The organism is Rhodococcus sp. 15-725-2-2b (assembly GCF_002259075.1).
GTDB lineage: Bacteria > Actinomycetota > Actinomycetes > Mycobacteriales > Mycobacteriaceae > Rhodococcoides.
In genome coordinates this window covers 287,128-344,798 of sequence record NZ_NPFL01000004.1, presented here as the reverse complement: position 1 = coordinate 344,798, position 57,671 = coordinate 287,128, and the positions used below count along the sequence as shown (strand labels likewise).

Genomic DNA, 57,671 nt, shown 5'->3' with positions numbered 1-57,671 from the left:
ACAGGGGCAGCAGGCTCTGTCCGACGCCGGGTTCCGCTCCGCAGACATGGCCCCGCTCGATTCCGATCGCGGGATCGGGGACGTCACGCCCCTGACGATTGCCGATCAACAGGCCGCCGAATCGACGTTGCGTCAGTACCAGATCCTGGCGCTCCCGTCGCGGGCGTTGGTGATGGAGGATGTCTCCGGATCGATGAACTACAGCGCCGGGGCGAATTCACGTATCGCCATGACGGTGCAGGCCAGTGAGACCGGAAATCGGCTGTTCCCCGACAACGCGTCGATGGGGTTGTGGGCGTTCTCGATCGGACTCGGCGGTGGCGATCAGGACTACCGTGAGCTGGCACCGATCCGGCGAATGGACGAGCAGGTCGGCAACACCACTCAGCGTGAGGTGCTGTTGCAGCAGACCCGAACGCTGCCGTCCCTGGTCGGAGGTGGTACCGGGTTGTACGACACCACGTTGGCCGCGTTCCGCACCGTGCAGCAGGGCTACGACCCCGATGCGGTGAACAGCGTCATCATCCTCACCGACGGCACCAACGAGGACCCCGACAGCATCTCGCTCGACGAGCTGCTGTCGACTCTGCGAGCCGAGCAGGACCCGTCCAAGCCGGTCGTCATCGTCACCATCGGAATCACCGACGATGCGGATGCCGGTGTACTGCAACAAATTTCGGCGGCCACGGGCGGTACGAGCTTCGTCGCACGAAATCCTGCGGAGATCCCCAACGTGTTCGTCAATGCGCTCAGAAGTCGCTCCGGTCGCTGAGGAGGCTACTATGCTGTGCGTCGCGTCACTTCTGAGTGTGCGTGCGGTTGCATTCGTGAGTGCAGCTGGGGGCCGAGCAGGGGGTTGCATCGATGTCGGGACGTCACAGCGGTAGTCCGCGCCGGTTCGGTTCGGCCGCGACCTGGTCGGTGCTCGCGCTGGTGGCAGTCGTCGTCGTGGTCGGCAGTTGGTTCGGAGTGCAGGCCGTACGCGCATCCGGTGCGGACACCTGCGATTCCCTCGACACGGTCTCGCTGGCGGTGGACATGTCGATCGCCGAACCGGTGCAGCAGATCGTCTCGCAGGCAGGCGAGGTCGAGCGCGGCTGCGTGAACTTCGAGGTCCGCCCCGAACGCCCCACCGATACGGCCACCGAAATCGCCGGAACCGATGACGAGCGTCCGGATCTGTGGATCCCGGATTCGACGCTGTGGCTGCTCAAGACCCTGCGCTCGACCGGGGCACTTCCCGAGCTGGCCAAGGCCTCGGTCGCGAACACGCTGCCGGTCCTGGTCTCGAAATCCGATGCCGTGCCGGTGACCGATACCTGGCTCAGCGTGCTCCAACTTCCCGGTCAACGCATCGGTGACCCCCTGACCAGCAGCGCATCGAATGCCGCGATCCTCGGTGCACTGGCCGAATCCGAGGTGGCCATCTCCGACGCCAAGGCCGTGTCGGCGGCACTGGTGCCCATGGCGCAGGACTTCGGACGGATCGCGGACGCCCCACACGACACCCCGGATCTGGTGGCCCAGGTGGCCACGGACGGCGGCACCAGCGTGGCCACGGAGCAGGCGCTGCTGGCGTACGAGGCCGACAATCCGGGATCGGAGTTGACCGAGTCGGTTCCGCCGACCGGGAGCTACTTCCTCAACTACCCACTGGCCGTCACGGCACCGGCCGGACCCGAGTACGACCGCGTGAAGAAGGCAGGAGCGGCGTTGGCCTCGGTGCTCGCCACTACGTCGGCCACCGACATCTTGGTCGCAGCCGGGTTCCGAACGTCGAGTGGCACACCACTGTCCGACGGCCGAGGCGTCGGATCGGTGGCGTCGCTCGAGATCAAGAACCCGCTGTCCATCGAAACGACATTGCGAGACTGGGCCGTCCTGGCGCTGCCGCTGCGCACGCTCGTGGTCGAGGACGTCTCGGGTTCGATGGCGGCGAAGTCGGGCGACTCGACGCGTATCGCACTCACCGTCGACGCATCGGTCGGTGCCAACTCGCTGTTCAGCGACCAGACGGAAATGGGCCTCTGGGCTTTCTCGATCGGCCTCGGTGGCGGCAAGCAGGACTACCGCGAGTTGGTGCCGATGGGCAAGGCCGACGGTACCTTCAACGGAAAGTCGCAGCGCGACGCCATTCTCGATTCGATCCGAGGTCTTCCGGCTCTCGTCGGAGGCGGAACAGGGCTCTACGACACCACGTTGGCTGCGTTCCGGCGGGTCAAGGAGGGATACGACCCCGATTACGTCAACAGCGTCATCATCCTGACCGACGGAGCCAACGAAGACGAGGGCAGTATTTCCCTCGATCAGCTGCTGGCAACGCTGCAGAAGGAACAGGATCCGGTGCGGCCCATCGTGATCATCACCGTCGGCGTCACCGGTGACGCGGATCCTGTTGCACTGCAACAGATCTCGGCTGCGACCGGCGGAACGAGCTATGTTGCGGAGGATCCCCGAGACATCCCGGACGTGTTCGTCAAGGCCTTGAACTCGCGCACCGAGCGTCTCGCGGGCGGGTAGCTCAGCTCCACAGGACACTGATCGCGATGGCTGTGGCGCACGCGAGAGTCACCACGGTCAGCGTCACCGCGTCGGAGGCCTTGAACCGTGCCTCGGTGGCGGTGATCATTCCGGTGCCTCCGCGGGCGGTGATGGCCCCACCCATTTCGTCGGCCCGTCTGATGGCAACCGACATCACCGTCGTGACGATGTCGACCAGGGAATTGTCCGAGGCGCTGTTGACGACCGGCTTGGGGCGCAGGCGTCGAGCCGCGTTCAGGGTGCGCATCTCTTCGATCAGCAGCGGAAGCGACCGCAGGCTCAGAGCCACGGCGACGGCCCACTCGTCGACCGGCAACTTCAGCTTCTTCAGCGGCGTGCCCAGTTTGGAGACCGCAGGTGCGATGTCGCTCATCGAGGTGGTCCAGCCGATCATCATCGACGCGCCGAGCAGGACGAAGATGAAGAGCGTCGCGCGCAGATACACCAGTACTGCTGCGCCTCCGATCGGCAGGTTGATCAGTGCTCCGACACCGAACAGCGCCCAGATCCACCACGGTGGACGCGGCACTGCGGTGATCGGGACGTGCGCGACGATCGCGGCGACGACCAACAGTGCGAACACGATCCCGAGGGCGGGCCACGTCGGTGCCACGACGAGAGTGATGCTCAGCAGCAGTACCGCGACGAGTTTGGTGCCGGCCCACAGGCGGTGGATCGGTGAGAATCGTGGGACCTGACGCAGTACGACGGTGGTCACGAGTGCACGCTCCCCAGGATCGAATCGGAGACGATGTGGCCGTCGGCCATCGTGATGGTGCGGCTGCAGACGGTGTCCATTCCGTCCACGTCGTGCGAGATCACGACGATGGCGACTCCGCGATCGCGTAGTCCGGCGAGAACACCGATGATGTCGTCGCGTCCGGGAGGGTCGAGCCCGGCCAGTGGCTCGTCGAGAACCAGCATTCGAGGTCGACGCGCAATGAGCCCCGCCAACACGACGCGTCGCATCTGACCACCACTGAGCGAATCGATGTCGCGAGCGGCCAACGATCTGTCCAGGCCGACGGCGTCCATCGCGGCCGACACTGTGGCAGAGCCTGTTTCGGGGCCGGCGGCGGCCGCGATGTCCTCGGAGACGGTGCGCCGCTGCAACTGCAGGCGGGAGTGCTGAAACGCGAGCCCGACATCGCCGACGCGTGAGGTCATCGCCTTGCCGCCGAGCTGGGCGGTGCCGCCGGTCGGGCCGGTGAGGCCGGCCATGATCCAGGCCAGTGTGGATTTGCCCGAACCGTTGCCACCGAGAACAAGCACACCCTCACCACGTTTGACGGTGATGTCGACGCCGTTCAGTGCTACCTGCGCCCAGGGGGTGCGGCGGTTGTACGTGTGCTCGACCCCGCTCAGTTCGAGGAGTCGTTCACTCGAATTATCGTGCAGCGCAGCCGGATTGTCCGTTCGAGCGTGCATCCAGGCGGTGTCGTACTGCACCTGGTAGCCCTCGTGCAGATGTACGACTCGGTCCGCGGCGACGGTCTCCGAGACGTGGTGGGTGACGAGCACGACCGACATCTCGTGCCTGCGTGGTAGTTCGGCGAGGAGCGAGACCAGATATTCGCGCCCAGAGGCGTCGATCATCGCGGTTGCCTCGTCCGCGATGAGTAGTGCCGGACGGCGAGCGAGTGCGGCGGCGACGGCCAGTCGCTGCATTTCGCCGCCGGACAGGGAGGCAGTGTCGCGCGCCCCCATGCCGCCGAGGCCGACCTCGTCGAGCAGGGCCTCCACGTCGGGGCGTGAGTCGCCGGGAGGCAGTCCCCACACCACGTCGTCGGCGACGCGGGTGCCGAGGATCTGGCTTTCGGGGCGTTGCAGCACCACCGCGGTGCCGCCGTACCGTCCGAGACCGGTCGAGCCGGGCCTGTCCACGGTTCCCTCCGACGGTTCGAGGCCGGCGAGGATCCGGGTCAGCGTCGATTTGCCGGAACCGTTGTGGCCGACGATCGCCACGAATTCGCCGGTCTCGATGCGGAGGTCGACGCCGGTCAGTGCGGACGTCGTGCTTCCCGGGTAGCGGAATCCCACCGCGGTGAGCGTGACCGGCAGCGGCCCGATCTCGTCGTCGGTGCTGGGGGCCAGCGGCTCGGGGGTGGGAATGGTGGAGAGCCGGTCGAGGATCGCGGTGAGAATGAGCCATGCGAACAGCGTTCCGGTGACGATGCCGAAGGCGATCGATCCGCCTGCCCACCACCACCAGTTGTCGAGCACGGTCGTGGAGCCGGTGCGGATCACGTCGGCAACGCCTTGCAGTGCCGATGTGCGCTCGAGCAGTCGTGAAATGCCCTCGAACGTGTTGCGGAGAGTCTCGAGGAACAGCTCTCGCAGCGGAACGAGGATGAGGAGCATCAGCACGGTCAACGCTCCGAGTGCCGGCCCGACGACCATCGAGGTGACGAGAACGCCGAACAGTCCTTGCTTCTTGCGCTTGGCCCGCCCGACCAGGCCGCCCAGTAGAGCGGCGCTGGCGACGGTGATGGCCGTCTGGGTGCCGGCCGCGACGAATCCGACGAGGGTGCCGGCGACCGCGGAGGTGACCAGTGCGCGCGTTCGATACCGGAGCGCGACCACCGACATGGGAATCGCCGCGACGACCTGAAGGATCGCCGCCATCGGCACCAACACACCGATCACCGTCAGGGCGACGGTGAAGCTGCTCATGACGGCAGCGGTCGCCATCTCCTGCGGACCGAGGGGCCCTGACTTGGTCGTGTGGGAAGAGCTGACGGTCACCGCTCCAGTGTGCCAGCCGACAAGGCGCACAATGTCACCGTGACTTCCGAGATCAGGACGCGCAGGCGGATTCACCCGGCCTGGATCGTTGCCGCCGTGGCATTCCTCGCTCTCGTCGGCGCCGCGGGCTTCCGGGCGGCACCGAGCGTGCTGATGGTGCCGCTGCAGGACGAGTTCGGCTGGCCGCGGTCGATGTTGTCGCTGGCGGTGGGCGTCAACCTCGTGCTGTTCGGATTGACTGCGCCGTTCGCTGCGGCCCTGATGGAACGCTTCGGAATCCGGGCGGTGACATCGACGGCGTTGATCGTCGTGGCGGCAGGCAGCGCTCTGAGTGTGTTCGTGACCCAGGCATGGCAGTTGGTACTGACCTGGGGCGTCATGATCGGCCTGGGTACCGGATCGATGGCCCTCGTCTTCGCGGCGGTGGTGACCAATCGGTGGTTCGTGCAGCGGCGTGGGCTCGTGTCGGGAATCCTGACGGCAGGCAGTGCGACGGGGCAGCTGATCTTTCTGCCCCTGATCGCTCAGCTCGTCGACAGGTCCGGCTGGCGCGCCGCCTCGTTCCTCATCGCAGGCGGGTCGCTGATCGTGGTGCCCTTCGTCCTGCGGTGGCTGCGCAACATGCCGGCGGACATCGGCGTGACCCCCTACGGAGCGCCGGAGGATTACACAGCGGTCGTCGTGGAGTCGACGGTGAACCCCGCCAGGGCCGCGATACAGGCGTTGCGCGACGCGAGCCGGGTCCGAACCTTCTGGGCTCTGGTGGTGGGCTTCGCGATCTGTGGCGCAACGACCAACGGCCTCATCGGAACTCACTTCATCCCGTCGGCGCACGACCACGGAATGCACGAGACCACCGCTGCAGGTCTGCTGGCGGTGGTCGGAATCTTCGACATCGTCGGAACGATCGCATCGGGTTGGCTGACCGACCGCGTCGACCCTCGCTACCTGTTGGCGGCGTACTACGGATTTCGTGGAGTGTCACTGTTGTTTCTGCCGTGGTTGCTCTCCGCGACCATCCAGCCGTCGATCGTCATCTTCGTGGTGATCTACGGATTGGATTGGGTGGCAACGGTTCCGCCCACTATTGCGCTGTGTCGCGAGGTGTTCGGCGACCGTGGCTCGCTGGTGTTCGGCTGGGTGTTCGCCTCACATCAGATCGGTGCCGGCATCGCGTCGGTCGTCGCAGGCGTCGTGCGGGACGCGACCGGTGAGTACACGATGGCGTGGTTCGGCGCAGCTGGTCTCTGCGCGGTTGCGGCGGTGGTGAGTGTGAGAACAGCAAAGCGCGGAAAGCCCTCGTAGGGAGGGCTTTCCGCGCTCAGGCCGAGATCAGCGGCTGCGCTGGCTCGTGGCCGGTCCTGCTGCGCGACGGCTGTGGCCGCCACCACCGCTGCGCGGCTGACCACCACTGCGGGGCTGGCCACCACTGCGGGGCTGACCACCACTGCGGGCCGGGCCGCCGCGTCGCGCGTTGTTGCTGTTGCGAGGATTCGCGGTGCGAGCCGGTGCCTGCTCGGCCTTCGGCGCGGGCTGGACGTAACGAGCCTGCTCGCCGACGAGGTTCGCCACGGCGGGCGAGTCGGCGGTGACGCGAATGGGCGTGACCTTGATGTCGGCCTTGCGCAGCAGTACTGCGGTGTCCTTGCGCTGCTCGGGCAGAACGACGGTCACGACGTCTCCGGCGCTTCCCGCGCGTGCGGTGCGGCCGGAACGGTGCAGGTACGCCTTGTGCTCGGCCGGGGGATCGACGTGGACGACGAGCTGGACGTCGTCGACGTGAACGCCACGAGCTGCGACGTCGGTGGCAACGAGGACGCGAGCCTGGCCGGAGGAGAACGCGGCGAGGTTGCGGTCGCGTGCGGCCTGCGAGAGGTTGCCGTGCAGGTCGACGGACGGGATTCCGGCGTCGGTGAGCTGCTTGGCGAGCTTGCGGGCCTGGTGCTTGGTGCGCATGAACAGGATGCGGCGTCCGGTGCCGGAGGCGAGCTGGTGGACCAGCTTCTTCTTGGCTTCGACGCCGTCGACCTCGAACACGCTGTGCGTCATGGCCTCGACGTGCGAGGTGGCCTCGTCGACGGAGTGCGTGATCTGGTTGTGCAGGAAGCGCTTGACCAGCTTGTCGACGCCGTTGTCCAGGGTCGCGGAGAACAGCATGCGCTGGCCCTTGTCCGGGGTGGCAGCGAGGATGCGGGTGACGACGGGCAGGAACCCGAGGTCGGCCATGTGATCTGCCTCGTCGAGGACGGTGATCTGAACGCCGTCGAGGGTGAGGTGACGCTGCTTCATCAAATCTTCGAGCCGGCCGGGGCAGGCGACGACGATGTCGACTCCACCCTTGAGCGCGGAGACCTGACGGACCTGCGAGACACCACCGAAGATCGTGGTGACCTTCAGCGAGTACGCGGAGGCGAGGGGTTCGATCGCGACGGCGATCTGGGTGGCGAGCTCACGCGTCGGCGCGAGGATCAGGCCACGGGGGCGGCCGGGCTTCCGGTTACCGGGGAGCTGGCCGGCGAGTCGAGCGACCATCGGGATGGAGAACGCGAGTGTCTTGCCGCTGCCGGTCTTTCCGCGTCCGAGCACGTCGCGTCCCTGCAGTGTGTCGGGAAGGGTGTCGGCCTGGATGGGGAATGCCTCGGTCTTGCCCTGGCTCGCGAGTACATCCGCGATGGCCTGGGGTACGCCGAGTGCAGCGAAAGTCTGTGGGGTCGTCATAGTGATGAAAAGTGCCTTTCGGGCAGGGTGTTGCACCTGCGGGCCTTCGGGCCGAGATGCAAGGTGGCGAGACTGCCGGTGGGCAGTTTCGATCGCCGTAAGAGAAGCCTGTGCTGGGTGCACATGGAGGTTCGGGAGCATTCCACGACGTCTGGCGTGCAGCTGGGCGCGCCGTTGACGAGTGTAACCGAGTCGGTGCTCGGTATCTTCCCGCCGCGACCTGTCATGCGGCGTCGTCGTCGAACAGACCGGTGATGATCACGTTCTCGATTCTCGAGTTGTAGACCTCGACCACCGGCATCGGCGGCGCGCTCGAGTCATAGGTGTGCCCGGTGGGTGAGATGAGCCGGTAGCGATGTCGAGCGCCCCGTTTGTCTCGTAGGGCCTCGGCCGTCCAGCCCACGCCCTCTTTCGCGTAATTGCATGCGGCACAAAGGCCTGCACCGTTCTCGGCGCTCGTTCTGCCGCCTGTGGAGTGCGGTCTGATGTGGTCGTGGTGACGGATCGGCGCGTCGCACCACGGAGTGCGGCAGGTGCGATCTCGCAGATCGATGAGGCGTCCAAGCGCGGTTGGAAATGCGCGTGATGTGGACTCCACCGCCGTCAATGCGCCGGATGTCGGATGCGCGTATAGGCGACGCAATGCGACGTGCGTCTCACTGTCGAGTGTGTGTCGGATGAGTTGCCGGGCGACGTCGGACGGAATGTCGCCATAGCCGTGCACGTACGCGGACGTGGAGCCGCCGGCCAGGAGGGCGGCGTCGGCGATGACGATGTCGACGGTCACCGGCGGGCTCTGTGCGGCGGCTGCGCCGGTGACACGCTCGAACACGAGGTCGGCCATGATCTGGTCGCGGGTCCGTGTCTCACCGCCGGAGTTGACGATGGTGTCGGCGTCTCGTCGCAAGGTCGCCCACATGCAGACCATCTTCTCCATCGAGGTGAGGACCGTGAAGAAGCCCATCGATTCGGGGGCTGGCCGGGTGCTCGTGCGTCGGGCGGCGTAGGCCTTGGCGCGGCGCTTCACCTGGGAGGCGGCGTCGAGTTCGTTGGCCAGGGCGCGGGCGCGGCCCTCGATGGTGCGGTCGCCCGCGCCGGCCAGTGTGGCGGGGTCCGCGCACAGTCGTTCGTCGATGGTGCGGCGGTCGTCGACGGTGAGGCATGCGGTTTCGCGGGCGAGGATCATGGCGCGCCACTCGTTGAGTTCTCCGGCTTTCAGGCGAGCCAGGGTATGCGGCATTTCGTGCACCAGGGCGCGAGCGAGGCCCAGATGAGTGCCGCCGCGGTTCGGTGATTCGCGTCGAGCCAGGCCGATCTGTGACGCAATACCTATGCGCCACTGAGCTTTCGGCTTGCCGCGCTCGCGGCGTACATTACTGATGTTCGTCGCCACGGCGTCGGTCACGATGGCTTGAACGGCCACGCTGGCGCACTTGATCGTCTCGAGGGCGGAGATCAGATCGATGCCTGCTGCTGCGTCGACATCGAACTCCGATGACTGAAGACGCGCGACGAAGCTCAGCACTTCATCGGACGTCAACGGCAAATCTTGTACAGCTGTGATCACGAGTTCCCCCCAGTACTCGAATGTATGTTCGATAGTAACGGGGATTTTCAGGCAGCGCAACAGTGGCACGCAACTGATGGAGGGCATAGATCGGACTCGTCTGGTGGTGCCCTCGGCAGGATTCGAACCTGCGACCTACCCTTTAGGAGAGGGTTGCTCTATCCCCTGAGCTACGAAGGCTGGTGATCGTTCTGCTCACCAAAAGCACTTGTCCAGCAACGGCTTTCGATCCATCGAACAATCGGTTGCGGATGGGTTCGCTGCCTCCGGTGCTCAGCTGGCCCACATCGCGCTCGCTAGTCTAGCGGCCCACCGTGTCGATCGTGAAGCAGGTTGCCGCTGCTCGTCACCGTCCCGGTCAGCGACGCAATCAGGTTCATGGCAGTGCGGTGCTGGTGAGCGGTGTAATCGGCGATCGATTCGATGCCGACGAAGCACTGGATGTCACGGGCGAATGCGTCGAATGTCGTCGCGAGAACTCCCGCCGAGGCGAACACTCCCACGATGATGAGCTGGTCACGGCCACGTCGGCGCAGTTCGACCTCCAGATCGGTGGCGTAGAAGGCGCTGTAGCTGCGCTTCGCGATCGGAACGAAGTCCGGCTCGGTGATCGCGCCCTCCTCGGCGGACGGACCCAACCCCCACATCGGTCCCAGCAGTCCGCGCTGCTCGATGGCACTCGCTGTTCGCGGACCACTCGCCAAGATGGGTATTCCAAGGGCCCGGGCACGCGAGACCACCTTCGACACCTCCGCAGCAACCCGCGTACACACAGACTGGGCAAGCACGTTCAGGTAGTACGGCTGCATGTCGTGCACCAGAACCGCGACGCGTTCGGGCTGCACCTCCCACTCAGGACCGCCCACGCAGTCGCGCAGACTCTCGACGTCGTACTCTTCGACTTCGGCGCTGAATGTGGCCACGCCGGTCATCCTCGTACAAGCGCGCGCGCATTTGCCAGACGCGCGCACAATCGCCGGCCACGGGCTGTCGATTCCGCTCGCACCTGACGAACGCGCGCGCGTTTGCGGATCCCGAGGCCCCGCAGAGCACCTAATCCGCCGCGATGGCGTCCACGATGTTCAGTCGCGATGCGTGCACAGCAGGTGGAGCCGAACCCAGCAGCGAGAGGCCGAGGGCGACGAGGCCGTACAGCAGCACCGACCAGCTCGCGGTGTAGGCGACCGGAATCCCGATGCTGGCTCCGAGGATCAAGGTGCTCAGGTATTGCAGCCCCGCGCCGATGATCAGGCCGAGGACACCACCGACGATGCCGACCGACAGCGCCTCGGCGAGCACCATTCGCGCCAGGGTTCCTCGGCCACCGCCCATGGCGCGCAGCACTCCCAGTTCGCGGCGACGTTCGAGTACCGACAATGTCAAGGTGTTGAGCAAGGCAACGGCAGCGACGAGCGCGACGATCCACTGCAGCGCGATCGCCAATGCGCCGGACTGTCGGATGGCCGCACTGGTGCCCTCCAGAGCCGCAGTGCCGGTGTAGACGAAGGCTTCGGGTGGCAGTGTCGAACGCAACGAATCCTGTACGGCGGCAACGTCTCCGTCGACGCCGATCTCCAGGTAGGTGGCCCCGGGTCGGTCGTACCACCGTTGCATCGAATCCAGCGAGATCGCCATCGTCCCGCCGGCGGCGTTGATGTAGTCGACCAGATCCAACACCCGCACGGTCTGCACACCGGTCGGCGTCGGCAGATCGATGGAGTCGCCCACCGAGACACCCAACGTTCTGCCGAATCCCCGGGACAGCACCACCCCGTCACCGGCGAGCACCTGGGAACGCACGTCTTCGGTGAGCGAGGTGAGAGTCACCGCGTTGCTGCCGTCGGCGACGCCCTGGATGGAGACCGTCTCGCCGTCGATCGTGGCGTACGCCCACTGTCCCTCGACGATGCGAGACACACCGGGCGTCGACGCTACGGCGTCCTCCACCTCGGCGGGAACGATCGGGCCCGACGGTATGGCGTCGGGCGAGGTCATCGACACGTACAGGTCGGTATCGGCCAACGACGACAACGACTCGGCCGCCGAGTCGGTCATGTTGGTCAGCGAACCCGACACTCCCACACTGACTCCCACCGCGATCACGATCGTCATCACGGTTGCCCAGATGCGGCGAGGGGCGCGTTCGATGGTGGCGGTCGCGAGGCGACCGGCACCACCCCAGCGGCGCGGGACCGCTGCGGTGATCGACACGATCGGTCCGGTCGCGCCGACACACAGTGCGACGATGCCGAACATGAACAGTGCGCCGGCCCCGAGGGTCAACTGCCCGTCGACGTTGACTGCGAACAGGAAGGATCCGGCCACGGCGAGCACGCCGAACACCGTCGCAGCCAGGGTGAATCGCAGACCGGGGCCACCCGAGGTTTCCCCGCCGCCGACGGCGAGTGCTTCGATCGGCGAGATGCGATACACCTGCACGGCGGCGACTGCCGAGGCACCCGCGCAGGCCAGCACACAGGCCACGATCGCCACCGGAATCGCGAAGCCGGGCAGCACGTATTCGATCCGCGCATCGAAAGCCTGCGAGAGGAACGGCGGCAGACTCTCGATCGCGATGCGGCCCATCACGATTCCCAGTGGAACGCCGACGGCACCGCCGACGAGCCCGACCAGAACGGACTCGAACAACAGGTCGCGGACGATATCGCCGCGGCGGCCGCCGACTGCCCGGAGCAGAGAGATGGTGGGTCGACGCTTCGCGATGGCCATGTTCATGACGTTGAAGACGAGGAACGCCGCGACGACGAACGCGATGAGCGAGACCATCAGTGTGGCATTGCGAGTCAGGCTCATCGCCTGGTTCGCGCGGTCGGCCCGAAAGTCGGGATTCATCACCGACACCCGGCCCGCCAGTGCGGCGTCGAGGTCGGTACGCACAGTGTCGCCGCTGCCGAGGACGAAGATCGAATCGAGTTGATCGGGGCGGTCGGTGAGCGTCTGAGCCGTCGGGATGAGCGCGACGGCGAACATGCCCCCGCCGATCCGCTGCGTCCCCGGGCCGTCGACCACGCCGACCACCGTCGTCGGAACATCGTCGATGGTGATGGTGTCGCCCTGCGTCAAACCTGTTGCGGCTCCGACCAATACTCCGGCCGGGTCGGTGAGCAACCCGGCCGCGTTTCCGACTGCGCCTTCGAGATCGGATTGCAGTGCCGTGATGGACGAGTCGACACCGAGAATCGTCAGGTCTCCGACGTCGGACCGAACGGTGCTGCGCAGCAGTGGGACTGCGGTCTCGACACCGGGGACCGCGCGAACTGCGTCGAGCTCGCTCTGATCGAAGCCCGAGTCGGTGACACCGACGACCTCGTAGTCGGCGTTACCTGCGATCGACACCGCCAGACGCTCGACGGATCCGGTCAAGGACCCGTACGTGCCGAGGACGGCGATGAGCAACCCGGCCGCGACGGCGACGACGCCGGCCGAGACCAACGAACGCACCCAGTGCATGCGGAGGTCGCGCAGGCTGATGACTCGAAATCTGCTGAGCGCGGTGCTTATCACCGATCGAGGCCGGCCGTGGGAGTGTCGGTCTCGACGCGACCGTCGATCATGCTGACGATGCGATCGGTGGACCGTGCCGCCTCGAGGTCGTGGGTCGCCATCACCACCGCTCGACGCCCGTCACTGGCGTGCGCCACCTCGGCAAGAATCTCCAGGACGTTGTGGGAGGTCTTCGAATCGAGATTGCCGGTCGGTTCATCGGCGATCAGCAGCGCTGGATCCATCATCAACGCCCGTGCGATCGCGATGCGCTGGATCTGACCGCCCGACAACTGCGCCGGACGGTGCTCGGATCGGTTGGAGAGTCCGACCATGTCGAGCAGACGCATCGCGTCGGACTTGGCCTTCTTGATGGGGGTGCCGTCGAGCAGCTTGGGAACGGCGACGTTCTCCCATGCGGACATCGTCGGCAGCAGGTTGAAGAACTGGAAGACGAACCCCACCTGGTGGCGTCGAAAATCGGATTGAGCATTGTCGTCGAGGGTGGTGACCTCGACGTCGTCGAACCGGATGGAACCCGACGTGGGCGTGTCGAGTGCGCCGAGCATGTGCAGCAGCGTCGACTTGCCGGCACCGGACGGCGCGACGAGCGAGACGAACTGGCCACCCTCGATCGTGAGATCGATACCGTCCAACGCGCGTACCGGTTGCTCGCCGGTGGGGTACTCCTTGACCACACCGGACAGCTCGAGCTTCAACTTCGTCATCCAACAATCCCCTGCTCCTCGAATACTTCCGACGCTACCTGCCGTCGGGTCGAGAAACCGGTCGGAGTTCTCAGATCACGCTGCGCCGCGCGAGGATTCGAGGCGTCGGGCCACCAGGGCGGCCTGCAGGTGTCGGATACCCGAGGGACGGGTCGGGTCGAACCCGGTGAGCTGGGCGATCCGTTTGAGGCGGTAATCGACGGTGTTGGTGTGCAGGTGGAGCTGGCGTGCGGACCGCTGACGGTTCAGATCGTGGGAGATGTGGATCTCGAGGGTCTCGAGCAGCTCCGGCGACGAGTCGAGTGGCTCGAGGATCTGGGTCAGGTGGCGACGGCCGGGTCCCGGTCGCGTGAGCTGGTATTCGAGCACCAGGTCGTCCATGCGGTACAGCCCGGACGGACGGTGCAGCTGGTGCGCCAACGACAGCAGTTCGTGGACCTGATCGGCTGCGGTGGGGATGTCGGCGGTAGCGGCCTGCTCGGCGGTGACGGTGACGGGAACCTCGGCGGCGGTACCGATGCGGTGCACCAGGGCCTCGACCCACTCTTCGTCGTGAACACCCGGGATCAGCACGGTGCCGCCTTCGGTGCTCAGCAGAGACAGGGGAGTGCGACCGCAGATCGTGGCCAATTCGGCCTGAACGCGGCGCAGCTTTCGACGGGCGGCGACGGTCTTCTGGATATTGGGGTCGTTCTCGTCGGGGTGCGGCGGCACCGAGATGGCGAGCACGAGGTAACTGTCGGCGAGCTCGATGCCGGACTGACGGGCCATCGACACCGCATTGTGGCCGCTGAGCAGCGAGGTCACCAGGGTGTGCGCTGCCGTGTGATGCTCACTGGCCACCGATTGGAGTTCCTCGACGTAGCTCTTGCTGGCCGCGATGGACACCTTCTCCGACAGCAGCACGAACATCCGCGCGGCCTCGATCAGCTGGGCGGCGTCGCCTTCACCTGCCCGCTTGGACACGAGATTCCAGCCGATCTGGATGCCCTCGTGGTAGACGCTGAGGACGGACTCGAGGGGCACACCCTCGCGCGCCCACTGACTGGCCTTGGCGCGTAGTTCGGCCAGGTCGGACTCCGCCGGAGCGCGTCTTTCGTCGAGCATCTGCACGGCGATACTGATGCACTTGACAGTGAATTCGGTGACGTCGCCGTGGAGCTGTTCGCCCGGCAACGACCCGCAGGGGGTGTTGGCGGCGAAGTGCCCCACGAGGAGCCGAGCCACCGCGCGGAAGTCGCGAAGAGGAGCCGACGCAGGCTGACCCGCGACCATGATTCCGAGGCTAGTCGAGTTGTGAACGGTCACAGATCAACCCTTCGTGTTGGATTCTTCAGGTCTCGAGAAAGCAAACTCACTCACGCGTATCGACGCGCTTCCACGGCTCAATGTATGCAATCCCCGACGAAACCGCGGCGTTTTCGTACTTCAAGTTTGTTTCTGGGCCTCTAACAGGATCGATCATAGGTTGTTATCAACGCGTGATCCACCATTTCGGCAAAACTCGTTGTGACCTATCTCGAGCGCGTGCCGTGGGCGCTTGCGACTTGCCCTAAACAATCGCCAAGCCGTCCCGACGGACGGGCCGCGCATCTACGTTGATCTCCGTCGGAGTGGGTGTGCGGGCGGCGAAGGGGTGGGTATGCGCAGTGACATCGGGCAGTTCGCGGTTCTGCGAGAACTGCTGCCGAGCATCGAGGCGAATCTCGTTCGTCATCGCGCCGAAGCCGTGCAGTGGGAACCGGCCGACTTCGTTCGGGCCGAGATGTACTGGGGTTCGCGTCCCTCCAGCCTGACCGAGGCCGCCAAGGCGGCATTGGTGACCACTCTGCTTGTCGAGCAGAACATTCCGCTGTACCGGCGCGACACCGCCGCCTCCGAGATCGGGGCCTGGCCGTCGTGGCTCACCGTATGGAGCGAAGAACGAACCAGGCATGCAGTGGCGGTCACCGACTACCTGGTCGCCACCCGCAGCGTCGATCCGATCGCCCTCGGTCGCGCCCGAGCGCAGTGCATGACGGTGGGTTTCGACGCCCCGATGAACGGAGCACACCTGCTTCGGTCGCTCGCTCAGGTCGCCCTGGACGAGTCGGTCGCGAGCATGTGCCACCGCAACACCGTCGCGCAGTGCCACGATCCGGTGGCCGATCGCCTGCTCGGACGCATCGTCGCCGACCAGGACCTGCACGTCCGCTTCTTTTCCGACCTGGTCTCCGCAGCGCTCGAGGTTGCGCCGTCGCTCACCGTCACCGCGATCACCGAGGTCGTCATGAACTTCCAACTGCCGGGCAGCAACCTGCCGGGGTTCGCGCGCAGTGCGATGCTCATCTCGCGTGACGGAATCTACGATCTACGCCGCCACCTCGACGAGGTCCTGCGTCCCTTGCTGGCACAGTGGCGCATCTTCGAGCGCACCGACCTCGGTGCCGGAGCCCGCAGTCGCGACCAACTGGCCGACTATCTCGATCATCTCGACGCGCAGGACACCGCTGTCGAGCTCAGCCGCACGCGAAGCCGAGAGTACGCAAACGCATTGCGCGCCAGCTGACACCACATACCCCGGGGGGTCCGTGGGACCGGCGCCTCTTCGATTCGATTCGAATCGAAGAGGCGCTTCGGCGGGGTCCATCGACTAGCCTGAACTCCTATTCGTCATACGCCCGAGGCCCCGGTTCTCGCGCAACGACCGGAGGCCCGAAACGTGACAGGCTCTCGACCGATCATCGTCGGCATCGACGGATCCGCTGCAGCGGACAAGGCCGTGATCTGGGCGGCGCTCTGTGCTCACCGACGCGATCGGCGATTGCACATCGTGACGGCCGTGGACATGCCGGGTGTGGTCGACCTGAGCGAATTCGCCGGAGAAGCAACCGAATTCGTGGCCACGGCCAAATCCAGATTGGTGGCGGCTGAAACTCTGGCGGCACTGGTGGTCGACGATCCGGCGTTCGAGGTGACCTCGAGTGCCGTCGAGGGCGGTGTGATGGACGTTCTCATCGGGGTCTCGGCTCAGGCCGAGCTCCTGGTGATCGGGGCGAGCGAAACCGGTGCTGTCACACTCTCGTTGGCTGCTCACAGCGTCTCTCCTGTCGCGGTGGTGCGAGGCCGTGACATCGACGGTCGGCCGGTCGCCGAGGGGCCGGTCGTCGTCGGTATCGACGGCTCGGAGGTCAACCAGGCTGCGGTCGAGTGGGCGTTCGTCGAAGCATCGGCCCGCGGAGCCGTGCTGATCGCGGTGCACGTGTGGTCGGATGTCGATCTGACCCAGTCGTTCGGCCGTGCACCCAAGGATTGGCAGGCCATCGCCGACGGTGAGGAGGCTCTGCTGGCGGAGAGCCTCGCCGGCTGGCAGGAGAGGTTCCCGGACGTCGAGGTGCAGCGCATCGTCGCTCAGGACCGTCCGGTGAGGATTCTGAGCGGACTGTCCGAAACCGGAGCGTTGATCGTGGTGGGCAATCGGGGGCGCGGCGGATTCGGCGGAATGCTGTTGGGCTCCACGAGTTTCGCGCTCGTCAACACCGCGGACTGCCCGGTGCTGGTCGTGCGGAAGTCCCCTACATAGCGACGGTCAGCAGAAAGCTCACGTCTTCGAGGGCCTCGACGCTGTGGCGGGCGTCGGGGATGACGAGAAGGTCGCCGGTCGAACCCTTCCAGGAGCGTTCACCGGAGATCAGTTCCAGCTTGCCGCTGAGCACCAGGACGGTCGACTCGCCGGAGAGGTCGTGTTCGGCCAGTTTGTTACCGGCGGCCAGCGCCACGACCGTCTGCCGTAGGTGGCGTCGGTGACCGCCGTAGACCGTCTGCGAACTGCGGCCACTCGACGCGCCGACTGCAAGCTTGAGCTGTTGGCGGGCAAGGGCGGTGAGTGACTTCTTGTCCATGATCGTCAGTATGACGCACCACTCGCAGTCGCGACGGGGGAATCCTGAACGCGCTCAGGAAGGTTGGGTAGGCTTTCCGTACTCGACCCAGCGGAATCGGGTGCCGTCGACCCGGCTGCTCTGCCAGTCGCCTGCCCTGGCGACCCAGCCGTCGGGAATCTCCGGAGCACTCGTATCGCCCACGACGTCGAGATCGACCTCGGTCACCTCCAGGTGGGTCGCGATATCCATTGCACTGCGATAGATTTCGCCGCCCCCGATGACCCACACCGGGTCGGAGTCGGCGAGCGCGATCGCGTCGGCGACGCTGTGTGCCACCTCCGCGCCCTCGGCCGACCACGATGCGTTGCGCGTGACGACGATGTTCCGACGCCCGGGCAGCGGCCGGAACTTCGCGGGAAGTGAATCCCAGGTCTTGCGGCCCATGACGACGGCATGACCGCCCGTCACGGCGCGAAAGTGTGCCAGGTCCTCGGGAATGTGCCAGGGGATACCGCCCCCGTCCCCGATGGTTCCCGTGGTGCTCTGCGCCCAGATCGAGCCGACGAACGGAGCACTCACACCGCTACCGGGGCCTTGATCGCCGGGTGGTGCCGGTAGCCCACGATCTCGATGTCCTCGTAGGTGTAGTCGAAGATCGAATCCCGTTGCGCCAGTTTCAGAGTGGGGTAGGGGTATGCCTCGCGCGAGAGCTGCTCGGTGACCTGATCGCGGTGGTTGTCGTAGATGTGGCAATCGCCTCCGGTCCAGACGAACGCGCCGACCTCGAGACCGGTCTGCGCCGCCACCATGTGCGTGAGCAGCGCATAGCTCGCGATGTTGAACGGCACTCCGAGGAACATGTCCGCACTGCGCTGATACAGCTGGCACGAGAGCTTGCCGTCGGCCACGTAGAACTGGAAGAACGCGTGGCACGGCGGCAGCGCCATTCGCGGGATCTCGCCGACGTTCCAGGCCGAGACGATCATCCGCCGCGAATCCGGGTCGGTCTTCAAGGTCTCGATGACCTGGCTGATCTGGTCGATGTGCTCGCCCGACGGGGTGGGCCACGATCGCCACTGCACTCCGTAGACGGGGCCGAGCTCGCCGTCGGGAGCAGCCCACTCGTCCCAGATGCTCACGCCGTGTTCCTGCAGCCACGTGGCGTTCGAGTCCCCACGCAGGAACCACAGCAATTCGTAGACGATGGATTTGAGATGGACCTTCTTGGTGGTGATCAGCGGGAAGCCCGCGGCCAGGTCGAAGCGCATCTGATGCCCGAACACGCTGGTGGTGCCGGTTCCGGTTCGGTCGGATTTCGCCGTTCCGGTATCGAGGATGTGGCGCAGCAGATCTTCGTACGGAGTCGGAACCATCACGACGGTCATCGTAGCTGCATACTGAGTACATGCCGGAATTACCCGAGGTGGAAGCCCTTGCCGGCTTTCTGCGCGAGCATGCCGTCGGTGCGGTGATCGGTCGCATCGACATCGCTGCACTGAGCGTTCTCAAGACGTTCGATCCGCCGATCACCGAGCTGCAGGGCAAGGACGTCACCGATGCCGCCCGTTTCGGGAAGCATTTGGCGCTCCGCGCCGGTGACCTCTGGCTGATCACCCATCTCTCTCGCGGGGGATGGTTGCGGTGGGTGGACAATCCCAGCGTCGCACCGCCGAAGCCGGGCAAAGGACCCTTGGCGCTGCGGATCCATTTCTTCACCCCCGAGGGAGCGACGCCCGCCATCGATCTCACCGAGGCGGGTACCAAGAAGCGGCTGGCGGTGTGGGTGGTGCGCGACCCGCAACAGGTTGCGAGCATTGCCCGGCTCGGTCCGGACGCGCTGACGGTCACCGAGCTCGAATTCGCCGAGATCCTCGCAGGCACCACCGCACGACTGAAGACCTCGTTGGTGGATCAGTCGCTGTTGGCAGGCATCGGCAATGCCTACTCGGACGAGATACTGCACGTGGCGAAGCTCTCGCCCTTCGCGTCGTCGAGCAAGCTCGATCCCGAATCCGTCGCGACGCTCTACGCGGCGATGCGATCGGTTCTGTCCGACGCGGTGACCCGCTCGGCCGGGCAGGATGCGGCGCGTTTGAAGGGGGAGAAGCGATCGGGGATGCGTGTACACGCCAGAACCGGACTTCCGTGCCCGGTGTGCGGCGACCCGGTACGTGAAGTCGCCTACGTCGATCGCTCTTTTCAGTACTGCGCGACGTGCCAGACGGCCGGCAAGATTCTCGCCGACCGTCGCATGTCGCGACTGCTCAAGTGACGGGTTCGAGCTTCTGGCTGTCGTAGCCCCGGTAGCCTTCCCATGCCTTGCGCCGGTCGCTCCGTGGGTCCTTCTGTACCCGGGTGCGGGTGTCGAAGATCAATGTCCGACGCGAGTCCTCGTCGTACGCCGGCCACGTGTCCAACGGTTTTCCGTTGGTGGCGAACGCAATCCAGTTCGACTGCACCTGCTCGGTGACCTCGGCGAAGGCCTTTCGTCCACCCGTGAGTGTGAGCGCCTTGCCGAAGAGGGTCTCGTTGATGCCGAACACGGCGAACAACTCGAATCCATGGGTGGCGTCGAGGCCGAGCACCTTCATCGATCGCGGAGCGAAATCGAAGCGGTAGAAGTACGTGGGTGCGTGACGCGAATGTCCCTCGGCCACTTCGAGAGACGGCTTCCAGAAGGTGAAGTCGCCGCCGAAGTCGATGGCCGACCGCTCACTGGGGTAGCCGCGATAGCCTGCGGTGACCACGGCCTCGGCGTCGGGATCGGTGAGCGAGAACAGCTTGCCGATGCGTTCGGGGTTGGTGGGCAGCGCGTCGAGGAACTTCGGAAACAGTGTTCCCTCACGGGCATTGGTGCCGATGATCAGCGGGACGCGGTGCGCGGTGCCCTTCGCGTAGGCCTCCACCGGGCTGACCGGCAGGAAGTCGCCGTCGATCACGGGTCCGAACGGAAGCAGTCCGGGAGTGCGGTGCAGGGTGGTCAGGCCAAGCTTGGTGCCGGCCCGCCCGAGCCGTAGTACCTCGGCGTTCTCCAGGGTCTCGGCCGCGTTCTCCGCGGTGCCGCCCAGGTAGCCCACGTACTCGCGTGCCCATTGATCGGCACGCTCCTTGGTGGCCGTCATGCCGGGAGCAGAGCTCTCGGAAATGGCCTGTGCGAAAAGGCCTTTCGCAGCGGGAACCGTCATGAGTGTGGTGACCGCATTGCCGCCCGCGGATTCGCCGAAGATGGTGACGTTGCTCGGATCGCCGCCGAAGTTCGCGATGTTGCGCTGCACCCATTCCAGCGCCGCGACCTGATCCCGCAGGCCCAGGTTGGAGTCGAACGGCCGCTCGGGAGTGGAGAACTGGGACATGTCCAGGTAGCCCAGTGCGCCGAGTCGGTAGTTGACCGAGACGTAGATGATGCCGTCGCCGTCCTTCAGTGAGCGGCGCACCAGCGAGCCGCCGCCGTACAGCGGGGTCGCCGAGGTGCCGAGCGTGTAGGCACCACCGTGGATGAACACCATGACCGGGCGCGGGTTCTTGCTCGGTGCGCTCGGGGCCAACACGTTGAGCGTCAGGCAGTCCTCGCTCGACGGCTGGTACTTGCCGACGGCGAGCATCGTGCCGCGCTTGTGCTGAATGGAGGCGTTGCCCCATTCGGTGGCGTCGCGCACGCCCGACCACGGTTGGGTCGGTTGCGGCGCTCGGAAACGAAGCGGTCCGACGGGCGGGGCGGCGTACGGGATGCCACGCCAGGTGGTCAGGTCGCCCACCGGCTTGCCCTCGATGATGCCGTCGGAGGTGGTCACGCGTGTCGTCACAGCCATGTCGCGAGTGTACTGATCAGTTCTTACCCGCGGGTAAGAACGGATGGAGATCGGTTCCGGGCAGACTCGAGGGCATGCTTTTCGAGTATCGCGCCGAGATCGTGCAGTTACTGCGCTCGCCCACGCACGCCTACTTCGGTAGATCCAAGGACGGCCCGGCCGAGTCGGCGACGGACCTGCCGACCAGCGTCGAGATCGTGGCGCACAAAGGCATTCGTGGAGATCGGTTCTTCGGCGTGAAGGCACACACCGAGGCGGCGGTGAGCTTTCTGGCCGTCGAGGCATGGGAGGCCGTCGGCGACGTACTCGGGGTCGATGTGCCCGATCCGTCCGTGGCCAGGCGAAACGTCGTCGTACGCGGGCTGGAGCTCGACCCGTTGCGAGGGCTGGAATTCGAGCTCGATTCCGGTGACGGCTGGATTCGGTTCCGTGGTGGCCGGCCGGCCCATCCGTGCGCGTGGATGGACCGGATGGTGGTGGACGGTGCACGTAAGGCGCTGATCGGTCGCGGCGGACTGCGGGTCGAGCCGCTGTCCGACGGCATCCTGCGGATCGGGGAACTACTGGTCCGCTCGCCCGTCGAACTCGATGCCTCTCGGGCCGCGCTCTCGATCAGGCGCGCTCAGCCGATCTGACCTGGCTCTCGGCGGACCCTCGTGGTTCCGTGCTGCCCACGCTCTTGCTCACGAAGTAAATCTGTGCCCATAATGTGGGTATCAGTGTGATGAATCACACCGAGCCGCATGCCATGGCAGCGGTCACTCTCATTCAGCGGGAAGAATTGCCGATGTCCGATATGTGGATCGTGATCAACACCGTCGTCGCCGTCCTGGCGGTGGTGGTCTTCATCGTTCGTTTTCACTTCAACCCGGTGATCTCGCTGGTGCTCGGGGCCGCGTACCTGGGACTGGCGACGAAGCTCGGAGTCGGCACCACCGTCGACACCATCACCGGCGGCTTCGGCGAGATCATGGCCGAGGTGGGCCTGCTCATCGCCTTCGGCGTTCTGATGGGTTCGGTACTGCAGGAGATGAACGCCATCCAGCGACTCGTCGGCACGTTGCTGCGAACCTTCGGACCCAAGCGGCTGCCGTACGCACTCTCGCTGACCATCGCGACCCTGCTGCAGTCCATCTTCCTCGACGTGCTGCTCGTGATCTCCGCTCCGCTCGCCCGCAACCTCGCCCCGAAGATCGGCAAGTACGGCACAGCGCGAATGGCCACGGCGCTGGCGATCGCGCTCGAATGCGGCATCGTGTTCATGGTCCCCGGTGTCGCGACGCTCGCACTGGCCGGACTGCTCGGCGTGCCGCTGGGCAAGATGATGATCTACGGACTGATCCTGATCGTTCCGGTCGTCGTGCTGTCGGTGGCCGTCATGTCGTTCGTCTTTCGGCACGGCTGGTGGAACGAGGAGAAGGACGAGCAGCAGATCGTCGTGGTTCCAGAGCCTGTGGTCCCGGAGCCTGCCGATTCCGACGACGAGCCTCTCGAAACCGGAGGTGGCGTAGCCCAGAAGGTGCGCACCGAGAAGCAGACGTCACTGCTGGTGTTGCTCTCGCCGCTGCTGCTCGCGCTCGTCCTCATTGCCATCGGAGCCGTACTCGAAGTCGCCGAGATCTCGATTCCCGTCGTCGAGTTCATTGCCAGCCCGGTCATCGCGCTGCTCATCGGCTTGGTGGGAACGTGCCTCATCGGTCGCTACCACGTCGGACAGGCTCGGGTGGAGAAGGCTCTCGCCCGTGGCTTCGCCGAGAGCGGCCAGATACTGATCCTCACCGGCGTCGGCGGATCGCTCGCGGCCGTCATCAACGAGGCGGGTCTCGGCGACATCCTCGGCCAATACTTCACGGCGAGCACCGCAGCGCCGCTCCTGATGGTGTGGGTCATCGCGGCCGCATTGCACATCGCCGTGGGATCGGTGACGATCTCCGCCATCACCTCGGCCGGCATTCTCGCCCCGGTCGCTCCGCTGATCGGTCTCGACCCGGTGTTCATCGCACTCGCCGCCGGTGCCGGATCGTTGTTCGCCGTCCACGTCACCAGCAACACCTTCTGGCTCCTGCAGTCCTTGATGGGCCAGTCGACCCGAGGCACACTCAAGACGTGCTCGGTGGGCGTCTCGGTGGCATCGGTCATCGCCATCGCGTTGATCGTGCCGATGAGCTGGATCCTGTGAGCCCAGATTCCATGAACCCTGATTCCGGGAGTATCGAAAGGAACACGATGGCACTGCCGCTCAGCGGAGTTCGAGTTCTCGAACTCGGCAACTACATAGCCGCCCCTACTGCGGCGCGCATGCTCGCCGATTTCGGTGCCGAGGTCATCAAGGTCGAACGGCCGGGAACCGGCGACGAACTACGCAACTGGCGGCTCTACTCCGGCACAACGTCGATGCTCTATCGCACGATCAACCGCAACAAGAAATCGATCGTGCTGGACCTGCGTACCGAACAGGGCCGCAAGGACGTCGTCGACCTCGCAGCAAAATGCGACATCGTGCTCGAGAACTTCCGGCCCGGCACGCTGGAGAAATGGGGTATCTCGCCGGAAGTGCTCAGCGCAGCCAACCCCGAATTGATCATCACGCGCATCTCGGCCTTCGGCCAGACGGGCCCCATGTCGCAGCGACCCGGATTCGCCGCTGTCGCAGAGGCGTACGGCGGCTTTCGCAATCTCGTGGGTGACCCGGATCGGCCACCCGTCCGGGTCGGGGTCTCGATCGGGGACTCCATCGCCGGGCTGTACGCGGCGTTCGGATGCGTCATGGCCCTGTTCCAACGGCAGACCCAGCGCGCGGCGCAGGCCTCGGACGGGCAGTCTCCGCTGTCGCTGGCACAGCGTTCCATCGATGTGGCGCTGAACGAATCGATTCTGTCGATGATGGAATCGCTGATTCCGGACTACCTCGCCTACGGTGTCGAACGCGAGCGCACGGGCGGCCGAATGGAAGGCATCGCACCCTCGAACGCGTACCCGTGCAACGACGGTCACTCGATCATCATCGCCGGCAACGGCGATGCGATCTTCCAGCGCTACATGGAGACCATCGATCGTCCCGATCTGGGAGCCGACCCGGACCTGGCGTCCAACGCCGGTCGGTGGCGTCGACGCGACGAGTTGGACGCCGCGATCTCGGCGTGGACCGGGTTGCACTCGCGCGAGCAGGCGTTGAAGATTCTCGACGCCGCCGGGGTGCCGTCGGGTCCGATCTACACCGCGGCGGACATCGTCGCCGACGAACAGTACGCCGCCCGCAACATGATTCAGCACTTCTCGGTCGACACCGGAGGTGACGAGCCCACCGACGTCGGATTTGTCGGCGTCGTCCCGGTGATCGGTGACGCGTCCCTGCCGATTCGTTCGGTCGGACCGGATCTGGGCGAACACACCAGGGAAGTACTGTCGACTCTGCTCGGCCGCACCGACGAAGAGATGAGCCTCTAGATGTACCGATTCGCTCCCGCCGCACAGCTTCGCGACGTCACGATGCGCGACGGTCTGCAGCTCACCGGCAAGATGCTCGCCACCGAACGAAAGCTCGAGATCATCAGAGCGCTCATCGAACTCGGCGTGCCCTCGCTCGAGATCGGCTCGATGGCTCGGGGTGACAAGGTGCCGCCGATGGCCAACACGCTCGAGGTGATCGGTGAGCTCACCGCCGCCGAACTCGCTCGATGCTGGGTGTGGGTCGCCACTCCACGTCACATCGAGAAGGCCGCTGCCGCCGGAGCCCGCAACTTCCAGTACTGCTTCTCCGCCTCGGACTCGCACAATCAGGCCAACATCGGCCGTACCGCCGAGGTGTCCCTGGCTGCGATGCCCGACGCCGTCGACATCACTCGATCGGTCGGCGGTGAGATAGAGCTCTGCATCGCGACCTCCTTCACCTGCCCCTTCGAGGGGCAGGTGCCGGCGGACCGGGTCATCGAGATCGCCAACGACGAACGAGCAACCGGTGCAACGGATATCGTCATCTGTGACACCCTCGGGCAGGCGGTACCGGTACAGGTGCAGTCGCTGATCTCGCGGGTCCGCGAGGAAACCCCCGACCGCAGAGTGGTGTTCCACGGACACGACACCTGGGGCCTGGGCGTCGCGAACACCCTCGCGGCGATCTCGGCCGGTGCCACGATGGTCGACGGTTCACTGGGCGGACTGGGCGGATGCCCCTTCGCTCCTGGGGCCAGCGGCAACACCTCGTCGGAGGACATTCTCTTCGCGACACGGCCGGACTGGTTCGAGCCGGCGACGCTGGCGTCCATGGCGTCCCTCTCGGAGGGGCTGCTGGCCGAGCTGGACGAGCCCATGCGATCGAAGGCCGTTCAGGGTGTCCGGTCCGAGGCGCGCGCCTTCGAGTGGGTCGCATGAGCCGCATCCTCGTCACCACCGAGATCCCGGCACCGGGGATGGACATTCTGCGGGCGGCGGGGGACGTGGACCTGAGGGCGGTCGATCACGAGCAGCTCGTCGCCGCCTGCTCCTCCGGTGAGTACTCGGTCGTCGTGTCCCAGTTACGTGACCGGTTCGATGCGGAGTTGCTGGAGACGGCGTCGATCGTCGGGATCTCCAACTACGCCGTCGGATTCGACAACATCGACATCGCCGCCGCGACGCAGCGCGGGATCACCGTCGCCAACACTCCAGGGGTTCTGACGAACTCGACCGCCGACATCGCGATGCTGTTGATACTGTCCACTGCTCGCCGCGCCGTGGAGGCCGATGCATTCGTCCGTTCCGGCTCGTTCACCGGGTGGGAGCCGGAACTGCTTCTCGGCAGCGATGTCTCGGATCGAGTACTGGGACTGGCCGGCTTCGGCCGCATTGCCCGCGCCACCGCTCGCCGGGCATTGGGGTTCGGCATGACGGTGAAGTTCTGTCCGCGTCCCCCCGGTGATCGAGAGGTCTCCGACGACGAGCTCGGTGAGTTCGCGGGTCGCGTCGAGCATGCGTCGTGGGACGAGATCGTCACGACCAGCGATTTTCTGTCCCTGCACGTTCCGCTGTCGGACTCCACCCACCATCTGGTGGACGCCGCAGTACTCGGGGCGATGAAGCCGTCGGCGATCGTGATCAACACCGCGCGAGGACCGGTGATCGACGAGGCCGCTCTGGTGACCGCGCTCCGCGAGGGGACCGTTGCCGCAGCAGGATTGGACGTCTACGAGCGCGAGCCGGCCCTCGAACCCGGCCTGGACGATCTGCCCAACACGGTATTGCTCCCACATGTGGGGAGCGCGACGGTGTCGGTGCGTTCGGAGATGGCCCGGCTGTGCGCCACCAACGCAGCTGCGATGGTCGGCGGTTCGATGCCTGCGCATCCGGTGAATCCCGACGCCTGGTCTCACGCAGGGTAGCGGCCGCCGAGGGTCCTCGTGATCTGCTCGGCGTGGGAGATCAGCAGATCCACCCAGTCCTCGCACTGCGACTGCGGCATGCGCAGTGTCGGTCCGCTGATGGTGACGGCACCGACGATGTCCGCGGCCGAATCGAACACCGGTGCGGACAGTCCCGACGCTCCGGTCTCGCGCTCGCCGGTGGTGATCGCATAACCGTCGGCTCTGGTCTGCGCCAACAGGGTTCGCATCGTCTCGGCTTCGGTCACCGTCTGCTCGGTCATCGATTCGAGTTCACGGGACAGGACACGCTCTGCCAGGTCGTCGTCCCAGGCCAGCAGGACGCGGCTGGCCGATCCTGCGCTGAGCGGGATCACCTTGCCGACGTACATGTCCCGGCGCAAGGCGTGGCGGGTCTCGGCGATGGCGACGCACACGCGGTAGTTCTGTTCCGGCCGAAAGAAACACGCGGTCTCGGTCGTCAGATCGCGCATGTTCTTGAGCACGGGGTTGACGACCGACAGCACGTCGAGGTCCTTGGTCGCCGTCGCTGCCCAGTAGGCCATCCGCACTCCGATACGGATCCGATCGCCGCCCCGGTCCAGAAATCCTTGCTGCACAAGGTTGGTGACGAGACGCTGCACCGTCGAGGTGGGCAGGCCGGTGGTCTGTTGGATCTCACCGAGCGTCATCGAAGGGCGGTCGAACGAGAAGGCGTCGAGAATCTCGGTGATCTTGCCCAGCACGAGAAGCGGTTGCTGCTTCGACGCGCTCTCGGTACTCACCCGACCAATCTACTCGTCAGACACGGCCGAGGAGGCGGTTGATCGGCGCTGTCAGGAACAGGAGGAGCAGCGACCACAGGCCCAGCGGTGTGAACGCCAGTCCCAGAGCGGCCAGGATGAGAACCGAGGTGATCGCGCCGTTGCGCACGCCGCCGTGACGCGGTGCGTCGTCGGCGACGATGTTCGGATGCCGGGAGACGATCACGTCGGCCGCGAACATCGAGACGACCGACACCGCGATGGTCGCGACGTACAACGGCACCGCACTGGCGTCGTACCCGCTCTTCTCGGCGATCAACTTGGTGGGGAACGGCAGGAACACGATCGAGAGCAACCAGACGAAGTTCACCCACATCAAACCCTTGGTGTAGCCGACCAGGGCACGGAACACGCGATGATGGCTCAGCCACTGCGAGAAGATGACCAGAAAGCTGAGTACGAATGCGAACAGCTCGACACCGTGGTCACGTAGAATATCGACGAATTGTGCGCTTTCGTCCGGTTCGGCCAGTTCCACCAACGGCAGAATGAGCAGTGTCGCGGCAATCGCGACCACGGCGTCGCTGAAGTTGACGAGTCTGTCGAATCCACGTTCGTATTCCATGTCAGCATTGTGCACTTCGGACGAGTAGCGTCCGAACGATGTCCGATCGACGTACTCTCACCACCGGCCGAGTGGTATTTCTCGTGGTTGCTGCGGCGGCCCCGATGGCGGCCATGATCGGCAACGTGCCGCTGGCCCTGATACGCGGCAACGGTGCCGGTCTGCCTGCGGCCTACGCGATCAGTGCCGTTGTGCTGCTGTGCTTCTCGGTGGGTTTCGCGGCGATCAGTCAGCAGGTGTACAGCACCGGAGCCTTCTATACCTACATTGGTCTCGCACTGGGGAAGCCGCCGGGAGTTGCTGCCGCGTATGTCGCAGTTGTCGCGTATACCTCGCTCGCATGTGGACTTTCGGGTGCGTTCGGCTATTTCACTCACCTGGTGTTCGCCGATTCCGGTATCGACATTCCGTGGTACGTCTTCACGGCTGTCGCTGTCGTGATTGTCGCTTTCCTGGGTTTCAGGAATGCCGATCTTTCCGCGAAGGTGTTGGGAACGCTGATGGTTCTCGAATTCGCTTTTCTGACGGTGTTCAACGTCCTGGTGGTGGGTGAGAAGGGAACCGCGGCGATACCACTGGAATCGTTCACTCCCACGCAGGTGTTCTCCGGATCGCTGGGGATAGCGATGATGTTCGCCTTCTCGAGTTTCATCGGTTTCGAGTCGGCCGCCCTCTACGGAGAGGAAACCAAGGACCCCAGACGCAGCATCCCACGCGCGACGTTCATCGCGGTGTCGCTCATCGCGGTCTTCTACGTACTGACGAGTTGGATCATCGTCGGGGCCGCGGGCGGGGTCGATGCGCCGGTGCTGGCGCAGAGCGAACTGGGCAATCTTCTGTTCACGCTGGCGCAGCAGTACGGAGGAACGGTGCTGTACGACGGTACGGCAGTATTGTTGTGCACCAGCGTGCTCGCGTCGTATCTCGCCGTACACAACGCAGCGAGCCGATATCTGTTCGCCCTCGGGCGTGAGCACGTACTTCCGGCGCGGTTGGGCCGAATTCACCCGCATCACTCGAGCCCGCACATCGGCAGCATCACCGCCTCACTGGTGGCTGCCGTGGCGCTGGCGGTGTTCGCGGTGACCGGTGCCGACCCGTACCTGATCTACGCCGCCGGGGCCATCGGACTCGGAACTCTGGGGGTGATCGCCCTGCAGGCCGCCGCAGCGCTGTCGGTGGTGGTGTTCTTCATCGGCCACCCCGACCGTTCCGTGTGGCGCACCGCTGTCGCCCCCGGCATCGGCTTCGTCGGTTTCATGACCGGATTGATCCTCGCCGGAACGCATTACAGCGTTCTCACCGGTTCCGATTCTGCGGTCGTCAACGCGATACCCGTGGTGTTGATTTTCGCCGCGATCCTCGGTGTCCTGGTGGCTCTGGGCATCAGGAAAGCGGACCCGAAGACCTACGAGGGAATCGCCGCGGCCTACATGCGTCAGTGATCGGCTGTTCTGCGAGCCTCGAGCAGTCTGAGCCAGATTTCGCTGACCGTCGGATACGACGGCACCGCATGCCACAGGTCGTCGATCGAAACCTTGCCGACCACAGCCACAGTGGCTGCGTGGACCAGCTCGGCGACTCCCGGACCGACGAAGGTCGCGCCCACTATCGTGTCGGCGGCGCGGTCGATCACCAGCTGCGCCCGTCCCGAGTAATCGTCCTGCTGCAGAGACGAACCCGCGACGGCGATGTCCTGCGCGACGATCTCGACGTCGATGCCCGCCTCCCTGGCCTTGGCCTCGGTCAGCCCGACGGAGGCCACCTCGAGTGGAGTGAACACCACCTGGGGAATTCGACCGTGATCTGCGGTCGCACGGAATCTCTTGCTGTCCAGGGGCTTTCCCTCGGCCCTGGCGGCGATGACGTCGCCGGCCACCCGGCCCTGGTACTTCCCCATGTGCGTCAGCGGGGCTCGTCCGTTGACGTCGCCCACCGCGTAGAGCCACTCGTGGCCGGGAACGTTCAGGTGATCGTCGACATCGATGTAGCGCCCCTCCTCGAGTCCGAGGCTCGACAACCCGAGGTCCGCACTCGCCGGGTTACGTCCCGCGGCGACGAGAATCTCGTCGACCGTGATCTCGCTGCCGTCGACGACGAGACCGACCGGGCCACCGTGAATTCGACCGATGCCGGTGTCGGCGGGGTTCTCTCGTGACACGGACTCGAGGGTGGCGTCGAGCATGATGGTGGCACCTCGCGCCGTCAGCGCGTTCGCGACGAGTTCGCCTGCGAACGGTTCGGAAGCGGCGAGCAGCGACGAGCCGCGCACGATCATCGTGACCTTCGCTCCGAGCGAGAGCAACCAGGTGGCCGCTTCCGTCGCGACGACGCCACCGCCGATGACGGCGACGTGGCCGGGGGTCTCGTGAATGTTGGTGGCATCGCGGGAGATCCACGGCCGGGCGTCGCGCAGCCCCGCTGTGTTCGGTACCGAGGCAGTGGTTCCGGTGGCGAGGACGACGGCATGCCGGGCGGTGAGCGTGCGCCCGTCGACCTCGACCGTTCTGTCCCCGGTCAGGCGTCCGTGACCGCGCACGACGGAGATCCCTGCTTTCTCCGCCCACGTCATCTGCGACGAATCGTCGAGGCCGTGGGTGAAGGATTCGCGTCGGGCCAGGACGGCGTCGGCATCGAGGGGCTGATCGCCGACCAGTTCCTTGACCCCCGGCATGTTTCGTGCGGTGTCGAGAACCTCGCTGGGGCGCAGCAGCGCCTTGCTCGGCATGCACGCCCAGTACGAGCATTCGCCGCCGAGCAGTTCGTGCTCGACGATCACGACCGTGCGGTCGCTGCCCTGTGTCGCATACTGAGCGGCGTTCTCGCCGACCGGGCCACCGCCGATGACGATGACATCGAATTCCGAGCTTTCTGAGGCCATTGCTCCACAGTGACATAGGCTCGCCGCTTATGGCGACCACTCGGAACAAGATTCTGATCACCGGAGCGAGCTCGGGGCTCGGCGAGGAAATGGCGCGACGGTTCGCAGGCATGGGCCGGGATCTGGCGCTCTGCGCCCGGCGGGTCGAGCGGCTGGACGACCTTCGTGCGGAGCTGATGCACCACAACCCGAACATCACCGTGGTGGTCCGAGCACTCGACGTCACCGATCACGACGCGGTGGGTGAGGTGTTCGGAAAACTGCGAGACGAATTGGGCGGCCTCGATCGAGTGATCGTCAACGCAGGTCTCGGCAAGGGCGCGAAGATCGGAACCGGCCGCGCCGACGCCAACCTGCAGACCGCGCACACGAACTTCATCGGAGCGCTCTCGCAGGCCGAGGCCGCACTGTCGATCTTCCGTGAGCAGAAACGCGGGCACCTGGTGTTCGTCTCGTCCATCAGCGCCGACCGGGGACTACCGGGGGCCAAGGCGACCTACTCGGCCAGCAAAGCGGCAGTGGCGTCGTTGGGTGAATCGTTGGCCACGGAACTGTCGCGAACCGACATCACCGTCACCACGCTGCTACCCGGGTTCATCGCCACCGACATGTCCGCCAATGCGGGCGACAGTGCCGCTCTCACAGCCACTCTGGACGAGGGGGTGTCGGCGATGGTCGACGCCATCGAGAGCGAGACCCGCCGCGCCGCGCTACCCGGACTCAAGTGGCGGGGCATCGACGCGGCGCTGAGGTTCCTGCCGAATGTGCTGACGGATCGATTGGTGTAGCTCCAGGGCCGGGGGTTACTGCAGGTACCCCTCGACCTGGTCGATGCTGTTGGCGGTTGCGGTGTCGGGGTTCTGGCCTGCGTCGATTCGCGCCCGGCGCTGGCGGAGCAGGTCCCAGCACTGGTCGAGGGCGTGCTCGAGGGATGCCAGTTGAGCCTTCTCGGTGTCCGGGTCGATATCGCCCGACTGGGTCTCGGTGCGAAGTTTGTGCTCGGTGGCGATGAGCTGCTGGATCTTGGTGTGGATATCGTGCTCGTTCATGGCGACAACGCTAGACCTACCAGAGTTCGGCGGCCAGGTTCCGTGTCGCCAGGGCTCGATGTACGGCCGCGGTGAGCTCGGCGGTCGATCCCGCCAGGGCGTTGTCGGTGCACACGAGCGAGAGTGTGTAGTTGTCGTCCAGTCGGGAGAGGTAGGTCGACATCCTGATCGTCGACAGCGCGCCCGACGGGTTCGGATGGATCGCGCGGGTCGCGAGTCCGCACGATCGGTGCGAGCCGAGTGCGTTGATGCCGTCGGGAATGTCGCCGATGTTGGAGCACAACACTTCTCCGCGGCCCGGGGTCGACGTCAGCTTCGCGGCGAGACGGTGGGGGAGCAGCTGGACGATCTCGGGTGGATAGCCTGCCGGGGCCCCGACAGGTTTGCCGAACGCCGCCTTGCACGCTGCTCGGATGGCCGCGGGCGAGTCGTCTCCACGGACGGCGACGGTGGCCATGCCGATGGCGTTGGCATCACCGGACCCGGTACGAAAAGGAATGTCGACGGTCACCGCGGGTGACCCGAGTTCGCTCATCGTGGCGGCGACGATGGAGACGAACAGCGAATTGGCCGATCCACCGACGCGTCGCGCAGTCGAATCCCATTCCGCAGCATCGATATCCACGATCACCGACTGCATCCCGTGCGCGTGGTGTGGCGCGATACCGCCGGGGTCGCCGGTGGTGAACGCCCGCAGTTCGGCTCGGGCCTTCCTGCTGACCCACAATCTGGCCGTCGCCGCGATGGATCGCAGGGCAACGGTGAGGATCATCGAGATCGCGTCCTTCACATCCGAGCCCGGATGCAGCGCAGGCGCGGGTGCCGATCCGGAGAAGGCGCGAGCGGCAGAGTCGATCAGTTCCCTGGCATCGGCCAGCGCGTGCGAACACACCAGGGACAGCACGGTGCCGCCGTGTGCAACGGGCGCGGCCGTCAACCGCCAGCCGGGCCCGTACTGCGGGTCGAGTCGAACGTCTGCCTGCGTATCGGCCCATCCGATGATGTCGTCGACCGGGTCGGTGGCGTAGACGAGCGGAAGCGTCGCGGACGAGATGTCCCATCGAAGCCGTGCTCCGGGTATGCGGGGCTTGCCGACTCGACGGCCGAGCTGCCCGACGGCCAGCTCGTCGTGGATCCTGTCGAGTTCTGCTCGGCTCACCGTCTCGGTGGTGCGCCAGATGCCTTGGAGTGCAATGGGAATTCCGTAGCCGCGGTGGGTCCGGAGAAAGATCTCGTCGATCACCGACAGGCGGGTCGATTTCACGGGCTCGCGGTGCCGTGTCGTCCCGCCCCCGAAGCGAACCTGCTCGCGCCGCTGAGCGCGTCGGCGTTGATCGAGATGGCACCGTGTCGGAATTCGTTCCTCAAGGCGGTCTCCTCGTCGAGACCGTCCTGTTCGAGCAGGGACAGTCGATCCTCTCGCATGCACGTCTGCGGCAGCAGGGCGAGTTGAGCAGCCAACGCCTCCGCTTCCGACCGGGCTCGACCCACCGGAACCCTTCTGGTGATCAGACCGATGTTCAACGCTTCCTCGGAGTCGACAGCGCGACCGGTGAGGATCATGTCCATCGCTCGGCCCGTGCCCACGATGCGCGGCAATCGCACTGTGCCGCCGTCGATCAACGGAACTCCCCAGCGTCGGCAGAAGACGCCGAACGTGGCGTCGTCCTCGGCGATGCGGAGGTCGCACCACAGCGCGAGTTCCAGTCCGCCCGCGACGGCGTATCCCGACACGGCGGCGATGACGGGCTTGGACAACCGCATTCGCGTCGGGCCCATCGGGCCGTCCCCGTGTTCGGTCGCGTGATTCGAGCGTGGAGTGCCCAGTGCTTTCAGGTCGGCTCCCGAGCAGAACGTGCCGCCCTCGCCCCACAGCACTGCCACCGAGGCTGATTCGTCGGCGTCGAACTCCTCGAACGCCTGGATCAACTCCTGGGCGGTGGGGCCGTCGACGGCATTGCGCGCCTCGGGGCGCGACAGGACGATGGTGGTGACGGGGCCTGAGCGCTCGATCCGTACCGACATGTCAGTGAACGTTACTCGAGTTCTCTTGCGTGAAGCAATGAATCAATGCTTCAATCCTTGCGTGCCGTATCGACGAACCCCAGCAGTGCAGGCCAGGCTCGACGCCGGTCGCGACAAGCTGTTCGCCGCCGCCATCGAGATCCTCTCGACGCAGGGATATGCAGGCCTGTCGGTGGCCTCGGTCGCCGCGGCAGCAGGAGTGTCCTCGGGCAGCGTCTACACCCATTTCGAGGGAAAAGCAGATCTGGTGGTCGCGATCTTTCGCGAGGTCTGCAGTCGGGAGGTCGCCGCGGTGGTCACCGCGTGCGAGCACGGCAGCGCCGTCGAGCGAGTGACCGCAGTGGTGGAGACCTTCGCCGGACGCGCCCTGAAGAACCGGACGATGGCGTACGCCCTGCTGGCCGAACCGGTCGACCCGGCCGTGGACGCCGAGCGTCTGGTGTTCCGGCAGAAGTTCACCGACGCCTTCGCCGACGCGATCGTGTCGGGCATCGACGCCGGAGAGATCCCCGAGCAGGACGCGGCCATCTCGGCAGCAGCGCTGGTCGGTGCCGTCGGCGAAGTGATGGTCGGCCCGTTGTCCTCGCACGAATCGGTGGATCCAGTACCCAGTCTCGTCGCATTGTCGTTGCGCGCGTTAGGAGTTCGAGATGGACACGCATGAGGTATTCAACCAGGCCACCGACCTGACGCCCTACGACACCTCCGCGGACCCGTCGTTGCTCGACGGCGTGACGAGGGCAGGCGCAGGCTGGGCACTCGACGAGGTCGGCCGGCTCGGGGCGCTCGCCGGTGGCGTGCAAGCCCAGGAGTGGGGCAGGCTCGCCAACGAGAACCCGCCGGTGCTGAGAACCCACGATCGCTACGGGCACCGAATCGACGAGGTCGAATTCCACCCGCACTGGCACGATCTGATGACCGTTGCCGTCGAGCACGGACTGCACGCCACCCCATGGACCGACGACCGCGTCGGTGCACACGTCGCCCGCGCCGCCAAGTTCTACGTCTGGGGCCAGGCCGAGGCCGGGCACATGTGCCCCATTTCGATGACCTACGCCGTCGTTCCGGCGTTGCGGCACAACCCCTCTCTGGCTGCACAGTACGAGCCGCTGCTGGCGTCGCGGGAATACGACTTCGGCCTGCGGACCCCGTCGAGCAAGCGCGGACTGATCGCGGGCATGTCCATGACGGAGAAGCAGGGCGGCTCCGACGTCCGCGCGAACACCACCACGGCCACACCGTCGTCGGACGGCACCTATTCGATCGTCGGTCACAAGTGGTTCACCTCCGCGCCGATGTCGGACATGTTCCTCACCCTCGCTCAGGCACCCGGCGGACTCTCGTGCTTCATGCTGCCGCGCGTGCTGCCCGACGGCACCCGCAACCGAGTGATGTTGCAGCGCTTGAAGGACAAGCTGGGCAACAAGTCGAATGCATCCGGGGAGCTCGAATACCACGGGGCCACCGGCTGGCTCGTCGGCGAAGAGGGGCGCGGCGTCCGCACCATCATCGAGATGGTCAACATGACCCGGTTGGACTGCGTCATCGGGTCGGCGGCCGGAATCCGCAACGCCACCGTGCGCGCAGTTCATCACGCGCGTCATCGGTCTGCGTTCGGGGCTGCACTCGTCGATCAGCCGCTGATGCGAAACGTGCTGGCGGACTTGACCATCGAATCCGAGGCCGCCACCGCCGCCATGATCCGCCTGGCTCAGGCCACCGACGGCTCGGCCCGCGGCGACGAGCAGGAAAGCGCACTGCGCCGAATCGCGTTGGCCGTCACCAAGTACTGGGTGTGCAAACGAGCTCCCGCCCACGCCGCCGAGGCCCTCGAATGTCTCGGTGGCAACGGCTACGTCGAGGAATCGGGAATGCCTCGGCTGTTCCGCGAATCGCCGCTGATGTCGATCTGGGAAGGATCGGGCAACGTCGCCGCACTCGATTCCCTGCGGGCACTGGCCCGTCAACCCGACAGTGTCGAGGCGTTCTTCGGTGAGATCGGCCAGGCGGCGGGCGCGGATTCTCGCCTGGACGACGCCATCGCGCGGGTCGGCAAGGAACTCTCCGACACCTCCGACATGGAATACCGGGCCCGCCGAGTCGTCGAACTGATGGCACTGACCTTTCAGGGGGCGCAACTGGTGATGCACGGGGATTCCGCTGTCGCCGATGCCTTCTGCGCCAGTCGCCTCGACCGAGACTGGGGCATCGCCTTCGGCACCCTCCCGACGGGAGTCGATACGACGGCGGTGTTGGCGCGAGTGTGATGCTGGGGATTCACGCCCCTCGTGGGAATTCGCACCGCCTGTAGGGTGCGCATATTCCTACGAGCGCCGTAGCCGCGGGAAGGGGGAGTTCGGCGTACCGTCCACTCGGCGGGCCGAGGAGCAACGCACGCCGATAGGCAGCATGGAGCCTGTCGATGATGACATGCGGAGTCGACAAGTCCCGCCAGTCGAATCTGAAGACGGTCCTGCCTTGCTCGGCGAGCCGGTTGTGGCGATTCTTCTCTGCGATGATTGCTTGCCGTGGCTGCGGACCGTACTTGTTTTCCCCGTCGAACTCGGCGATCACCTCGGCCAGGTCGGGAAACAGGAAGTCGGTACGGGCGATGCGTCGACCGCCGTCGTCGAAGATCGTCTGATTGGACAGCGGAGTCGACACTGTCTGCAGGATCAGTCGCGATCTACTCTCGCCGACACTGTCGCTGCGTGCACTCATCGCGCCGATAGCTCGTCGAGCGCGTCCAGCACCGCTTCGGTGTTGCGCCGCATCGCACGATTTCTCGAGTTCGTCGATCGTGGTGAGGCCGTGCCGCAATGCCCGATCACCGAGACACACCGCAACGTCGAGTGGATGAGTCCTGGCGACGTCGACGACTGTGCGCGCTGGGCGGGTGACCCGCATACCGTCGAGATGAAGCCACTCGTCGTCGAGTAGATCGGTGCCGTGAAGGAACCGGCGTCGACTTCGCTTGCCCGAGTGGCCGCGACGCGTGGTCATCGTCACCGTGTCCAGCGGTAAGTTCCACACGTCGAGTCCGAGAACCACCGCCGCGGATGCATGACTGAGTACGACGTCGTCGCCGCAATCGACATAGGTCGCCTGAGCCAGGAGCGCATGCTGCTGCGCAGAGTCCAGTGTCGCGAGAACATCCTCTCGAACGAACCAGCCTCTGCGGATTGCAACGATGGACTTGTGTGCGCGTGCCCGTCGAAGGTCGTCATCGGTGAAGCCCGACGCGAGTGCATCGGCACGGGTGAAGAGCCCACGTTGGTCGAAGTCCATGCTCGATTGGACGCACGGCTGACCTGTTTGGATCCGCTGAGCGCAATCTACGGCCCGTCCAGGAATCCGCACCGCCTGCAGGGTGCGTAGCTTCCTACTGGGGCCGTAGATCCACCTACCGACCTCAGGCCGAACGACCCCGTTGTGATCGGTACCAGCGCACCAGTGCATCGGTGGATGAATCCGATTGTGCGGCAGGGGCTTCGGCGTCGGTGAGGACCGGCGTCAGTTCGAGGGCCTGGGTCTTGCCCAGTTCGACGCCCCACTGGTCGTAGGCGTCGACTCCCCAGATGACGCCTTCGACGAAGACCTGGTGTTCGTACAGGGCGATCAACTGACCGACCACCGACGGCGTGAGCTTGGGGGCGAGGATCGAGGTGGACGGGCGGTTGCCGGGCATCACCTTGTGCGGGACCACATCTGCCGGGGTGTCCTCGGCGGCGATCTCCTCGGCGGTCTTGCCGAAGGCGAGCACCTTGGTCTGGGCGAAGAAGTTGCTCATCAGCAGATCGTGCATCGATCCGGTGCCGTCGCGGGTGGGCAGATCGTCGGTGGGTTCGGCGAATCCGATGAAGTCCGCGGGCACCAAACGTGTTCCCTGATGCAGCAATTGGTAGAAGGCATGCTGGCCGTTGGTACCGGGCTCGCCCCAGAAGATCTCGCCGGTCGGCGTGGTGACGGGGGAGCCGTCGGCCTTGACGGACTTGCCGTTGGACTCCATGGTCAGCTGCTGCAGGTATGCCGCGAAACGGGAGAGATCATTCGAATACGGCAGCACCGCACGGGTTTCCGCGCCGAAGAAGGAGCTGTACCACAGGCCGACGAGGCCGAGCAGAACCGGCGCGTTCTCGGCCAGCGGCGTCGACCGGAAGTGCTCGTCGATGCGGTGGAAGCCGTCGAGGAACTCGCCGAACGCCTCCTTGCCCACAACGGCCATGACCGACAACCCGATTGCCGAATCGACGGAGTAGCGTCCGCCGACCCAATCCCAGAAACCGAACATGTTGGCGGTGTCGATACCGAAGTCCGCAACCCGCTCGGCGTTGGTGGACACGGCGACGAAATGCTTGGCGACGGCATCTTCACCGAGAGCGTCGACGAGCCAGCGCCGGGCCGCGGTGGCGTTGGTCAGCGTTTCGAGGGTGGAGAACGTCTTGGACGCGATGATGAACAGCGTCGACGCGGGGTCGAGTCCGTCGAGCGCACCGACGAGATCCGCTGGGTCGACGTTCGAGACGAACTTCGCGGAGATCCCGGCGTCGGCGTAGTGGCGGAGCGCGTTGTAGACCATGACCGGTCCGAGGTCGGATCCGCCGATGCCGATGTTGACGACGGTGGAGATCTTCTCGCCGGTGGCACCGACCCATTCGCCCGAACGTACTCGATCGGTGAATTCGCCCATGGCCGTGAGGACTTCGTGTACATCGGCGACGACATCCTGACCGTCGACGGTCAACGACGCGTCGGCCGGCAGACGCAGCGCAGTGTGCAGCACGGCGCGGTCCTCGGAAGTATTGATGTGCTCGCCCGCGAACATGGCGTCGCGTTTGCCTTCGACATCGGCGGTGCGGGCCAGTTCGACGAGCAACTCGACGGTCTCGCGAGTGATGCGGTGCTTGCTGTAGTCGATGTGCAGATCCGCGGCCTCGAGGATGAACGTACGGCCTCGGTCGGCGTCATCGGCGAACAGTTGCCGAAGATGAGTTTCGGCGATCGCGGAATGGTGATCGGTCAGCTTCTGCCAGGCATCCGTGCCGGTGATATCGACGCTCATACGAACCAACAGTAATCCCGTGCCCAGTCGCGCGCGCGTCGTTCTCGTTTGCGTCGGGCGCTGCGGAGGCATCATGGACGGTATGGACCAACGTGCATTGATCGAATCGATTCCGGCAAAACTGTGGATCGGCGGCAAGGCCGTCGACGCCGAAGGAGGTAAGACGTTCCCGGTGAACGGTCCGGCCACCGGGCGGCCCCTGACGGAGGTGGCCGACGCCTCGCCCGCCGACGCGATGAAAGCGCTCGACGCAGCTGCGGCGGCGCAGAAGAGCTGGGCGGCAACACCTGCCCGCGAGCGCAGTGAAATTCTGCGAGCGGCGTTCGAGAAGGTCACCGAACGTGCCGACGACATCGCGCTGCTGATGACCCTGGAGATGGGTAAGGCCCTCGCCGAATCCAAGGCCGAGGTGAAGTACGGTGCCGAGTTCTTCCGCTGGTTCGCCGAGGAAGCAGTCCGCATCGGCGGTCGCTACACCCCGGCCCCGGCGGGCAACGGACGCATCCTCGTCACCAAGGCTCCGGTGGGGCCGGTACTGGCGATCACTCCGTGGAACTTCCCGTTGGCGATGGGCACCAGAAAGATCGGGCCCGCTCTGGCCGCCGGCTGCACAATCGTCGTCAAGCCGGCTCGTGAGACCCCGCTGACGATGCTGCTGCTCGCTCAGATCTTCGACGAGGTCGGCCTGCCCGAAGGTGTGCTCTCGGTGCTGACGACGTCGAAGTCCGGCGACGTCACCGGACCCCTCATCGAGGATCCGCGGATGCGCAAACTCACCTTCACCGGTTCGACGGGTGTCGGCAAGTCTCTCGTCCAGAAGTCCGCGACTCGGCTGCTGCGCACCTCGATGGAGCTCGGTGGCAACGCGCCGTTCGTGGTGTTCGACGACGCGAACATCGAGGACGCGGTGGACGGCGCAATGCTCGCCAAGATGCGCAACGGCGGCGAGGCCTGCACCGCGGCGAACCGTCTGCACGTGCACAACAGCGTGCGCGAGGAGTTCACCACCAAGCTCGTGGCGAAGATGGCCGAGATGAAGCTCGGCCCCGGCGTCGACCCCGATACGAAACTCGGACCGCTCATCAACGCCGACCAACTCGAAACCGTGCAGGAACTCGTCGACGACGCGGTGGCCAAGGGCGCGACGGTGAAGCTCGGGGGCACTGCGCCGGGCGGCGACGGCTACTTCTACCCGGCGACCGTTCTCACCGACGTGCCTACCGACGCGAGAATCCTGAAGGAAGAGGTGTTCGGGCCGGTGGCTCCGATCGTCGGCTTCGACACCGAGCAGGAAGGCATCGACGCTGCGAACAACACCGAGTACGGCCTGGCGTCGTACATCTACACCGAGAATCTCGATCGTGCGCTACGGGTGGCCGACGCCATCGACAGTGGCATGGTGGGCGTCAACCGCGGAGTGATCTCGGACGCGGCTGCGCCGTTCGGTGGGGTGAAGGAATCGGGATTCGGCCGTGAAGGCGGATCGGAGGGAATCGAGGAGTACCTCGAGACCAAGTACATCGCTCTGAAGTGAACGAACACAGGTCGGGTGCGCACGCGGCGCGCCCGACCTGGGTAAATCAGTGGCCGAGACGACCGCGGCCGAGGCGGAGCAGGAGCATGGCCAGCGTGTGGCCCTCCTGGCCCAGGCTGCTGAAACGCTCGAGAACCTTCATCTCACGGCTGTGCACCAGGCGAGGTCCACCGGAGGCCATGCGGGTCCGTCCGATGATCTGCGAGACCTCGGATCGACGTCGAACCGCGGCGAGAATCTCGGCATCGAGGCGGTCGATTTCCTGGCGCAGGTCGTTGATCTCGGCTTCGCTGGTGGGCAATGCGGTCTCTGAGTCGATCTTCGTCGTCATGGCCATCGTCTCTCCTCGGGTCACATCTTGGATCGTTGCGTCGTCCGTCACCGTTACGCCTTTCGTATTCGGAACTGCATCGCCAATCGTTCGGTTTCCGTCCGAAACCGGGGGCGTTGCGTCTATCGACAGGCTCCTGCACGCGTGGCCGAACAGCGGCCGACCCGATGCAAGCGATGACGTACGGTTTTTTCGATCACCGATCCAGTGTGCCACGGGTCAACCCTCCTGAAAAGTCGTCGGTTCGGCCGACGACCACGGGATGTGGGTTTGTCGGTACGCGCCGGTAACCTGACCAGACGATGAACACATTCCTCCAGGGCCTCCAATCCCGACAGAACACCTCGTCCGACACACTGCTGGAAGGGCTCAATCCTCAGCAGCGTGAGGCCGTTGTGCATACCGGATCTCCGCTGCTCATCGTGGCCGGAGCCGGGTCGGGCAAGACGGCGGTACTGACGCGTCGAATCGCGTATCTGCTCGCCGAGCGTGGAGTGTCACCCGGCCAGGTTCTGGCCATCACGTTCACCAACAAGGCCGCTGCCGAGATGCGTGAGCGAGTTGCCGGACTCGTGGGGCCGCGAGCGAACGCCATGTGGGTGTCGACGTTCCACTCGAGTTGTGTGCGGATTCTGCGCGCGCAGGCTGCGTTGCTGCCCGGTCTGAACTCGAACTTCTCCATCTACGACGCGGACGACTCTCGGCGGCTGCTGACGATGATCTCCAAGGATCTGCAGATCGACACCAAGAAGTTCTCGGCGCGGCTGCTCTCGACGGCGATCTCGAATCTGAAGAACGAGTTGATCGGCCCCGACAAGGCGGCGGAGGACGCCGACGGCGATCCCGCCGAGCTGCCGCGGCTGGTGGCCAAGGTCTACGGCATCTACCAGCAGCGGCTGCGGGCGGCCAACGCCATGGACTTCGACGACCTCATCGGCGAAACGGTGGGCATTCTGCAGGCCTTCCCCCAGGTGGCGCAGTACTACCGACGCAGGTTCCGACACGTTCTGGTCGACGAGTACCAGGACACCAATCACGCCCAGTACATGTTGGTTCGTGAACTGGTCGGCACCCCCGACGCCGACGGCGCACTCGAGGGCACCGTTGCACCGGGCGAGCTGTGTGTTGTGGGTGACGCGGATCAGTCCATCTATGCATTCCGTGGTGCCACGATCCGCAACATCGAGGAATTCGAGCGCGACTATCCCGACGCTCGCACCATCCTGCTCGAGCAGAACTACCGGTCGACGCAGAACATCCTCTCGGCCGCCAACGCGGTGATCTCGCGCAACATCGGCCGACGCGAGAAGAAGCTGTGGACCGACACCGGCGAGGGCGAGTTGATCGTCGGTTACGTTGCCGACAACGAGCACGACGAGGCGTCGTTCGTTGCCTCGGAGATCGACCGACTCGTCGACGGCGGAGACGTGCGCTTCGACGAGGTGGCGGTCTTCTACCGAACCAACAACTCCTCGCGTGCGCTCGAAGAGATCTTCATCCGACTCGGTCTGCCGTACAAGGTCGTAGGTGGTGTTCGGTTCTACGAGCGCAAGGAAGTCCGTGACCTCGTCGCGTACCTGCGCGTGCTCTCCAACGAGGACGACACCGTCAGCATGCGGCGCATCCTCAACACTCCGCGCCGGGGGATCGGCGATCGCGCCGAGGCCTGTGTCGCCGTGCACGCCGAGCAGCGCGACATCAGCTTCTCGCGCGCTCTGCACGACGCGGCCGCAGGCAAGGTGGCGCTGCTCAACTCGCGTCAGCAGAAGTTGATCGCGCAGTTCATGGAGTTGCTCGACGAACTCCGTGCAGTGCTCACCGCGACCGACGGGGACGGCAACGACATCGCAGACATCGGCGATGTCGTCGAAGCCGTTCTCGACCGCACCGGCTACCGTGCCGAGCTCGAAGCCAGCAGTGACCCGCAGGACGGTGCGCGCCTCGACAACCTCAACGAACTTGTCAGCGTTGCAAGAGAATTCACTTCCGAGGCGCGCAATCAGGCCGCGGTGGCGGCGGAGGCGCTCGAAACCGGGGACGACGAGAGCGGCGACGAGGACGGTGGCGTCGACGGGTTGGCCGAGCCGGGGTCGCTCGCGGCGTTCCTCGAACGGGTCTCACTGGTGGCCGATACCGATCAGATCCCCGATTCGGGCACCGGCGTCGTGACGCTAATGACGCTGCACACCGCGAAGGGTCTGGAGTTTCCGGTCGTCTTCGTGACCGGTTGGGAGGACGGCCAGTTCCCGCACATGCGGGCGCTCGGCGATCCCAACGAACTGTCCGAGGAACGACGCCTGGCGTACGTGGGCATCACCCGTGCGCGACAGCGGCTCTACCTCACGCGCGCGATCATGCGCTCGGCATGGGGCCAGCCCATCGCCAACCCGGAATCGCGCTTCCTGCAAGAAGTTCCGCAGCACCTGATCGACTGGCGACGAGAGGATCCGGGCACCGGGGGAGGCCGAGCCATCGGCGGCGGCAGATCCGGAGGTTACGGCTCGGGTGGCGGATACGGATCGAACAGTTACGGCTCGGGCGGGTACGGCGGATCGTCGAATCGCGGGCAGAGTTCGACTCCCAGTTTCGGTGCTGCCAAGGGCCGCAACTCCAATCTCGTTCTCGCTGTGGGCGATCGAGTCAGCCACGACAAGTACGGCCTGGGCACGGTGCTGGAATCGACCGGTGCCGGAGTCAAGGCGATGGTGTTGATCGACTTCGGTTCCGCGGGCCGCGTGAAGATGATGCTCATCGGCGGCGTCCCGATGACCAAGCTCTGAGTCTTTTCAGCACACGAAAAAGCCGGGCCCTGCGAAAGCGGGGTCCGGCTTGTTGTGCGACGAAAGAGAATTCAGTCCATCTCGGGGCCGAGGGAGATGCCTCGGGAAGCGAGCCACGGAAGCGGGTCGATCTTGACCTCGCCCGGAAGGTGGACCTCGAAGTGCAGGTGCGGTCCGGTGGAGAAGCCGCGGTTGCCCATGGTCGCGATCTGATCGCCTGCCATGACGTCCTGGCCGACAGTGACGGTCGAGGTGTCGATGTGGCCGTAGACGGTGATCGTGCCGTCGGCGTGCTGAATGCGAACCCACATGCCGAAGCCTGCGGCCGGACCGGAGTCGATCACCTTGCCGTCGGCGACGGCGTAGATCGGAGTTCCGATGGCATTGGCGACGTCGACGCCGGCGTGGAGTACGCCCCAGCGGGTGCCGAAGTTGGAGGTGTAGGTGCCCTGCGCGGGAAGTGCGAACAGGGGCCTGCGGGCAGCGGCTTCGCGTGCGGCACGCTCCTCGCTGAAGCGCTGGCCCTTGGCGAGCAGGTCGTTGAACTGGCTCAGATCCACCGGTGCAGCGATACTGAGGATCTGCGGTGCCTCCGACGGCGTCGCGCTGGACGAGTCGGCTTCGATCTCGGTGGTCTGCGGCGTGGTGGTGGCCGCGACTGCTGCGGCGGCGGGTGCTTCACCTGCGGCGAGGGCGTACTCGGAGGTGGCGACTGCGGCGGGTGAGTCGTCGTTGACGACGGCTTGGCCTGCTGCGACTACCGCACCTGCGGCGACTGCGAGAACGGCAGCTCGGCCCTTGAGTGCGGTGGGAGGAAGGGGGATACGGTGTGCGCCTCCGCGACGGGCCACGGGGGTGGCGTCTGCGGGGGTGGCGAACGAGGTGACGACGGTCGGAGACTCGTCGGCTGCGATGTACGGGGTCTCGGCGAACTCGGCCTCGGCGTACCGGTACGCGGGGTAGGAGTACGCGTCGTACGCGCTGTTGTCCTCGGCGGGTTCGGAGATGGGCTCGTAGCTGTAGACCGTGGTCGCGTCGTCGGCCGTGGGTCGAGAGAACCGGCTGGAAGTGAAGGACGCACGGTGTTGCTGCAAGACCTACAACCTCCGTTATCCGTGACCTGGCCGTTACTGAAAGACTCGGCAGACGGTAACGAAATGATTGCGGGGCGCGCAAGTTAACAGCCGAAACCGGCGGCATATGTGAGATGGCTCACAAGTCGACCAGCGGTTATGTCGTGACGGGCCACATTCGTAATCGGACACGAGAACCCGTGGACGGCACACGGCGACAGTAACGGTTCTCGCACCGATCGAGCCGATACCGTGATCCGAGTGCCGACTCCCACCTTCGACGACTCGTCCGCCCGCGGCTCCGAGCGAGCGGAACCGCAACGGATCCGACCTCAGGACGGAGAGTTCGGCCGAGCGGACGATCCGTCGCCCACCCCGCGCGGCGCGCTTGCCGTCGTACTCGCTCTGATCGCTGCGATTGCCACGGTCGCGGCCCAACTGATCGGCGTCGTCCGCAGCGCCGACGGTTCGCCGGTGGGTGACGGGGCAGTAGTGGCCGCGATCCTGGCCGGTGCCGTCCCCGTTCTCGTGGTGATCGGAGCCGCGGTGGGCCTTGCGGGCAAACGCGTCGAGCTTGCGGCGGCCCTGCTGGCCGGATACGGCGCGGTGGCACTCGGATTCACACTGCTCGACGTTGCTCTGTTGTCCGATCCCATCGACGCGAATCGGCTCGAGCTCTTCCGCCCGCTGAGCGCCGCGATGCTCGACGCCACCCCGGGCGCCTATGTTCTGCTCGTCGGTCACGCTGTGTCGGTTCTGGCCGGTGTTGCGGGGTGGTCCGCAGTGCATCGCGCCGGGCTCGGTGACGGGTACGGCCACTCGGTGTATTCCGAACATGTGGGGCGGGCGGCGGCGGGGCGCGTCGGGCCGATGCTCGCCGGGCTGCTCGGCGCGTTCGGTGTGCTTGCGGCCGTTGCAGCGTTCGCCTCGCTGTACCGCTCGTCCGATCCGGTCGTGATCGTGACGGCAGTGGTGGAGTCGCCGGTGTTCGTCGCGGTGGGCTCCGCAGTTGTCGGTATCGCGGCGCTCGTGGTGGCCGCATCGGCGTTGGCGGCACTGTCGCCGCAGGTGGCGTCGGGCGCATCCGTCGGAGCCGGGCTCGGGGTGCTCGGATTCGCCGGGGTCGGCCTGCTTGCGGGCCTCGGTACCGGTGACCGGGTGGATGCCGGACTCGGTGCATATCTGGGGACGGTCGCAGGGCTCGGACTGCTGATCTGTGGCGCACTGGTCGCGCCCGTCGCCGCGGCGCGTGACCGTCGAGCACTGGAGAGAGCGCAGCAGCGCGAGACGGGTTCGCGCGGTGTCCGCGGTGTCTCCGGTCCCGGAACGACGCGGTGGCATGCGGCAGCCGGAACTGTAGGCGCGCTGTCCGGTGTGCTGTTCGTTCTCGGATCGTTGCTGCCGATTCTGGAGACCGACTCGGGGATCGCCGCGCCGCAGATATTGGCCACTCGCGTGGTGTTGGTCGCCGGGTTCGTGATGATTCTGGGTTCGGTGCCGCTGCTGTTCTCCGAGTTCGCCTCGACCGCGCGACCGTTCGTGTCGATGTTCTGGCTCGGCGCGGTTGCCGCTGCGGCGGCGGTACTCCAGTCGGTGGTGCTCGCCGAGGACGTGGAGGGTGTGAGCACCGGCGTCGGCGCGCTGGGGATCATCGCAGGCGTCGTTGCCGCGGCTGCCGCCGGAGTGCTGGCTCTGTTCGCCGGATCTGCCGAGCGCGACGATGTCGACACGTCCCAGGACTCCGCGACCGATGGTGTGGTGCTCGGTACCGGATCGATCGGAGCCGTACTTCTGGCGGTGGGACTGGCGCTGCCCCTGTATCGCGGCAGCGACCTGACGGCCGCGACCGTCACCGAATTTCCGTGGGGCTGGGATACCTGGGGGCAGATGCTGCTCGCCGTCGGAGTGATCGTCGCTGCCGTCGTTGCTGCGCGTGCCAGGTCCGCTCGCGGTGCCGTCCTGCTCGCTGCCGCAGCCGTCGCGGGCATCGTGCATCTGTCGTCGTGGCCGCTGACATCCGCGCGCGCCACCGATCCCGAGATGGGACCCGGCGTGCTGCCGTCGGTGGCGGGAATCCTCGTTCTCGCTGTCGCGGCGGCACTTTCGGCCCGTCGCGCAGATCGGTGACGCCCGTTTCAACGAGCCGGTAGCGGTGAGATAGGCCACATAGCATGCATGCGCCCGATACGCCGTCGAGGCACCTGGATAAAGTCCATGCTCAGACCCGCTCACACCCGACGGAGCGGGCGTCAACGTAGACGAGACGGTGAGCTGATGGATCTCTTCGAATACCAGGCGAAGGAATTGTTCGCCAAGCATGGCGTACCCACCTCCGCAGGCCGTGTTACCGACACGGTCGCCGGAGCAACAGAGATTGCCGAAGAAATCGGCAAGCCAGTAATGGTCAAGGCACAGGTCAAGGTCGGCGGCCGCGGCAAGGCCGGCGGCGTCAAGTACTCCAAGGACGTCGCAGCAGCCACCGAGAACGCAGAAGCGATTCTCGGACTCGACATCAAGGGCCATGTCGTCAAGAAGCTTCTCGTTGCAGAAGCGTCCGACATCGCCGAGGAGTACTACATCTCCTTCCTGCTCGATCGCACCAACCGCACCTACCTCGCAATGTGTTCGGTCGAGGGTGGCGTCGAAATCGAGGTGACGGCGGAGGAGAACCCCGACGCACTCGCACGTATCCCGGTCGATGCCGTCAAGGGTGTCGACCTTGCTTTCGCTCGTGAAATCGCCGAAAAGGGCAAGCTTCCCGCCGAGGTGCTCGACGCCGCTGCGGTGACCATCCAGAAGCTGTGGGAGGTCTTCATCAACGAAGACGCTCTCCTGGTCGAGGTCAACCCGCTGGTTCGCACCCCGGACGATCAGATCCTCGCCCTCGACGGCAAGGTGACGCTCGACGCCAACGCAGACTTCCGTCAGGCCGGCCACGCCGAGTTCGAGGACAAGGACGCAGCCGATCCCCTCGAGGCCAAGGCCAAGGAGAACGACCTCAACTACGTCAAGCTCGACGGACAGGTCGGCATCATCGGAAACGGTGCCGGACTGGTCATGTCGACCCTCGACGTCGTCGCATACGCGGGCGAGGCACACGGCGGCGTCAAGCCCGCCAACTTCCTCGACATCGGCGGCGGCGCATCGGCCGAGGTCATGGCCGCAGGCCTCGACGTCATCCTCGGTGACGAGCAGGTCAAGAGCGTGTTCGTCAACGTCTTCGGCGGCATCACCGCGTGCGACGCAGTGGCCAACGGCATCGTCGGCGCGCTGAAGAAGCTGGGCGACGACGCCAACAAGCCGCTGGTCGTCCGTCTCGACGGCAACAAGGTCGAAGAGGGCCGCAAGATTCTCGCCGACGCCGCGCACCCTCTGGTGACGCTCGCCGGAACCATGGACGAGGGCGCCGACAAGGCCGCCGAGCTGGCAGCGAAGTAGAGGAAACAATGTCTATCTTTCTGAACAAGGACAACAAGGTCATCGTCCAGGGCATCACCGGCGGCGAAGGCACCAAGCACACCGCCCTGATGCTCAAGGCAGGCACCCAGGTCGTCGGCGGCGTCAACGCACGCAAGGCCGGAACCACGGTCAAGCATGTCGACGCACAGGGCAACGACATCGAATTGCCCGTCTTCGCTTCGGTTTCCGAGGCCATGGAGAAGACCGGAGCCGACGTGTCCATCGCGTTCGTGCCGCCGGCATTCTCCAAGGACGCCATCGTCGAGGCGATCGACGCGGAGATCCCGCTGCTCGTCGTCATCACCGAGGGCATCCCCGTGCAGGACTCCGCGTACGCGTGGGCCTACAACGTGGAGAAGGGCAAGAAGACCCGCATCATCGGGCCGAACTGCCCCGGAATCATCACTCCCGGTGAGGCTCTCGTCGGCATCACGCCCGCGAACATCTCGGGAACCGGCCCCATCGGCCTGGTCTCCAAGAGCGGCACGCTGACCTACCAGATGATGTTCGAGCTCCGCGACTTCGGTTTCTCGACGGCCATCGGCATCGGCGGCGACCCGGTCATCGGAACCACCCACATCGACGCCATCGAGGCGTTCGAGGCGGATCCCGACACCAAGGTCATCGTCATGATCGGTGAGATCGGCGGCGACGCCGAGGAGCGTGCAGCCGACTACATCAAGGCCAACGTGACCAAGCCGGTCGTCGGCTACGTCGCAGGCTTCACCGCTCCCGAGGGCAAGACCATGGGCCACGCAGGTGCCATCGTCTCCGGCTCGCTGGGAACGGCGCAGGCGAAGAAGGACGCACTCGAGGCCGCAGGCGTCAAGGTCGGCAAGACGCCGTCCGAGACCGCTGCACTCGCACGCGAAATCCTGGAATCGCTGTCCGTCAAGTAGGACGCGCATCTGAAAAAGCCCGCCACCGATTTCGGTGGCGGGCTTTTTCGTGCGCCCCCGGCCCCGCGTCAATGGACCACTGCATACGTCTGGGCGGTGCAATGTCACATTGACGCGGATGGGTCTAGATTGATCCGCGTGCACAGGATCTTCACCACCGCGTTCAGCTCGGTCTATCCGCACTACGTGAACAAAGCCGAACGCAAAGGTCGGACGAAAGCCGAGGTCGACGAGATCATTCGATGGCTCACCGGTTTCGACCAGTCGGCCCTCGACCGCCATATCCAGGCCGACACGACGTTCGACGACTTCTTCGCGGCAGCCGACCTCAATTCGGACGCGGAACTGATCACCGGAGTCGTCTGCGGCATCCGCGTCGAGAATGTCGAGGACCCTCTGATGCAGAAGATCCGCTACCTGGACAAGCTGATCGACGAGCTGGCCAAGGGTAAGAAAATGGAGAAGATCCTGCGCGAATGACCTCGGATACGGGGGTCTTAAAATCACGCTGAATCGAAGTGTGTTCATTGCTTCGGCGCAGGACTTCACTGTGCGTCATGACAACCACAGAAAATCGTGCTCTCACCAAGAACTGGCCCGACGCGCCCACCACTGCGGCCGGATGGATTTCCCGCGCGGGTGAGGTGGCTCAACTCCTCGCGGTCGATGCCGTCGCTCGCGACAAGGGCCGCGAGATTCCCACCGCCGAGGTGCAGCTGCTCAAGGACGCGGGTCTGGTCACGCTGCTCGGCCCCGTCGAGCATGGTGGCGGCGGCCAGGATTGGCCGACGGCATATCAGGTGATTCGCACAGTAGCGAAGGCCGACGGTTCCATCGGCCAGCTGCTGGGCTATCACCTGCTGTGGTTCTGGGCCGCCCGGCTGGTCGGCACCCCCGAGCAGATCGAGGCGGTGGAGGCCGACGCCACGAAGAACAGGTGGTTCTTCGGCGGGGCCGTCAATCCTCGGGACAACAACGTCGCTGTCACCGACGAGGGCGAGACCATCGTGTTCGACGGTTCCAAGACGTTCTCCACCGGCAGCCGCGTCTCCGACGTCACCGTGCTCGAAGGAGCACTCGAGGGCAGTACCGATCACGTGTTCGCGATCGTGCCGTCGAACATCGAGGGCTTGTCCTTCCACGACGACTGGGACAACATCGGCCAGCGTCAGACCGAGAGCGGCAGCGTCACCATCGACAAGGTTCGTGTCGATTGGGCCAGCGCAGCAGGGTTCGTGGACAAGGCCTTTCAGCCGCGGGTCTACAACACCCTCAACGTCCCGACAATTCAACTGGTGTTCGCCAACTTCTACCTCGGGATCGCGAGAGGTGCCCTCGAAGAGGCGGCGTCGTACACCAAGGACAAGACCCGCGCGTGGCTGCACAGCACCGTGGACAAGGCCGTGGACGAGCCGTACATCATCGACATCTACGGCGATCTGACCTCCAAGCTCTGGGCCGTCGAAGCCCTCGCCGACGCAGTTGCGTTGGAAGGACAGAAGATTCACGACAACGCCTGGAACGTCACCGCCGAGGAGCGCGGTGAGCACGAGGTTCGGGTGGCCGCAGTCAAGGCTCGCGCCACCGAGGTCTCGCTCGAGATCACCTCGACGGTGTTCGAGGCGCTCGGCGCGCGTGCGACTGCCAGCAAGTACGGATTCGACCGCTTCTGGCGCAACGTGCGAACGCACACCCTGCACGACCCGGTGGCCTACAAGCGTCGCGAGGTGGGCCGCTGGGTTCTCACCGGTGAGCTGCCCGAACCGACCTGGTACTCGTAATCCTCACCTTTCTGGCCCCGATCCGACCCCCGATTTCCGGATGAATGTGCCATTCACGCCGTCTGAGCGCGTGGATGGCACATTGATCCGCCGAAGGATGACGCACACATGAGCACCGAAAAAATATCCGACGCAATCAAGTTCGCGTACTGGGTACCCAATGTCTCGGGTGGTCTGGTCACCAGCACCATCGAGCAGCGCACCAGTTGGGATTACGAATACAACAAGAAGCTGGCGCAGACGGCCGAGAACAACGGCTTCGAGTACGCCCTGAGTCAGGTTCGCTACGAAGCCAGCTACGGGGCCGAGTTCCAGCACGAATCCACCAGCTTCTCGCTTGCGCTGCTGCTGGCGACGGAGCGGCTGAAAGTCATTGCCGCAGTGCACCCCGGACTCTGGCAGCCGGCGGTCCTCGCCAAGCTCGGTGCCACTGCCGATCACCTTTCGAACGGCCGATTCGCCGTCAACGTCGTCAGTGGCTGGTTCAAGGACGAGTTCACCCACCTCGGTGAGCCATGGCTCGAGCACGACGAAAGATACCGTCGCAGCGCAGAATTCCTGCAGGTGCTGCGCAAGATCTGGACCGAGGACGACGTCGACTTCCGCGGTGACTTCTACCGGATCCACGACTTCACCCTCAAGCCCAAACCGCTGAACACTCCCGATCGGCCGAACCCCGAACTGTTTCAGGGCGGCAATTCGTCTGCAGCGCAGGAGAATGCCGGACGGTACTCGGACTGGTACTTCAGCAACGGCAAGGATTTCGACGGCGTCACCGAGCAACTCGACAACCTCCGACGCGTGGCACGTGATCACCGGCGTGAGGTGAAGTTCGGGCTCAACGGCTTCATCATCGCGCGAGACAGCGAGAAGGAAGCCCGAGACACGTTGCGCGAGATCATCGAGAAGGCGAACAAGCCCGCTGTCGAAGGTTTCAGGAGCGCGGTGCAGCAGGCGGGCAATGCGACGGGCGACAAGAAGGGAATGTGGGCGGACTCGACGTTCGAGGACCTCGTTCAGTACAACGACGGCTTCAAGACGCAGTTGATCGGCACGCCGGAGCAGGTGGCCGAGCGAATCGTCGCCTACCGTCGGCGCGGCGTCGACCTGATTCTCGGCGGCTTCCTGCACTTCCAGGAGGAGATCGAGTATTTCGGGGCGAAGGTGCTGCCGCTGGTTCGGGAGCTCGAGGCCGCCGAATCGAACGACACCGAGCTGGTTGCTTCGCGCTGACCTGGAGTTCCGTGATCGGTCGGGTCCGTGCAGTAGCGTGAGTTCTCGGACCCGACCGACCTGGGGTACGGACAATCTCAGATGAGGAGACGCGATGACCTACTCGCCCGGCAGCCCTGAAGCAGGGGGCTCCAACTCTGGTGGCTACGGCGGAGGTGGACCGTCCTACGGCCCGTCGTCCTCGCCGAATCAGCCGTCGTCCAACCCACAAGGTCATCCAGGCCAGAATCAGCCCTTCCATCAGCCGTCGGTGTCCAATCCCTTCGGCCCTCCGGTCCCCGGCACCTCGGCGCCGGGCCAGGCTTCCGCCGCACCGCAATCGAAGTCATCCGGATCAACGCTGTCGAACCTGCCGAAGGTTCTCACGTTCGTGATTCTCGGGCTCGGCATCGTCACCTTCCTGCTCGGACTGCTCGACCTCGTCACCGCCGAGGTCACCTCGTCTCAGGAACTGCCGAGCAGCATTCAGACGTCGTTCAGCACCACCTTCTTCGCGTCCGGTGGTAGTGCGGTGTCGATTGCGCTACTGCTGGCTGCGGGCCTGATCGCCGGTGCCTCGCTACTGCAGAAGGACGCGAGGAACCAGGCCGTGGTGGCCGCCCTGGCGATCGCCGGTTGGCTGGTGCTGGTCTTCCAGTCGTTCAGCCTGCCCAGCGCAGAGGGCAACGAGTTCGCCAGCACCACCAGTTCGCTCGGTATCGGTGCAATCCTGGTGCTCGTCCTGGGCTTCGTCCAAGCCGCCGCCGCGGTGGGGGCACTGCTGCTCGATGCGGGCATCGTCAAGGCTCCGGCTCCCAAGCCCGCGGGCTACGGCAATCAGAACCAGCAGCCCGGATACGGCCAGCAGAACCCGTACAACGCACCGACGACCTCGTTCGGTGGACCGTCGCAGCCCCAGAACTACGGCAATCCGCCGTCGTACGGTCAGCCCCAGGGAACCTCGTCCAACTTCGGTCAAGGCCTCAGCGGTCAAGCACCGAGCGGGCAGGCGTCGGGACAGCATTCCTACAACCCGGGTGCCCAGCCGCCGTACGGACAGTCCGCCCCCAACACCCCGTCGCCCCAGGGCGGCTACACACCACCTCCTTACACCGGTCCCAGCGGCCCGGCCGCGGGGCAGGCCTACCCGCCGAATCAGTACCAGTACGGCCAGCCGTCCGGATACGGTCAGCCCCCGGCCAAGTCGGACGAGCCCGAATCGGGCGAACAGTCGACGCCGTACGGTGCGCCCACGCAATCGTTCGGTGCCACTCCCGCCGTGGAAGACGACAACAAGCGCGACTGATTCAGGCATCACAATCGACTTCGCGGCGCGCCTGACCGGCGCGCCGCGAAGATGATGCGACTCTCGTTGCGATGAGCGATCTATTGAACCGAGAGACGCGACGCGCGGCCGCCCGGGCTCCCCGCGCAGGCACCGGACCGACGCCCGATCAGTCGCGCATGCTCGCCGCAGTGGCCTTCAAGACCTCCGGGCTGGTCGTGGTGATCGCGACGACCCTGGCTCTGATCACCCTCGTCTCCGTCAACAGCGACCTGACCGGAACCCTCGGGGCGATCGCCGGGTCGTGGTTCGCCGTACACCTGGTACCCCTGAGCATCGGCGGGACGTCCCTCGGCGTCGCACCGCTTCTGCCGACACTGATCATCGGCTGGTCCGTCGCCCGAACCGTCCACCACGCCGTCGACTCCGACACCGACCGTCGCATGCTTCGATGGGTGTTCGCGGCGTCGATGGCCGGCCCGCTCGCCGTCACCGCCATCGCCCTGGCCGTCGCCAAGGATGCGTCCACCGTCATCGGACTGTCCAGCCCCAACGCACTCGTCGCGTTCTCCTGGGTCGCAGGCGTGCACGTGGCCGCGTCCGGCACCGGTCTGCTTCTCGCGCGCTGGGACTCACTGGTGGTCCGCCGCGGACTCCCGGACTGGGTGCGCGCGCTGGTTGCTCCGTTCGTGCGGGCGATATCGCTTCTTGCCGCAGGCGGCGCCGCCGTCGTACTGCTGGCCCTGCTCGCCTCCTGGGAAAGTGCGGGAGCGCTGGTCGAGAGCGGTCGCGATGTCGTCGGCATGCTCGGGCTGACCGTGGTGTCGGTGCTCTACCTCCCCAATGTCGTCATCGGTGCCCTCGCGGTGGCCACCGGCTCCACTGCCGGGTTCGGCGAGGCGTCGGTCAGCCTGTTCTCCACGACGGGAGGACCGCTCCCGCCGCTGCCGATCCTCGCCGTTCTCCCCGAAGGACCGGCGCAGACGATCTGGGTCGTGATGCTCGTCGTCCCGATCGGTGCCGGCCTGTTGCTCGGCCGCGACTGTGCCATCCGCAGTGCCGACATCCAGGTCGCCGTGTCGTCCGTGTGGGTCGTCGCTGCGGCAACCGGCGTGCTGGCAGCGTTGTTCGGCTACGCCGCAGGCGGCAACCTCGGCACCTTCGGCACCGTCGAAGTCACCGTGTGGAGCTTCGGGCTGCTGACATTCGCGTGGTTGGCCGTCGTCGGGTCCGCCTCCGCGGCCCTCGTCGTGTGGCGTCGAGCAGAATCCGAGCCGGTCCAGGACGAGCCCGATCCGACTCCAGTACCCCCGGCGGCCGAGTTGGCGATCGAGGCCGCCCCACCCGAGACCGAAGACGACGAACAGGCCGAGGAGGTCGTCGAAGCGGAGGTCGTGGACGAGGTCGGGGACGACGTCCCGGCCGAGATGCCCCCGGCCGAAGAACCGGACGCACCCGTCGAGGCCGCTACCGACGAACCGTTGGATGCCGAGGTCGTCGCTCCGCCCGGAGACCAGGACGGACCTGCCCGGTAGGGCTCGGAGGCGCAGCGACTAGGCTTTCCGCTGGCTCGAACGATCCGCCTCGATACTTCAGGAGTAGTGCGCTGACTGCCTTGCGTGAGACACCCGCGCGGGTCGTCGTCCTCGCGTCGGGGACCGGCTCGCTCCTGCAGTCGCTCATAGCCGCGACTGTCACCGAGAACTATCCCGCTCGCATCGTCGCCGTCGGAGTCGATCGCGACTGCGACGCAGTCCGCCGTGCCGACGATGCCGCGATCCCGAACTTCCGGGTCGCCCTGCGAGACTTCGCCGATCGAGCGGCCTGGGATCACGCACTCACCGAGGCCGCATCGAGCTTCGAACCCGATCTGGTCGTCACCGCCGGGTTCATGAAGATACTCGGCCCGCAGTTCCTCGGGACCTACACCGGACGCATCGTCAACACCCACCCTGCACTGCTGCCGTCGTTCCCCGGCGCACACGCCGTCCGCGATGCGCTCGACCACGGCGTCAAACTGACCGGGTCGACGGTTCATCTGGTCGATTCCGGTGTCGACACCGGGCCGATCCTGGCGCAGGAAGCCGTACCGGTTCTCGACGGCGACGACGAATCCGCGTTGCACGAACGCATCAAGATTGTGGAGCGACGGTTGCTGGTCGACGTGATCGCAGCCGTGGCCGCCAAAGGTGTCACCTCCGATGGACGAAAGGCTCAGATAATCCGATGAGTGAACGTAAAGCAGTGCGCCGCGCGCTGGTCAGCGTCTACGACAAGACCGGACTGATCGAACTGGCGACCGGCTTGCACAGCGCAGGCGTCGCTCTGGTGTCCACCGGATCGACGGCGAGCAAGATCGCCGACGCCGGAATCCCGGTCACCAAGGTCGAGGACCTCACCGGATTCCCCGAGACCCTGGAGGGGCGCGTCAAGACGCTGCACCCTCGGGTGCACGCGGGCGTGCTCGCCGATACCCGTAAGCCCGAGCATCTTTCGCAGCTCGAGGAGTTGGGCATCGAGGCTTTCGAGCTCGTCGTGGTGAACCTCTACCCGTTCACCGAGACCGTCGCCAGTGGCGCGACGCCGGACGAATGCGTCGAGCAGATCGACATCGGCGGACCCTCGATGGTGCGCGCCGCGGCCAAGAATCACCCGTCGGTGGCCGTCGTCGTCGACCCAGCCCGCTACGAGGACGTGCTCACGGCCGTCTCCGGTGGCGGATTCACCCTCGCCGAGCGCACGTCGCTTGCGGCACAGGCCTTTCAGCACACGGCCGCCTACGACGTCGCGGTGGCATCGTGGATGAGCAGCGTTCTGACCCCCGACACCGAGACGGTGTTCCCGGAATGGATCGGCGGCACCTGGGACCGTTCGGCCGTGCTCCGTTACGGCGAGAACCCGCACCAGAAGGCTGCCCTGTACGTCGACTCCTCTGCTGCTGCAGGCATCGCGCAGGCCGAACAGTTGCACGGTAAAGAGATGTCGTACAACAACTTCACCGATTCCGATGCGGCCTGGCGGGCGGCGTTCGATCACGCCGATCCCACCGTCGCCATCATCAAGCACGCCAATCCGTGTGGCATCGCCGTCGGCAAGGACATCGCCGAGGCGCACCGCAAGGCCCATGCGTGTGATCCGGTGAGCGCATACGGCGGCGTCATCGCAGCCAACCGTGAGGTCACCGTCGAGATGGCCGAGCAGGTGGCCGAGATCTTCACCGAGGTCATCATCGCGCCGTCCTACGCCGACGGTGCGCTCGGAGTGTTGCAGCGCAAGAAGAACATTCGCGTGCTGCTCGCCGTAGCACCGCCCACCTCGGGCGTCGAACTCAAACCCATCTCCGGCGGCGCACTGTTGCAGCAGCGGGACGTGCTCGACGCGGACGGCGACAATCCGGCCAACTGGACCCTCGCAGCCGGCGAACCCGCCGACGAGGCGACGCTGAAGGATCTCGAATTTGCCTGGCGCGCAGGAAGGGCCGTGAAGTCAAACGCGATCCTGCTCGCCCACGACGGTGCGTCCGTCGGCGTCGGAATGGGCCAGGTCAACCGCGTCGACGCCGCACATCTCGCCGTGCAGCGAGCCGGAGATCGCGTCGCCGGTTCGGTCGCTTCCTCCGATGCGTTCTTCCCGTTCCCCGACGGTCTGCAGGTGCTGATGAGCGCAGGCGTCAAAGCCGTTGTGCAGCCCGGTGGTTCGGTACGCGACAACGAAGTGATCGCCGCGGCACAGGACGCGGGAGTGACGCTGTATCTGACGGGATCGCGACACTTCGCTCACTAGCGCGTGACGCCGAGCTCGAAGTTATGGATGGATTTCCGGCGAAATCCGTCCATAACTTCGAGCTCGGCTAGACCTTGGCCCCCGCGGCGCGCAACTTGTCGCGAACCCGCGCTGCGACTTCCCACGGATCGACGCGCAGTTGCAGTGCGCTCACCCGAATCACCGTCCAGCCCATTGATTCCAGAAGGTGTTGACGCTCGATGTCCCAGGCTCGCTGCCTTTCGTCGGACCAGTGCTGCTCGCCGTCGTACTCCACCGCCACCTTCCACCGTGCCCAGCCGATGTCGATGCGGGCAAACACCCTCCCGTCCGGACCC

Annotated in this window: 50 protein-coding genes and 1 tRNA gene (2 of these 51 only partly in view); 27 read left to right on the top strand and 24 right to left on the bottom strand. The window is 65.6% G+C overall.

The genetic code is table 11. The features are described from left to right. A protein-coding gene (locus CH306_RS03390; RefSeq protein ID WP_094645666.1) for a substrate-binding domain-containing protein crosses the window boundary here: on the top strand, positions 1–772 show its final stretch. The gene continues 860 nt to the left of window position 1, outside the view; only the last 772 of its 1,632 coding nucleotides appear in the window; its start codon lies off the left edge, out of view; it ends in the stop codon at positions 770–772. Between the two features lie 92 nt (positions 773–864). Continuing rightward, on the top strand, positions 865–2,520 hold the full coding sequence (locus tag CH306_RS03385; protein WP_094645824.1) for a substrate-binding domain-containing protein: 1,656 nt from the start codon (positions 865–867) through the stop codon (positions 2,518–2,520). A gap of 1 nt (position 2,521) precedes the next feature. Here CH306_RS03385 and CH306_RS03380 read toward each other — a convergent pair whose 3' ends face one another. Both CH306_RS03380 and CH306_RS03375 read right to left on the bottom strand, forming a co-directional pair. Beyond that, positions 2,522–3,259, bottom strand: coding sequence for an energy-coupling factor transporter transmembrane component T family protein (locus tag CH306_RS03380; protein ID WP_094631188.1), 738 nt, complete (start codon positions 3,257–3,259; stop codon positions 2,522–2,524). Next, on the bottom strand, positions 3,256–5,286 hold the full coding sequence (locus tag CH306_RS03375) for an ATP-binding cassette domain-containing protein (RefSeq protein WP_254924296.1): 2,031 nt from the start codon (positions 5,284–5,286) through the stop codon (positions 3,256–3,258). The genes CH306_RS03380 and CH306_RS03375 overlap by 4 nt, the downstream gene beginning before the upstream one ends. Before the next feature lie 39 nt (positions 5,287–5,325). Between CH306_RS03375 and CH306_RS03370 the strand changes: the two genes are divergently transcribed. Continuing rightward, positions 5,326–6,591, top strand: coding sequence for an MFS transporter (locus tag CH306_RS03370; protein WP_032396257.1), 1,266 nt, complete (start codon positions 5,326–5,328; stop codon positions 6,589–6,591). 27 nt (positions 6,592–6,618) lie between these two features. Here CH306_RS03370 and CH306_RS03365 read toward each other — a convergent pair whose 3' ends face one another. From CH306_RS03365 to CH306_RS03335, 7 genes are all read right to left on the bottom strand, one after another. Then, the gene (locus CH306_RS03365) at positions 6,619–8,004 is read right to left on the bottom strand and encodes a DEAD/DEAH box helicase (protein ID WP_094613778.1); all 1,386 of its coding nucleotides are present in this window, start codon (positions 8,002–8,004) and stop codon (positions 6,619–6,621) included. Positions 8,005–8,227: 223 nt separating this feature from the next. Continuing rightward, on the bottom strand, positions 8,228–9,544 hold the full coding sequence (locus CH306_RS03360; protein ID WP_094645823.1) for an HNH endonuclease: 1,317 nt from the start codon (positions 9,542–9,544) through the stop codon (positions 8,228–8,230). 131 nt (positions 9,545–9,675) lie between these two features. Next, positions 9,676–9,751, bottom strand: a tRNA-Arg gene (locus CH306_RS03355). 116 nt (positions 9,752–9,867) lie between these two features. Beyond that, positions 9,868–10,494: an isochorismatase family protein gene (locus tag CH306_RS03350; RefSeq protein ID WP_179272720.1), complete on the bottom strand. Its 627-nt coding sequence runs from the start codon at positions 10,492–10,494 to the stop codon at positions 9,868–9,870. A gap of 130 nt (positions 10,495–10,624) precedes the next feature. After that, positions 10,625–13,096, bottom strand: a complete 2,472-nt coding sequence (locus CH306_RS03345) for an ABC transporter permease (protein WP_094645664.1) — start codon at positions 13,094–13,096, stop codon at positions 10,625–10,627. Next, the gene (locus CH306_RS03340) at positions 13,093–13,794 is read right to left on the bottom strand and encodes an ABC transporter ATP-binding protein (RefSeq protein WP_032396254.1); all 702 of its coding nucleotides are present in this window, start codon (positions 13,792–13,794) and stop codon (positions 13,093–13,095) included. Before CH306_RS03340 ends, CH306_RS03345 begins: the two co-directional genes overlap by 4 nt. Positions 13,795–13,878: 84 nt before the next feature. Beyond that, positions 13,879–15,111, bottom strand: a complete 1,233-nt coding sequence (locus tag CH306_RS03335; RefSeq protein WP_032395793.1) for a PucR family transcriptional regulator — start codon at positions 15,109–15,111, stop codon at positions 13,879–13,881. Between the two features lie 334 nt (positions 15,112–15,445). On the opposite strand from CH306_RS03335, the gene CH306_RS03330 reads away from it, so the two are divergent. Then, positions 15,446–16,351, top strand: coding sequence for an acyl-ACP desaturase (locus CH306_RS03330; protein ID WP_045196515.1), 906 nt, complete (start codon positions 15,446–15,448; stop codon positions 16,349–16,351). Between the two features lie 153 nt (positions 16,352–16,504). Then, positions 16,505–17,365 carry a universal stress protein gene (locus CH306_RS03325; RefSeq protein ID WP_045196513.1) on the top strand — a complete coding sequence of 287 codons (861 nt, stop codon included), beginning with the start codon at positions 16,505–16,507 and terminating at the stop codon, positions 17,363–17,365. Here CH306_RS03325 and CH306_RS03320 read toward each other — a convergent pair. The 3 genes from CH306_RS03320 to CH306_RS03310 are packed head-to-tail and all read right to left on the bottom strand — an operon-like array spanning position 17,358 to position 19,042. After that, a complete protein-coding gene (locus CH306_RS03320) occupies positions 17,358–17,684 on the bottom strand; it encodes a cupin domain-containing protein (protein WP_032395790.1) in 327 nt (108 codons plus the stop codon). The two genes, CH306_RS03325 and CH306_RS03320, sit on opposite strands and share 8 nt — an antisense overlap. Positions 17,685–17,738: 54 nt before the next feature. Then, on the bottom strand, positions 17,739–18,245 hold the full coding sequence (locus tag CH306_RS03315) for a dihydrofolate reductase (RefSeq protein ID WP_094645663.1): 507 nt from the start codon (positions 18,243–18,245) through the stop codon (positions 17,739–17,741). Then, positions 18,242–19,042, bottom strand: coding sequence for a thymidylate synthase (locus CH306_RS03310; protein ID WP_094645822.1), 801 nt, complete (start codon positions 19,040–19,042; stop codon positions 18,242–18,244). Before CH306_RS03310 ends, CH306_RS03315 begins: the two co-directional genes overlap by 4 nt. A 29-nt stretch (positions 19,043–19,071) precedes the next feature. Here CH306_RS03310 and CH306_RS03305 point away from each other — a divergent pair, with 29 nt between their 5' ends. Then, entirely contained in the window at positions 19,072–19,938 is an 867-nt protein-coding gene (locus CH306_RS03305) for a DNA-formamidopyrimidine glycosylase family protein (RefSeq protein WP_094631198.1), read from the top strand. On the opposite strand, the gene CH306_RS03300 is transcribed toward CH306_RS03305, so the two are convergent. Continuing rightward, a complete protein-coding gene (locus CH306_RS03300) occupies positions 19,931–21,475 on the bottom strand; it encodes a carboxylesterase/lipase family protein (RefSeq protein WP_094645662.1) in 1,545 nt (514 codons plus the stop codon). The two genes, CH306_RS03305 and CH306_RS03300, sit on opposite strands and share 8 nt — an antisense overlap. 74 nt (positions 21,476–21,549) lie before the next feature. On the opposite strand from CH306_RS03300, the gene CH306_RS03295 reads away from it, so the two are divergent. The 5 genes from CH306_RS03295 (at position 21,550) to CH306_RS03275 (ending at position 26,832) form a co-directional block, all read left to right on the top strand. After that, on the top strand, positions 21,550–22,110 hold the full coding sequence (locus CH306_RS03295; protein WP_094645661.1) for a molybdenum cofactor biosysynthesis protein: 561 nt from the start codon (positions 21,550–21,552) through the stop codon (positions 22,108–22,110). A gap of 152 nt (positions 22,111–22,262) precedes the next feature. After that, positions 22,263–23,654, top strand: a complete 1,392-nt coding sequence (locus CH306_RS03290; protein WP_094645821.1) for a GntP family permease — start codon at positions 22,263–22,265, stop codon at positions 23,652–23,654. Positions 23,655–23,701: 47 nt separating this feature from the next. Then, positions 23,702–24,922, top strand: coding sequence for a CaiB/BaiF CoA transferase family protein (locus CH306_RS03285; protein ID WP_032395785.1), 1,221 nt, complete (start codon positions 23,702–23,704; stop codon positions 24,920–24,922). Next, the gene (locus tag CH306_RS03280) at positions 24,923–25,846 is read left to right on the top strand and encodes a hydroxymethylglutaryl-CoA lyase (RefSeq protein WP_094645660.1); all 924 of its coding nucleotides are present in this window, start codon (positions 24,923–24,925) and stop codon (positions 25,844–25,846) included. Then, on the top strand, positions 25,843–26,832 hold the full coding sequence (locus tag CH306_RS03275) for a 2-hydroxyacid dehydrogenase (protein ID WP_094645659.1): 990 nt from the start codon (positions 25,843–25,845) through the stop codon (positions 26,830–26,832). The genes CH306_RS03280 and CH306_RS03275 overlap by 4 nt, the downstream gene beginning before the upstream one ends. On the opposite strand, the gene CH306_RS03270 is transcribed toward CH306_RS03275, so the two are convergent. Both CH306_RS03270 and CH306_RS03265 read right to left on the bottom strand, forming a co-directional pair. Then, positions 26,820–27,596 (bottom strand): IclR family transcriptional regulator, encoded by a 777-nt coding sequence (locus tag CH306_RS03270; protein WP_094631204.1) that lies wholly within the window; start codon positions 27,594–27,596, stop codon positions 26,820–26,822. The two genes, CH306_RS03275 and CH306_RS03270, sit on opposite strands and share 13 nt — an antisense overlap. A 16-nt stretch (positions 27,597–27,612) precedes the next feature. After that, positions 27,613–28,200, bottom strand: a complete 588-nt coding sequence (locus tag CH306_RS03265) for a TMEM175 family protein (protein WP_094645658.1) — start codon at positions 28,198–28,200, stop codon at positions 27,613–27,615. Between the two features lie 38 nt (positions 28,201–28,238). On the opposite strand from CH306_RS03265, the gene CH306_RS03260 reads away from it, so the two are divergent. Continuing rightward, the gene (locus CH306_RS03260) at positions 28,239–29,645 is read left to right on the top strand and encodes an APC family permease (RefSeq protein WP_094645657.1); all 1,407 of its coding nucleotides are present in this window, start codon (positions 28,239–28,241) and stop codon (positions 29,643–29,645) included. Here the strand turns inward: CH306_RS03260 and CH306_RS03255 are convergent. Continuing rightward, positions 29,639–31,081 (bottom strand): dihydrolipoyl dehydrogenase family protein, encoded by a 1,443-nt coding sequence (locus CH306_RS03255; RefSeq protein ID WP_094645656.1) that lies wholly within the window; start codon positions 31,079–31,081, stop codon positions 29,639–29,641. The two genes, CH306_RS03260 and CH306_RS03255, sit on opposite strands and share 7 nt — an antisense overlap. Before the next feature lie 29 nt (positions 31,082–31,110). On the opposite strand from CH306_RS03255, the gene CH306_RS03250 reads away from it, so the two are divergent. Beyond that, positions 31,111–31,869, top strand: coding sequence for an SDR family oxidoreductase (locus tag CH306_RS03250; RefSeq protein ID WP_032395778.1), 759 nt, complete (start codon positions 31,111–31,113; stop codon positions 31,867–31,869). Positions 31,870–31,884: 15 nt separating this feature from the next. Here the strand turns inward: CH306_RS03250 and CH306_RS03245 are convergent, their stop codons facing one another. The 3 genes from CH306_RS03245 to CH306_RS03235 are packed head-to-tail and all read right to left on the bottom strand — an operon-like array spanning position 31,885 to position 34,155. Continuing rightward, positions 31,885–32,130 (bottom strand): DUF2630 family protein, encoded by a 246-nt coding sequence (locus CH306_RS03245; protein WP_032395777.1) that lies wholly within the window; start codon positions 32,128–32,130, stop codon positions 31,885–31,887. Between the two features lie 16 nt (positions 32,131–32,146). Then, a complete protein-coding gene (locus CH306_RS03240) occupies positions 32,147–33,394 on the bottom strand; it encodes a hypothetical protein (protein WP_094645655.1) in 1,248 nt (415 codons plus the stop codon). Beyond that, entirely contained in the window at positions 33,391–34,155 is a 765-nt protein-coding gene (locus CH306_RS03235) for a crotonase/enoyl-CoA hydratase family protein (RefSeq protein WP_032395775.1), read from the bottom strand. Before CH306_RS03235 ends, CH306_RS03240 begins: the two co-directional genes overlap by 4 nt. Positions 34,156–34,216: 61 nt before the next feature. On the opposite strand from CH306_RS03235, the gene CH306_RS03230 reads away from it, so the two are divergent. Continuing rightward, complete coding sequence (locus CH306_RS03230) at positions 34,217–34,819, top strand: TetR/AcrR family transcriptional regulator (RefSeq protein ID WP_094645654.1); 603 nt, start codon at positions 34,217–34,219, stop codon at positions 34,817–34,819. Next, complete coding sequence (locus CH306_RS03225) at positions 34,806–36,422, top strand: acyl-CoA dehydrogenase family protein (RefSeq protein WP_094645653.1); 1,617 nt, start codon at positions 34,806–34,808, stop codon at positions 36,420–36,422. Before CH306_RS03230 ends, CH306_RS03225 begins: the two co-directional genes overlap by 14 nt. A gap of 10 nt (positions 36,423–36,432) precedes the next feature. Here CH306_RS03225 and CH306_RS03220 read toward each other — a convergent pair whose 3' ends face one another. Both CH306_RS03220 and pgi read right to left on the bottom strand, forming a co-directional pair. After that, positions 36,433–37,443 carry a type IV toxin-antitoxin system AbiEi family antitoxin domain-containing protein gene (locus tag CH306_RS03220; RefSeq protein WP_094645652.1) on the bottom strand — a complete coding sequence of 337 codons (1,011 nt, stop codon included), beginning with the start codon at positions 37,441–37,443 and terminating at the stop codon, positions 36,433–36,435. A 124-nt stretch (positions 37,444–37,567) separates the two neighbouring features. Continuing rightward, on the bottom strand, positions 37,568–39,217 hold the full coding sequence (gene pgi, locus CH306_RS03215) for a glucose-6-phosphate isomerase (RefSeq protein ID WP_094645820.1): 1,650 nt from the start codon (positions 39,215–39,217) through the stop codon (positions 37,568–37,570). Between the two features lie 82 nt (positions 39,218–39,299). Between pgi and CH306_RS03210 the strand changes: the two genes are divergently transcribed. Further along, on the top strand, positions 39,300–40,751 hold the full coding sequence (locus CH306_RS03210) for an NAD-dependent succinate-semialdehyde dehydrogenase (protein ID WP_094645819.1): 1,452 nt from the start codon (positions 39,300–39,302) through the stop codon (positions 40,749–40,751). Between the two features lie 46 nt (positions 40,752–40,797). On the opposite strand, the gene CH306_RS03205 is transcribed toward CH306_RS03210, so the two are convergent. Further along, positions 40,798–41,088 (bottom strand): chorismate mutase, encoded by a 291-nt coding sequence (locus tag CH306_RS03205; RefSeq protein ID WP_032396247.1) that lies wholly within the window; start codon positions 41,086–41,088, stop codon positions 40,798–40,800. 296 nt (positions 41,089–41,384) lie between these two features. Here CH306_RS03205 and CH306_RS03200 point away from each other — a divergent pair, with 296 nt between their 5' ends. Beyond that, positions 41,385–43,862: a UvrD-helicase domain-containing protein gene (locus tag CH306_RS03200; RefSeq protein WP_032395773.1), complete on the top strand. Its 2,478-nt coding sequence runs from the start codon at positions 41,385–41,387 to the stop codon at positions 43,860–43,862. Between the two features lie 71 nt (positions 43,863–43,933). Here the strand turns inward: CH306_RS03200 and CH306_RS03195 are convergent, their stop codons facing one another. Further along, the gene (locus CH306_RS03195) at positions 43,934–44,956 is read right to left on the bottom strand and encodes a M23 family metallopeptidase (protein ID WP_094645651.1); all 1,023 of its coding nucleotides are present in this window, start codon (positions 44,954–44,956) and stop codon (positions 43,934–43,936) included. Between the two features lie 240 nt (positions 44,957–45,196). On the opposite strand from CH306_RS03195, the gene CH306_RS03190 reads away from it, so the two are divergent. From CH306_RS03190 to purH, 10 genes are all read left to right on the top strand, one after another. Further along, positions 45,197–47,062: a hypothetical protein gene (locus CH306_RS03190; protein WP_094645650.1), complete on the top strand. Its 1,866-nt coding sequence runs from the start codon at positions 45,197–45,199 to the stop codon at positions 47,060–47,062. 147 nt (positions 47,063–47,209) lie between these two features. Next, complete coding sequence (gene sucC / locus CH306_RS03185; RefSeq protein ID WP_032395771.1) at positions 47,210–48,373, top strand: ADP-forming succinate--CoA ligase subunit beta; 1,164 nt, start codon at positions 47,210–47,212, stop codon at positions 48,371–48,373. Between the two features lie 8 nt (positions 48,374–48,381). Then, positions 48,382–49,293 carry a succinate--CoA ligase subunit alpha gene (sucD, locus tag CH306_RS03180; protein ID WP_032381720.1) on the top strand — a complete coding sequence of 304 codons (912 nt, stop codon included), beginning with the start codon at positions 48,382–48,384 and terminating at the stop codon, positions 49,291–49,293. Between the two features lie 138 nt (positions 49,294–49,431). Further along, complete coding sequence (locus tag CH306_RS03175) at positions 49,432–49,773, top strand: DUF2200 domain-containing protein (protein ID WP_094645818.1); 342 nt, start codon at positions 49,432–49,434, stop codon at positions 49,771–49,773. Between the two features lie 77 nt (positions 49,774–49,850). Next, on the top strand, positions 49,851–51,074 hold the full coding sequence (locus tag CH306_RS03170; RefSeq protein ID WP_179272718.1) for an acyl-CoA dehydrogenase family protein: 1,224 nt from the start codon (positions 49,851–49,853) through the stop codon (positions 51,072–51,074). Between the two features lie 108 nt (positions 51,075–51,182). Continuing rightward, positions 51,183–52,307 carry a dimethylsulfone monooxygenase SfnG gene (gene sfnG, locus CH306_RS03165; protein ID WP_094645649.1) on the top strand — a complete coding sequence of 375 codons (1,125 nt, stop codon included), beginning with the start codon at positions 51,183–51,185 and terminating at the stop codon, positions 52,305–52,307. A gap of 94 nt (positions 52,308–52,401) precedes the next feature. Further along, complete coding sequence (locus CH306_RS03160) at positions 52,402–53,592, top strand: DUF5336 domain-containing protein (RefSeq protein WP_143545348.1); 1,191 nt, start codon at positions 52,402–52,404, stop codon at positions 53,590–53,592. Between the two features lie 71 nt (positions 53,593–53,663). Continuing rightward, positions 53,664–55,106, top strand: coding sequence for a cell division protein PerM (locus CH306_RS03155; RefSeq protein ID WP_094645648.1), 1,443 nt, complete (start codon positions 53,664–53,666; stop codon positions 55,104–55,106). 80 nt (positions 55,107–55,186) lie between these two features. Then, positions 55,187–55,801 (top strand): phosphoribosylglycinamide formyltransferase, encoded by a 615-nt coding sequence (purN, locus tag CH306_RS03150; RefSeq protein ID WP_094645647.1) that lies wholly within the window; start codon positions 55,187–55,189, stop codon positions 55,799–55,801. Continuing rightward, the gene (gene purH, locus CH306_RS03145) at positions 55,798–57,354 is read left to right on the top strand and encodes a bifunctional phosphoribosylaminoimidazolecarboxamide formyltransferase/IMP cyclohydrolase (protein WP_094631221.1); all 1,557 of its coding nucleotides are present in this window, start codon (positions 55,798–55,800) and stop codon (positions 57,352–57,354) included. The genes purN and purH overlap by 4 nt, the downstream gene beginning before the upstream one ends. Positions 57,355–57,421: 67 nt before the next feature. Here purH and CH306_RS03140 read toward each other — a convergent pair whose 3' ends face one another. Beyond that, positions 57,422–57,671, bottom strand: the end of a protein-coding gene (locus CH306_RS03140) for a DUF559 domain-containing protein (RefSeq protein WP_094645646.1). 614 nt of this gene lie beyond the right edge of the window; the window shows 250 of its 864 coding nt (coding positions 615–864); its start codon lies beyond the right edge, outside the window; the stop codon is at positions 57,422–57,424.

Excerpts from the sequence above, each read along its gene's own strand:
- CH306_RS03320 (WP_032395790.1), bottom strand. The coding sequence starts at position 17,684 with ATGGACAAGAAGTCACTCACCGCCCTTGCCCGCCAACAGCTCAAGCTT.
- CH306_RS03295 (WP_094645661.1), top strand. The coding sequence starts at position 21,550 with ATGCTTTTCGAGTATCGCGCCGAGATCGTGCAGTTACTGCGCTCGCCC.
- CH306_RS03220 (WP_094645652.1), bottom strand. The coding sequence starts at position 37,443 with ATGGACTTCGACCAACGTGGGCTCTTCACCCGTGCCGATGCACTCGCG.
- CH306_RS03365 (WP_094613778.1), bottom strand. The coding sequence starts at position 8,004 with ATGACGACCCCACAGACTTTCGCTGCACTCGGCGTACCCCAGGCCATC.
- CH306_RS03205 (WP_032396247.1), bottom strand. The coding sequence starts at position 41,088 with ATGGCCATGACGACGAAGATCGACTCAGAGACCGCATTGCCCACCAGC.
- sucD (WP_032381720.1), top strand. The coding sequence starts at position 48,382 with ATGTCTATCTTTCTGAACAAGGACAACAAGGTCATCGTCCAGGGCATC.
- sucC (WP_032395771.1), top strand. The coding sequence starts at position 47,210 with ATGGATCTCTTCGAATACCAGGCGAAGGAATTGTTCGCCAAGCATGGC.
- CH306_RS03245 (WP_032395777.1), bottom strand. The coding sequence starts at position 32,130 with ATGAACGAGCACGATATCCACACCAAGATCCAGCAGCTCATCGCCACC.
- CH306_RS03170 (WP_179272718.1), top strand. The coding sequence starts at position 49,851 with ATGACAACCACAGAAAATCGTGCTCTCACCAAGAACTGGCCCGACGCG.
- CH306_RS03265 (WP_094645658.1), bottom strand. The coding sequence starts at position 28,200 with ATGGAATACGAACGTGGATTCGACAGACTCGTCAACTTCAGCGACGCC.
- CH306_RS03275 (WP_094645659.1), top strand. The coding sequence starts at position 25,843 with ATGAGCCGCATCCTCGTCACCACCGAGATCCCGGCACCGGGGATGGAC.
- CH306_RS03235 (WP_032395775.1), bottom strand. The coding sequence starts at position 34,155 with ATGTCGGTACGGATCGAGCGCTCAGGCCCCGTCACCACCATCGTCCTG.
- CH306_RS03300 (WP_094645662.1), bottom strand. The coding sequence starts at position 21,475 with ATGGCTGTGACGACACGCGTGACCACCTCCGACGGCATCATCGAGGGC.
- CH306_RS03255 (WP_094645656.1), bottom strand. The coding sequence starts at position 31,081 with ATGGCCTCAGAAAGCTCGGAATTCGATGTCATCGTCATCGGCGGTGGC.
- CH306_RS03225 (WP_094645653.1), top strand. The coding sequence starts at position 34,806 with ATGGACACGCATGAGGTATTCAACCAGGCCACCGACCTGACGCCCTAC.
- CH306_RS03260 (WP_094645657.1), top strand. The coding sequence starts at position 28,239 with ATGTCCGATCGACGTACTCTCACCACCGGCCGAGTGGTATTTCTCGTG.
- CH306_RS03305 (WP_094631198.1), top strand. The coding sequence starts at position 19,072 with ATGCCGGAATTACCCGAGGTGGAAGCCCTTGCCGGCTTTCTGCGCGAG.
- pgi (WP_094645820.1), bottom strand. The coding sequence starts at position 39,217 with ATGAGCGTCGATATCACCGGCACGGATGCCTGGCAGAAGCTGACCGAT.
- CH306_RS03385 (WP_094645824.1), top strand. The coding sequence starts at position 865 with ATGTCGGGACGTCACAGCGGTAGTCCGCGCCGGTTCGGTTCGGCCGCG.
- CH306_RS03285 (WP_032395785.1), top strand. The coding sequence starts at position 23,702 with ATGGCACTGCCGCTCAGCGGAGTTCGAGTTCTCGAACTCGGCAACTAC.
- CH306_RS03330 (WP_045196515.1), top strand. The coding sequence starts at position 15,446 with ATGCGCAGTGACATCGGGCAGTTCGCGGTTCTGCGAGAACTGCTGCCG.
- CH306_RS03160 (WP_143545348.1), top strand. The coding sequence starts at position 52,402 with ATGACCTACTCGCCCGGCAGCCCTGAAGCAGGGGGCTCCAACTCTGGT.
- sfnG (WP_094645649.1), top strand. The coding sequence starts at position 51,183 with ATGAGCACCGAAAAAATATCCGACGCAATCAAGTTCGCGTACTGGGTA.
- CH306_RS03290 (WP_094645821.1), top strand. The coding sequence starts at position 22,263 with ATGTCCGATATGTGGATCGTGATCAACACCGTCGTCGCCGTCCTGGCG.
- CH306_RS03200 (WP_032395773.1), top strand. The coding sequence starts at position 41,385 with ATGAACACATTCCTCCAGGGCCTCCAATCCCGACAGAACACCTCGTCC.
- purH (WP_094631221.1), top strand. The coding sequence starts at position 55,798 with ATGAGTGAACGTAAAGCAGTGCGCCGCGCGCTGGTCAGCGTCTACGAC.
- CH306_RS03210 (WP_094645819.1), top strand. The coding sequence starts at position 39,300 with ATGGACCAACGTGCATTGATCGAATCGATTCCGGCAAAACTGTGGATC.
- CH306_RS03155 (WP_094645648.1), top strand. The coding sequence starts at position 53,664 with ATGAGCGATCTATTGAACCGAGAGACGCGACGCGCGGCCGCCCGGGCT.
- CH306_RS03250 (WP_032395778.1), top strand. The coding sequence starts at position 31,111 with ATGGCGACCACTCGGAACAAGATTCTGATCACCGGAGCGAGCTCGGGG.
- CH306_RS03280 (WP_094645660.1), top strand. The coding sequence starts at position 24,923 with ATGTACCGATTCGCTCCCGCCGCACAGCTTCGCGACGTCACGATGCGC.